The sequence below is a fragment of the Candidatus Zixiibacteriota bacterium genome (genome assembly GCA_021159005.1).
Classification (GTDB): Bacteria; Zixibacteria; MSB-5A5; order UBA10806; family 4484-95; genus JAGGSN01.
In genome coordinates this window covers 1-57671 of the sequence record JAGGSN010000136.1, presented here as the reverse complement: position 1 = coordinate 57671, position 57671 = coordinate 1, and the positions used below count along the sequence as shown (strand labels likewise).

General features: G+C 42.8%; 33 protein-coding genes, 1 tRNA gene and 1 other RNA gene (1 of these 35 running past the window's edge). 24 read left to right on the top strand and 11 right to left on the bottom strand.

The window, feature by feature from the left end:
• The 10 genes from J7K40_08945 to J7K40_08900 form a co-directional block, all read left to right on the top strand.
• Positions 1 to 373, top strand: the 3' portion of a protein-coding gene (locus tag J7K40_08945) for a polyphenol oxidase family protein (GenBank protein MCD6162523.1). The gene continues 335 nt to the left of window position 1, outside the view; 373 of the gene's 708 nt are visible here — the last part of the coding sequence; its start codon lies off the left edge, out of view; the stop codon is at positions 371 to 373.
• On the top strand, positions 374 to 988 hold the full coding sequence (locus tag J7K40_08940) for a hypothetical protein (protein ID MCD6162522.1): 615 nt from the start codon (positions 374 to 376) through the stop codon (positions 986 to 988). It abuts the gene before it with no gap.
• A gap of 24 nt (positions 989 to 1012) precedes the next feature.
• On the top strand, positions 1013 to 1609 hold the full coding sequence (locus tag J7K40_08935) for a hypothetical protein (protein ID MCD6162521.1): 597 nt from the start codon (positions 1013 to 1015) through the stop codon (positions 1607 to 1609).
• 2 nt (positions 1610 to 1611) lie between these two features.
• Entirely contained in the window at positions 1612 to 2400 is a 789-nt protein-coding gene (locus J7K40_08930; protein MCD6162520.1) for an undecaprenyl-diphosphate phosphatase, read from the top strand.
• A complete protein-coding gene (locus J7K40_08925; GenBank protein ID MCD6162519.1) occupies positions 2397 to 3398 on the top strand; it encodes a glycosyltransferase family 9 protein in 1002 nt (333 codons plus the stop codon). The genes J7K40_08930 and J7K40_08925 overlap by 4 nt, the downstream gene beginning before the upstream one ends.
• A complete protein-coding gene (amrS, locus tag J7K40_08920; GenBank protein ID MCD6162518.1) occupies positions 3379 to 4365 on the top strand; it encodes an AmmeMemoRadiSam system radical SAM enzyme in 987 nt (328 codons plus the stop codon). The genes J7K40_08925 and amrS overlap by 20 nt, the downstream gene beginning before the upstream one ends.
• A 23-nt stretch (positions 4366 to 4388) precedes the next feature.
• On the top strand, positions 4389 to 5585 hold the full coding sequence (locus tag J7K40_08915; protein MCD6162517.1) for a pyridoxal phosphate-dependent aminotransferase: 1197 nt from the start codon (positions 4389 to 4391) through the stop codon (positions 5583 to 5585).
• Positions 5582 to 6538 carry an ROK family protein gene (locus J7K40_08910; protein MCD6162516.1) on the top strand — a complete coding sequence of 319 codons (957 nt, stop codon included), beginning with the start codon at positions 5582 to 5584 and terminating at the stop codon, positions 6536 to 6538. Before J7K40_08915 ends, J7K40_08910 begins: the two co-directional genes overlap by 4 nt.
• Before the next feature lie 4 nt (positions 6539 to 6542).
• A complete protein-coding gene (locus J7K40_08905; protein ID MCD6162515.1) occupies positions 6543 to 6782 on the top strand; it encodes a hypothetical protein in 240 nt (79 codons plus the stop codon).
• Between the two features lie 160 nt (positions 6783 to 6942).
• Positions 6943 to 7488, top strand: coding sequence for a hypothetical protein (locus J7K40_08900; GenBank protein MCD6162514.1), 546 nt, complete (start codon positions 6943 to 6945; stop codon positions 7486 to 7488).
• Between the two features lie 107 nt (positions 7489 to 7595).
• Here the strand turns inward: J7K40_08900 and J7K40_08895 are convergent, their stop codons facing one another.
• The 7 genes from J7K40_08895 to J7K40_08865 form a co-directional block, all read right to left on the bottom strand.
• Positions 7596 to 8648: a 4Fe-4S binding protein gene (locus J7K40_08895; GenBank protein MCD6162513.1), complete on the bottom strand. Its 1053-nt coding sequence runs from the start codon at positions 8646 to 8648 to the stop codon at positions 7596 to 7598.
• A gap of 31 nt (positions 8649 to 8679) precedes the next feature.
• On the bottom strand, positions 8680 to 9009 hold the full coding sequence (locus tag J7K40_08890; GenBank protein ID MCD6162512.1) for a DUF3795 domain-containing protein: 330 nt from the start codon (positions 9007 to 9009) through the stop codon (positions 8680 to 8682).
• Positions 9010 to 9198: 189 nt separating this feature from the next.
• Complete coding sequence (locus tag J7K40_08885) at positions 9199 to 10866, bottom strand: methylmalonyl-CoA mutase family protein (protein MCD6162511.1); 1668 nt, start codon at positions 10864 to 10866, stop codon at positions 9199 to 9201.
• A complete protein-coding gene (gene meaB, locus J7K40_08880; protein MCD6162510.1) occupies positions 10863 to 11807 on the bottom strand; it encodes a methylmalonyl Co-A mutase-associated GTPase MeaB in 945 nt (314 codons plus the stop codon). Before meaB ends, J7K40_08885 begins: the two co-directional genes overlap by 4 nt.
• Positions 11808 to 12100: 293 nt before the next feature.
• A complete protein-coding gene (recJ, locus tag J7K40_08875; protein MCD6162509.1) occupies positions 12101 to 13807 on the bottom strand; it encodes a single-stranded-DNA-specific exonuclease RecJ in 1707 nt (568 codons plus the stop codon).
• A 24-nt stretch (positions 13808 to 13831) separates the two neighbouring features.
• Positions 13832 to 14194, bottom strand: an RNA gene (gene rnpB, locus J7K40_08870) — RNase P RNA component class A.
• 17 nt (positions 14195 to 14211) lie between these two features.
• The gene (locus J7K40_08865) at positions 14212 to 14799 is read right to left on the bottom strand and encodes a LemA family protein (protein ID MCD6162508.1); all 588 of its coding nucleotides are present in this window, start codon (positions 14797 to 14799) and stop codon (positions 14212 to 14214) included.
• Between the two features lie 715 nt (positions 14800 to 15514).
• On the opposite strand from J7K40_08865, the gene J7K40_08860 reads away from it, so the two are divergent.
• From J7K40_08860 to J7K40_08795, 14 genes are all read left to right on the top strand, one after another.
• On the top strand, positions 15515 to 18151 hold the full coding sequence (locus J7K40_08860; GenBank protein MCD6162507.1) for a hypothetical protein: 2637 nt from the start codon (positions 15515 to 15517) through the stop codon (positions 18149 to 18151).
• A complete protein-coding gene (locus J7K40_08855; protein MCD6162506.1) occupies positions 18148 to 20505 on the top strand; it encodes a hypothetical protein in 2358 nt (785 codons plus the stop codon). Before J7K40_08860 ends, J7K40_08855 begins: the two co-directional genes overlap by 4 nt.
• A gap of 239 nt (positions 20506 to 20744) precedes the next feature.
• Positions 20745 to 20828 (top strand) — tRNA-Leu (locus J7K40_08850).
• Between the two features lie 202 nt (positions 20829 to 21030).
• A complete protein-coding gene (locus J7K40_08845; protein MCD6162505.1) occupies positions 21031 to 22965 on the top strand; it encodes a metallophosphoesterase family protein in 1935 nt (644 codons plus the stop codon).
• 302 nt (positions 22966 to 23267) lie between these two features.
• Positions 23268 to 23450 carry a hypothetical protein gene (locus J7K40_08840; GenBank protein MCD6162504.1) on the top strand — a complete coding sequence of 61 codons (183 nt, stop codon included), beginning with the start codon at positions 23268 to 23270 and terminating at the stop codon, positions 23448 to 23450.
• Positions 23451 to 23960: 510 nt separating this feature from the next.
• A complete protein-coding gene (locus J7K40_08835; protein ID MCD6162503.1) occupies positions 23961 to 26390 on the top strand; it encodes a hypothetical protein in 2430 nt (809 codons plus the stop codon).
• A gap of 15 nt (positions 26391 to 26405) precedes the next feature.
• On the top strand, positions 26406 to 31259 hold the full coding sequence (locus J7K40_08830) for a hypothetical protein (protein MCD6162502.1): 4854 nt from the start codon (positions 26406 to 26408) through the stop codon (positions 31257 to 31259).
• Positions 31260 to 31602: 343 nt separating this feature from the next.
• The gene (locus J7K40_08825; GenBank protein ID MCD6162501.1) at positions 31603 to 36921 is read left to right on the top strand and encodes a hypothetical protein; all 5319 of its coding nucleotides are present in this window, start codon (positions 31603 to 31605) and stop codon (positions 36919 to 36921) included.
• 230 nt (positions 36922 to 37151) lie between these two features.
• Positions 37152 to 38231 (top strand): efflux RND transporter periplasmic adaptor subunit, encoded by a 1080-nt coding sequence (locus J7K40_08820; protein ID MCD6162500.1) that lies wholly within the window; start codon positions 37152 to 37154, stop codon positions 38229 to 38231.
• A complete protein-coding gene (locus J7K40_08815; protein ID MCD6162499.1) occupies positions 38232 to 39464 on the top strand; it encodes an ABC transporter permease in 1233 nt (410 codons plus the stop codon).
• 3 nt (positions 39465 to 39467) lie between these two features.
• Positions 39468 to 40721 carry an ABC transporter permease gene (locus J7K40_08810; GenBank protein ID MCD6162498.1) on the top strand — a complete coding sequence of 418 codons (1254 nt, stop codon included), beginning with the start codon at positions 39468 to 39470 and terminating at the stop codon, positions 40719 to 40721.
• The gene (locus J7K40_08805) at positions 40721 to 41419 is read left to right on the top strand and encodes an ABC transporter ATP-binding protein (GenBank protein MCD6162497.1); all 699 of its coding nucleotides are present in this window, start codon (positions 40721 to 40723) and stop codon (positions 41417 to 41419) included. The genes J7K40_08810 and J7K40_08805 overlap by 1 nt, the downstream gene beginning before the upstream one ends.
• A gap of 344 nt (positions 41420 to 41763) precedes the next feature.
• Complete coding sequence (locus J7K40_08800; GenBank protein MCD6162496.1) at positions 41764 to 43557, top strand: T9SS type A sorting domain-containing protein; 1794 nt, start codon at positions 41764 to 41766, stop codon at positions 43555 to 43557.
• 392 nt (positions 43558 to 43949) lie between these two features.
• Positions 43950 to 46529, top strand: coding sequence for a hypothetical protein (locus tag J7K40_08795; protein ID MCD6162495.1), 2580 nt, complete (start codon positions 43950 to 43952; stop codon positions 46527 to 46529).
• A gap of 623 nt (positions 46530 to 47152) precedes the next feature.
• On the opposite strand, the gene acnA is transcribed toward J7K40_08795, so the two are convergent.
• The 4 genes from acnA to J7K40_08775 form a co-directional block, all read right to left on the bottom strand.
• The gene (acnA, locus tag J7K40_08790) at positions 47153 to 49870 is read right to left on the bottom strand and encodes an aconitate hydratase AcnA (GenBank protein MCD6162494.1); all 2718 of its coding nucleotides are present in this window, start codon (positions 49868 to 49870) and stop codon (positions 47153 to 47155) included.
• Between the two features lie 308 nt (positions 49871 to 50178).
• The gene (locus tag J7K40_08785) at positions 50179 to 52293 is read right to left on the bottom strand and encodes a right-handed parallel beta-helix repeat-containing protein (GenBank protein ID MCD6162493.1); all 2115 of its coding nucleotides are present in this window, start codon (positions 52291 to 52293) and stop codon (positions 50179 to 50181) included.
• Positions 52294 to 52482: 189 nt separating this feature from the next.
• Positions 52483 to 54576 carry an aryl-sulfate sulfotransferase gene (locus J7K40_08780; protein ID MCD6162492.1) on the bottom strand — a complete coding sequence of 698 codons (2094 nt, stop codon included), beginning with the start codon at positions 54574 to 54576 and terminating at the stop codon, positions 52483 to 52485.
• A gap of 526 nt (positions 54577 to 55102) precedes the next feature.
• Positions 55103 to 57163, bottom strand: coding sequence for an aryl-sulfate sulfotransferase (locus J7K40_08775; GenBank protein MCD6162491.1), 2061 nt, complete (start codon positions 57161 to 57163; stop codon positions 55103 to 55105).
• Positions 57164 to 57671 lie beyond the last annotated feature (508 nt).

Genomic DNA, 57671 nt, shown 5'->3' with positions numbered 1-57671 from the left:
AACTTGCGGGCTTATTCATGTCGGCTGGCGGGGAGCGTTTGCCGGAATAATCGGCAATTTTTTAGAGCAAGCTGGCAATTTTAATCCGACTAAGGCAAAAGCGGCAATCGGACCGGGAATCGAGTCTTGCTGTTTTGAAGTATCGCCGGAAGTTGCCCTGCTTTTCGACAGTAAATATCGCCATCAAAAAAAAGATTGTTTCTTTATCGATTTAAGAGGATTTATTATTGACGAACTAACTAAAATTGGGGTAAAATGTGTTGTTAGTTGTGAGGCCTGTACAGCATGCAAACCGAACTGGTTTTATTCTTACAGGCGGGAAGGAAAGAAAGATAAACAAATGTTAAGTTATATTTGCTCAGGAGGAAAGTAAATGAAAAAGTTTGTATTTGCCCTATCATTAGTTGTCTGCTTGAATTTGCCGGCTTATGCTCTGCTTGGACTTGGTTTTGGATTGCATGGGGGAATGACTAACGGGTACAGCTATGATGAGATTGATAATTGTTTAGGTGAGATAGCTGATTCGCTCGGCATAAATGAAGAACTCACGTTTGACGAAGAGCTTACCTCGATAGGCGCTCATGTAAAGATTGGCACATTACCGCTGCCTGTCGATTTCTGGCTTTTCGCCGATTATGCCTGGGGTAAGAAAGAGATTAACGACCAGGTTGATTTCAAACTTCATGATTTATCGGTTGGTTTGAGTTTGAAAAAGTCCTTTGATGTTATGCCGATTGTGAAACCTTATGTAGGCGCAGGCGCAGCTATGCATGCCATGGCTTACGAGTTTGATACGGAATTGACGCAATCTTTCCCAATACCTGATAATCAATCAAAAATAGGTTATCATTTCCTTGGCGGAGTAGAGGTAAATGTACCAATGTTTCCTTTTGTACCTTATGCCGAGGGACGGTATAATATTATTGCAACAGACGAGAAGTCGACTAAGTTTTTACTGCTGGAAGCGGGAATATCGCTGACTTTTTAATAGTGTTTTAGGAAAGGAACAATAGTGAAGAAAATCATCTTATTGTCGGCTATAGTTATACTATTATTTAGTTCAATGGCGGTAGGACAGTTCACGGCAGAAGTTAGCCCTGCGGAAACTGTCTTTCAGGGGAGAAAGCAGGGACTGGCTTATTTGGGCATTTATGATAATGTTTCAAGCCTTGTGGGTGGTTTTCGTTGTGGCATAGGCGGCTATACGGATGCCTCCATAAGATTCGGTTTGCTTGATTATAAAAGATTTGATAACGGTTTCATGTTTGGCGGCGACCTCAGATACCAGTTGATGGAACTGCGGATTAACGACCCTGTCGATTTATCGGTTGGCGGTTTATTCGAGTATTCCCGCGTTTCCAGCAGCAACAGCTACTCTTTGGGCGGCTTGGTTGTTGGCTCGCGCAATATAGGCATAACCGATGATATGGATCTCTGGCCATTTGCGCGACTAATCCTTCGCTGGGATAAATATCCGGGAGACAGCAAATTTAACCTTGGCTTTAATCCCGGTGTCAGCCTTGAATTAAGCGAACGCACTTTGGTAACCGGCGAATTTCAGTTTGATGATTCCTTTGGCTTTATAATGGCGATTGTTTTTGGTCTTTGAGATTGGATTTAATTACTGCCATAATACTTGGAGCCATTCAGGGAGCGACTGAATTCCTGCCGGTATCAAGTTCGGGACATTTGGTTTTAGCTGAAAAAATACTTGGCGGCACGGCATCAGCAGGCTTGATATTTGAGGTTATTGTGCATTTTGCCACGATGGTTTCGGTGTTGATATATTTCAGAAATAAAATCGGCAAATTATTGATTAGCTTATTGCCTCCATACACAGAGGATAAACTGCCGTCATTAAAGCTGGCGGTTATAATCGTAATAGGGACAATTCCCGCGGTGATTATCGGTTTGGCGTTTGAGGATTATATCGAAATTGCATTCGGGTCGGCAACAATGGTTTCGGTTATGCTGATAGCTACAGCCTGTCTGCTTCTTTCAACAAGGCTGGTCAAACCCGGCAAGAAACAGGTTGGCTTCAAGTCGGGATTAATAATCGGCATAGCGCAAGCGGCGGCAATCATGCCCGGCATCTCAAGATCGGGTACAACTATTACCGCCGGCTTACATTTAAAAATCGCTCCTGCAGAGGCGGCTGAATTCTCGTTTTTGCTGTCTTTACCGGCAGTGTTTGGCGCCGGAGTTTTAAAATCGTTTAGCCTGATGTCATCACCGCTTGAGAGCGCGCAGCTGGGAGCATATGCGGCTGGCGCAGCAGCAGCTTTTGTAATCGGCTATTTATCCATCGCCTGGCTTATGAGCCTGATAAAAAAAGGACAGTTTTTCTACTTTGGTTTATATTGCCTTTTAATAGGCGTATCAGGATTGGTTTTTCTATGAAAATGAAAAAAGTATTAATAATCCGCTTCAGTTCTATGGGAGATGTTATCTTAGCCTTGCCTGTGGCTTCATCGATTAAGCAGAATGACAAGTCTGTGATTGTCGATTTTTTAACCAAGCAAGAATATGCCTCCATGTTCGACCAGTTTCCGGCAGTTGATACGGCTTTTGCCTATGATGGGAATATGCGTTTCTTGCTAAAAGAATTGAAAAAGCAAAAATATGATACCGTGATAGACCTTCAAAAAAATCCCCGCAGTATAATATTTACCGCCGGTATAAACCCGAAGAACGTGGTAAGCTATCCCAAGCGTCGGCTAAAAAGAGAGCTGATTATCAGACGTCCCAAAATGAAGCTCAATATCGGGCACACTGTGGATGCTTATTTAGCGGCTCTAAAGCGGCTGAAAGTAAAGCCGATAGAGCGTCGTCCTTATGTTGAACTTCAACCGGAAATCGTCAAATTCGGCGAGGACTTTATAAAAAATACCGGTCTAAAGGGAAAAATAGTCGGTTTATGCCCCGGCTCAAAGCATTACGAGAAGCAGTGGCTTAAATATCAGGAACTTGCGGAATTGTTGTTAGCCGACAGTGATAAGGGTATCATTGTGTTCAGCGGTCCTTTTGATGATTTTGACCCTAATTTGAATATCTCATCCGACCAGTTAGCGGCCGCTTATAAAATGGATATTGACCGGATTGCCGGCATTATGTCGATGTGCGATGTCGTTGTATCCAACGATTCGGGGTTGATGCATCTGGCGGTTTCGTTATCGGTGCCGGTAGCGGCGATATTCGGACCGACTCATCCATCGCTTGGCTTCTCCCCTCTTGGCGAAAACGACAGCATAATCTGCGATAATGTCGAATGTTCGCCATGCAGTCTTCACGGCCAGAAAAAATGCCGCATGCCGCAAAAATACTGTTTCGATAATATCACACCTCAGCGTGTCAAAAATGAAGTCGATAAAATTCTATATGACGCAAATACAAGCTAAATATTATGAAAAAATGCCGGACAAGCGGGTCAGATGTCATCTGTGCCCGGTAGAGTGCAGTATCAAGCCCGGCAAATTTGGAATCTGCAAACAGCGCAAAAATATCGATGGAGAACTGATTGCCGATGGGTATGGACAGTTAGTCTCTTTGGCGATTGATCCAATCGAGAAAAAACCTTTGTATCATTTTCATCCGGGGAAACCTATTTTATCAACCGGACCTAACGGCTGCAACCTCAAATGCCCGTTTTGTCAGAACTGGACTATATCTCAAAAGAAAGTCCCGACTGAGTACGTCTCACCCGAGCAATTAACAGCAATGGCTGATAAAAGAGGTTCAATCGGAATAGCGTTTACTTATACCGAACCATTAGTCTGGTATGAATATATTTATGACTGTGCCCTGCTGCTAAAAGAAAAAGGCTTGAAAGTGGTTCTCGTTAGCAACGGCTATATCAATGAAGAACCGGCGCGCGAGTTGTTTAAATATGTCGATGCCATGAATATCGATTTGAAATCGGCATCACGGGAATATTACGAGAAAGTAATCCACGGCAATCGTGATGATGTATTGCGAACGATAAAGATTGCTTGCGAAATGAATATCTCGGTTGAAATAACTAATCTGCTTATACCCGGCGAAAATGACAGCGAGGCTGATGTAAAAGCCTTAGTCGATTTAGCGGCTGATATTAATCCATTAATGCCTTTACATATCTCGCGCTATTTCCCGAATTATAAATATGAACTGCCGCCGACTGAAATACCATCGCTTCAAAAAGCCGTTGAAATCGCCCGGTCTAAGCTTGCCTTTGTATATCCGGGAAATTATATTGACAACTCGAATACATTATGCCCCGACTGCGGGCATCTGTGGATAGAAAGAAACGGCTACAGTGTCCGCCTTTCCGAGGGAAGGTTTGAAAAATGCCCGAATTGCGGACGTAAAGTTGATATAGTCTGGTAAAAGTATAAAAAGAAGAGGTTATTATGACGAAAATAGATATATCGCAGCGGGGAAAAATATTGCCGGCATCGCCAATCAGGAAATTAATACCCTATGCCGATAAAGCTAAAAAACGCGGTATTCATGTTTATCATCTCAATATAGGTCAGCCTGATATTGAAACCCCCGTCGAATTTTGGCAGGCGATAAAAAATTACTCCAACAAGGTGCTTGCCTACGGCAATTCGCAGGGGATGGCTGATTATCTCGATAAGCTATCCGCCTATTATAAGCGATGCGGACTGGCTATAAACGCCGATGAAATCATAGTAACGACAGGCGGTTCCGAGGCTATTATTTTTGCCATGACAATTATCAGCAATCCCGGGGATGAGATTATCGTATTCGAGCCTTTTTATACTAATTACAACGGTTTCGCTATTCAGGCGGGCATCAAGCTTGTGCCGATAACGACAACTGCCGAAAGCGGTTTCCATTTGCCATCGCCGGATGTTATCGAGAAGCATATCACCAATAAAACACGCGGCATTATGTACTGCAACCCCAATAATCCTACCGGCACTTTATACAGCGCCGAAGAAATCAATAGCTTGAAGAACCTGATAATTAAGCATAACCTGTTTTTATTAGCGGATGAGGTTTACCGCGAATATATCTATGAGGGCAAACATATAAGCGTAATGTCGCTGGAGGGCATTGAGGACAGAGCGATTATGCTCGACTCAATTAGCAAAAGGTTTTCAGCCTGCGGCGCGCGTGTTGGCAACCTGACAACAAAAAACAGCGATGTTTATACAGCCGCGCTTTATCTTGGGCAGGCACGGCTTTGCTCGCCGACACTGGAGCAAATTGGCGCTGCCGCCGCTTACGAGCTTGGCGATGAGTATTTCAATAAGATGATTGGCGAATATCGCCGCCGCCGCGATACAGTCTATGATGGGCTTATGAAAATCGAGGGCACGGTGTGTATTAAACCAAGCGGTGCTTTCTATATCATGGCAAAACTGCCGATTGACAGCGCCGAGAAATTCTCAGTGTTTATGCTTGATGAATTTGATGACAACGGCAAAACGGTTATGGTTGCTCCCGGTCCCGGTTTCTATGCCTCCTCCGGAAAAGGCGAAAGCGAATGCCGGATTGCCTATGTTCTCAATACGGATGACCTTAAGGATGCCATGGATGTTTTAAAACGCGGCGTAGAGGCGTACAATTCGAGATGAAAGTCAGGCTTGGCATAGACCTTGGCGGAACCTTCATCAAAGCCGGCATAGTTAGCGAACATTATAAAGTTCTGTACAATTTTAAAGTACCCTCCGGCGCAGAATCCGGCAATCAGGTTGTAATTTATAATCTCAAAAGAATCTGCAATGATCTTTTAATGATATGCAATAATGAAGGCTATAAGGTTCTATCGATAGGAATAGGCAGTCCGGGGACAATAAGCCAACCTAACGGCAAGGTTACTGACGCCTCACCCAATATTAAAAACTGGCAGGGAACAATCCTAACTAAAGTTTTCAGTGATTATAATATCCCTGTTTATGCCGACAATGATGCTAATTCTGTTGCTTTAGCAGAGTATTTAATTGGCTATAAATGCCGATATAAAGATATGGTGTTTGTTACTATCGGCACCGGCATAGGCGGCGGTTTGATTATCGATGGCAGTCTTTACAGAGGCTCAAGCTATACCGCGGCTGAGATAGGCCATATAGTGATAAAACATAACGGCAGGCTTTGCGGATGCGGCAGGCGTGGTTGTTTGGAGGCTTATGCCAGCGTGCCTAATATGATGAAGCGGTTCAGGTATTGGTCTAAGAAGCATGGCGGCAAGGCTTTGCAAAAAGTAAGCCCGGCCGAAATGTATGGACTATTTAAAAAAGGAGATAAAGCGGCAAAATATACAATTGAGGAAAACGCCGATTATTTAGGCGCCGGTTTAGGTTCGTTAGTAAATGTGTTGAATCCGCAGGCTATTGTTATCGGCGGCGGGTTTGCGGATGCCGGTCGGGAGTATATCAGCCTGATACAGGAAGCTATCAAGAGAAATGCTTTCAAGGCCGCTGTTTCAAATCTCAAAGTACTCAAAGCCAGGCTGAGCAACAATGCCGGTTTTATCGGCGCCTCGCTTCTGTCATTCGTAGATGATAATGGAAAGATTATTGCAAAATAAAAATATGCGCAGCAGAAAAGGCTTAATCGTTGACTTGAAAGCTGGTTTAAATCCAAGGCGTCGGGTTGTTCGCCATAGGCGGCCTTATATCGGTGTTGTTTTTAAATGCTGTAATGTTTACAGTCGTATATATTTAAGTAAAAACAAAACATCTTTTGTCGGTTGGTGTCCGAAATGCGGCGGTAAAATGGTTGTGGAGATTTCTCCTCATGGATCAAAGTCAAAATTTTTTGTTGCGGATTGATAATTATGTTGATTTTTGTGGTGCTTAGTTTTTACATTACAACTGTGGAAAATAGATGATGCTGTTCTGACATAATTTCTGAATATGGTCTTCTTGAAAATGAAAAGTCAGATCGAATGTAATCATTGAATATTGCCGATAAGAAGCGGAGAATACTGGCATGCACGAAAAGTTATATGTTGTACCTTTAGATGAGGGCACTCGCAGATTTACCGAATGGCTGTCGAATGAACTTTGCCGAAGGTTTTATTTAAGACCTCAATCAGGCATAGTCTCTCGTTTGCCAGAGGAGGCATATAACAGGAAACAGAATCAATATTATGCCGTTCCTATTCTAAGCAAGCTTGAACTGCTTAAAGGTTCGGAGTTCGAGATGATTCTGGCAATGACCGAGGAAGACCTTTTTATCCCAAACAAAAACTTCGTTATGGGGCAAGCTAATGATGTCAGTCGAACGGCTATAATAAGCACTCATAGGATTAAACCCGAATTGCACGGGCTTCCGGAGGATGAAAACCTTCTAAGATCCCGCCTGCTAAACATCGCCGCCCATGAGGTTGGTCATATGTTGGGTTTGAAAGACTGCAAAAATCTTGATTGCCAGATGAGTATAGCTGAAACGCTGTCCGAGCTTGACAACCGCCCGGAAACTTTCTGCTCTGAGTGTATTTTAAATTTAACATTGCCTACCAAAGTTAAAATTTAAGCCGATTGTGTTTACAACAATGTAAGGCGTATCCATCTCAGGTGGATGCCTCTATGAAATTACTTTGGTTTCCAAATGATTATTGTCTAACAATAAAACTGCTTTTGTTACCGCATCCCTCTACTGCGCAAACGCTCTTGCTCCCAGACCGCATAATCCGCCGGCGGCTCGATGATTTCATCGGCTGGTTTTAGCTGAAGTTTTGCAGCGTTATCGGGACAGCCGGTAACGCATAAACCGCAGCCGATGCAGCCATCTTTTTCGACAACTGAGATGCCATCCTGTTCGATGATAGCGTTTACCTGACAACGCTCAATACAGGTGCCGCAGCCTGTGCATTCATCCGGGTCTATTACTGCAAAATAGTTCGCATGCGCCACCGATTCCTTGATGCCGTATTCGGTTATCCCTCGGAGTATTCCGCAGCAGCAGCCGCAGCAATTGCAGATATATCCTAAACCCTCTTTGACATTGCTTACCGTATGCACCAAACCGACATCTTCGGCTTGGTCGAGAATCGCCAGCGCTTGTTCCTTTGTGATATCGCCCGGTTTGGGCGGTCTTTCTTTATAGGATAGCATCAGGCAATTGTGAAGAGGATATTCGCAGCGTTTGCCGACATGAGCCTGCTGAGCGCGGCAGATACAATCGCGAACGCTAAAAGCTTTGGTATTCTCAATTATCGCCCGAACATCGTCATAGGGAAGTATCCATTCGGATTTAGCTAAGCTTGTTGAGGGCACAACCCGATGAAGCGCCGGATTGTATTTCATGATGCCCTCTGCCCCGCCTTCCAGCATATACATATCGAAAAGGTGCGCGAACTCGTGATCCATATTCTCAAGGTGCTCCTCGAATATTCCAACTATGAAGGGCGCAAGACGAAAATACATCTTGCCATCATGTTTATTAGGCCAAACCAAGCCGCGTTTAGCCATTCGCAAAAGCTTGCTTCTTGCCTCTTTCGGCAATAGCCCGATACGTTCGGCGATGTTATCGACCAGCTCCATCTCGCCCGTTAGCTGGCAGGCGATTGAGGCTTCCTCCGGCGTGAAGATTTTCTTCAGTATCTGTATTTCGACTCCGGATTTAGTGCGCGGGAAACCGTTGGGCAGACGGTCGAGGGCGTCGGCTAAATCGTTGTATGCGTTATCGGGCATGATGACGCTCCTTTTGTTGGCTTATTGTCAATTATCCCCGCAATGCCTCAAGAGCATCGCGCGCCTGAGGAGCAAGCTTAAAGAACGCTTCCAATTTTTCGCAGGCGTATTCATCGCAGTGAGCACAATTATCCACTTTCTTTTCGATGCCGCATTTGCGAATTTCGCACATATCGGAACAGTAAAAAAAATGTTGTCCATCAGAGCAGCATCCATCGCAATTGATTTGTTCGGGCTTGATATCGTGATTGAAAAGCACCGACCATTCTTTTGCCACCTCAGCGCGCTTGTTATCATCATTCGCCTGCTTAGCGAGATATGCGCCACACTTAGCACAATCCAATCCGCAGTAAGCAATCATTTTAGCCATTGTTTCACCTTTGCTTTCTTAATAAACGTTTTCGCAGCAATTAATATTAAAATAAACCTTCAATGATGAATGTTTATATTAACTTCATTGCATATTCTGCCCTCAGGATGTCATTCGCTTAGGCTCATTTCCATACTGATGGATAATCTGTGCAGTCAGAAGTTGCTTCTGACTTCTTGGTTATATCATCGGCGGCTCTATGTATTCGCCGTAAACCTCCTTCAAGGTCTCAGTAATCTCGCCCTCTGTCGTGTAGCATCGGATACATTCCAGCAAGGTCGGCATGTGGTTTTCTTTCGCCTCAGCTGCTTTTTTCAAATCGGCTAAACAGCGTTTAACTTTGTCGTTGTCGCGGCTGGCTTTGACCTCGTTGAGATTCTTCAACTGCTCTTTGGCAACATTTTCATCAATGGTTAACAATGGTATTTCAATCTTCTCGTCCTGCTCGATAAAGTCATTCACACCGACAATGATTCGTTCTTTCTTTTCAATCTCAAGCTGGTAGCGATAGGCACTTATGGCAATCTCCTTCTGAAAATATCCATCCTCGATACATTTGAGCACGCCGCCGCGTTTTTCGATTTCATCGAAATAAGCCTCCGCCTCTTCTTCCATCTCATTGGTTAGCTTTTCGATAAAATAGCTGCCCGCTAACGGGTCAATAACATTAGCGACACCGGTTTCATGAGCGATAATTTGCTGAGTTCGCAGGGCAATCTTGACCGCTTTCTCGGAGGGCAAAGCCAGCGTTTCATCCATCGAGTTGGTGTGAAGCGATTGAGTGCCGCCCAGTACACCTGCCAATCCCTCATAGGCTGTTCTGATAATATTGTTTTCCGGCTGCTGCGCGGTAAGGCTGCAGCCGGCTGTTTGAGTATGAAATCTCATCAGCCATGAACGCGGGTTTTTGGCGCCGTACTTTTCTTTCATGTGACGCGCCCATATCCGTCGGGCGGCGCGATACTTGGCAATTTCCTCGAAAAAGTCGGTGTGCGAGTTGAAGAAATGCGACAGCCTCGGCGCAAATTCGTCAACATCCAAACCGGCGGCAATAGCTGATTCGACATAGCAGAAACCATCGGCAAGAGTAAACGCCAACTCCTGAGCGGCGGTTGCGCCCGCCTCGCGAATATGATAACCGGAAATAGAAATCGTATTCCACTTGGGAACATGCTCGGCACAGTAAGCCATCATGTCGGTTATCAGCCTTATTGACGGCTCCGGCGGATATATCCATTCCTTTTGAGCGATATATTCTTTCAGGATATCATTCTGCAGAGTGCCGGTCAATTTATTCGAGGGCACGCCCTGCTTCTCAGCCAAAACTATATACATAGCCAGAAGGATAGTCGAGGGGCAATTTATTGTCATGGAGGTGGAGATTTTGTCAAGCGATATGCCATCGAAAATTATTTCCATATCTTTCAATGTATCGACTGCCACGCCGCAAACTCCGATTTCACCCATCGAACGAGGTGAATCGGAATCATACCCCATCAGGGTCGGCAAATCGAATGCCACCGATAAGCCGGTCTGTCCCCTCTCCAGAAGATAGTGGTAGCGCTCGTTTGTCTGTCGGGGTGTCCCGAATCCGGAGAACTGACGCATAGTCCAGACCTTGGCGCGATACATCGAGGCATGCACGCCGCGAGTGTATGGATACTGCCCCGGGTAGCTAATGTCGCGGTCGAAATCGATATCGTCAATATCGCCGGGGTCATATAACGGCTTAACTTCTTTCGAGGAGACTGTCATAAATTTCTTGTCCTTGGAAATTTTTGACTTAGCGAATTCCTCATCCCACTTAGCGCGGCCGATTAGTTTTGCATTCTTAGCTTTTTCAGTCATGTTTTATCCTTATTCAAACTTTTAATTATTTCCATAGTTATCTCATAGGGATTGCTTTTCCCATTAATTACTTTATCAATATAATTATTTAAAACATCCGGCGAAAGCAGATGTTCCGAAAGATAGTTTTTCAATTCCATATCGAGGATTCTTTTTAAATCGCATTTTATTTTGCGGCGGCGATAAATTTCTGTGTTCTCCGCTAATGTCAGAAATTCGCGATGTCTGGCGATTGTCTGCTTCAACTCATCGATACCAACATCTTTTAGAGCCTGAGTTGATATTACCGGATAATCCCAATCGGATTTAGTCCTTTTCAGCTCAAGCATCATTTTCAATTCTATAGCCATCTGGTCGGCGCCGGGACGGTCTGATTTGTTGATTACAAAAATATCGGCTATCTCCATCAAACCAGCTTTTAATGCCTGTACTGAATCGCCGGATTCGGGAACCAGCACCACGACAGTCGTATCGCATGAATCGACGATGTCAAGCTCGACTTGCCCTACGCCTACTGTCTCGATTAAGACAATATCCTTGCCGAATGCATCCATTGCCATCGCCACATCGCCCGTAGAAACTGCCAAGCCGCCGGATGAGCCGCGTGTTGCCATACTTCTAATGAAAATATCTTTATATGGCGTAAGATTTTGCATTCTGATACGGTCGCCCAACAGAGCGCCGCCGGTGAATGGCGAACTTGGGTCGATAGCGATTATGCCAATCGTGCTCGATACTATATAACTTTTAGCCATCTTATCGACAAGCGTCGACTTGCCTGCGCCGGGCGGACCGGTAAACCCGATACGGTAGGCATGACCGGCTTTGGCATATAGTTTTGGCAGCAACTTCGGCAGCTGTTGTCCCTTGTTTTCGATATGAGTGATAATTTTGGCTAAGGCAAGTTGGTCGCCCTCGAAAAATTTATTTAGAATTGACATAGTTTAGTCCTGTTGTATTTTAATAATTTAATAGGCAGCTTTTTAAAGGCTGCTGCGAGCCTGAAAGACTCGCCTATTAATTATGCTTGTATCATATAAAAATATTGATTTATAAGCAATTAGTTTTTGTTTGGTTCTTATTGATATATTAAGGTGATATTCTATTTTAGCGATTTTGATATGCGATTAGATTCGAGTATTGTGTGCTGTCAGGTTTTCAGACCTGCCAGCCTATCGGATATAGAACAATTTGCAGCCCAATAAATCCAAATTTAATGCAATAACCGGGAATGCTATCCGCTAATCTTAATATCCCTAATTCGCAGCTGAATACTATCGGTGCCGTTCCAATGGTTATACTCGAGGACATAAACAATATCAACCAACATCGGGCGGCCATGCATCTTGCTTAAAAAATCAGCTAAACCAAAACCGATACAGTCGAGTACTTTATTGCCGCCTCTAACCCTGAATTTTAGATGCTTTGAGCCAACCCTGTGCGGAGCGCCCACCACTTCGGCATTATAAGTAACGAACACCGGCCGCATGTTTTGAGGTCCGAAAGGAGCGAATTTTTCGAGGACATCAACCAACTCTTCGTCAATCATATCCAATTCAAGTTCTGAATCTATATGAAGCTTGGGGATAATATCTTCATTGGTAAGCATGCGGGTCGCTACTTGATTTAGCTTTTCGCGGAAAATATCGATATTGGATGGATCGATAGTAAGGCCGGCAGCATATTTATGTCCCCCATAACACAGTAAATATTTATCACATTCTTTGAGAGCATCATAAAGATGGAATCCCGATATTGAACGCGCCGAGCCTTTCCCCTCATTGTTATTGACTGCAATCATCACAGTAGGCCGATTATATCGTTCGACAATGCGTGAAGCAACAATACCAATTACACCCTGATGCCAGCCGGATGCTGCCAGTACTATTGATTTATCCCTATTTAAGTCGACATTATTTTCTAATTGTTCTAATGCTTCGTTAAGCGTTTTCTCATCGATTTCTTTTCGGCGTTTATTTTCGGCGTTAAGCAATCTGGCAATAGCATTAGCCTGGGTTTCATCACGAGTGGCCAGCAGTTTAATCGCTTTCTGAGCATCTCCAAGACGGCCAACCGCGTTTATCCGTGGAGCCAGAATAAACACTACCTGGCCGGTGCCAATTTTTTGCCCCATTATGCCGGCGATAAAAATCAGCGCCTTAAGACCGGGCTTAGTAGTTTTCGCCAGTTGGTCAAGTCCGAATTTGGTCATGATTCGATTTTCATCCACAAGCGGCACAATATCGGCGGAGGTGCCAAGCGCAACTAAATCGAGATGTTGTTCCAATTCTGTTTCATCCTGCTTTAATTGTCTATAAAGAGCCTGGGCAAACTTAAAAGCAACGCCAACTGCCGACATCTCATAACCGGGCAAATCCTTTGAGTCGAGCTTGGGATTGATAATAACCTGAGCTTTGGGAAGTATATCTCCCGGTTCATGATGGTCGGTGATTATGCAGTCAATTCCATTTTCCTTGGCGATTAAAACTTCTTCAATGGCGGTTATGCCGCAATCGACAGAAATAAGCAAGCTAATTTTACGTTTGTACGCCTCTTCCAAACCTTCTTTGGAAATACCATAACCCTCCGACATACGGTTGGGCAGGAAATAGGAAACATCCGCGCCAAGACGATTTAAAACTATAAACAAAAGAGAAGTGCTGGTAATGCCGTCAACATCATAATCGCCGTAGATCATGATTTTCTCATTTCTTTTCAGCGCCAGAATAATCCGTTCAACGCCCTCCTTAATCCCGCTTAGCAAAAATGGATCAAACAATTGACTGATATCGGGATTTAGAAACAGCTTTGCCTTCTCTATATTTAATATGCCGCGGCCTGTCAGAATTTTGGCGGCTATATAATGTATGTTTAATTCGTCAGCTAACTTATTTGATTCTTCAACATGGATTTCATCAGCTACGACCCATTTTAAATCCATTTATATATCAACCTCGTATTTTCAAATTAAGGCAGGTCTGTAAGCCGAGTTCCGTATCCGCCAAATATTCGGCGGATAGCGGTTATCTATCTGGGGTCTCATTCGCATGAAAACTCAAGCAGCCTACCCGGGGATTAAGCGAAGCGAGCAACTTCAATTCCCCTTATTTGGCCTTTCTTTCAAGCGGGGCTTGCCGTGCCTCTGATGTTTCCATCAAAGCGGTGGTCTCTTACACCACCTTTTCACCTTTACCTTTACAGGCAGTTTATTTTCTGTGGCGCTTTCCGTACCCTTTCGGATCCCTCTCGTTATGAGGCGCTCTGCCCTTGAAAGCTCGGACTTTCCTCCCGATGTTTTTAAACATCCGGCAACCGCCCGACCTGCCATTATGTCCAACAGCTATCTTATTTTCCGAAATTTACTTCCGGAACTACTTTTGCCTCCTCTGGTACTTCAAAATATTCTCTCTGCCCAAAATTAAACATCCCGGCTATCATATTAGTTGGGAAAGTTCTAATCGAGCTATTATATTCTTTTACCTGCTCATTATATCGACGTCTGGCGACAGCTATTCGATTTTCCGTTCCCGCCAGTTCATCCATTAATCTATTGAAACTCTCATTGGCTTTAAGCTGAGGATAGTTTTCTACAACCATTAACAGGCGGCCTAAGAACCCGCTTAAATTATTAGCTGCGTTTATCTTATCTGGTATAGTCCCGGCGCCGGCGAGCTTGGCTCGAGCATCGGCAATATGTTCAAACAGCTCTTTTTCATGGCTGGCATATCCTTTGACTGTTTCCACTAAATTAGGAATAAGATCGCTGCGGCGCTGAAGCTGGTTTTCAACATCAGCCCAAGCCCCATTGATTCTTTCGTCCTGTTTAACTAATCTATTGTAAGACACTAATATCGTACCACCGACAAGAAGCACCAAAAAAGCAATGATTGCAAATATCACTAATCCGTATAAACATCCTTTAGATAAAGCCAAATTTCCTCCTATTAAAAGACACTGTGCTCCTTAATCAATTCATATTCATATTTTGAATAATAGTTTTAAATTACAAATTTGTCAAGGTTTTGATATTGGGAGTATGTTGAAATATTTCTTTAGCACAGGGTAATAATAAGCCAACTTATTGGACTAAGCATCTTTAGCTTGATTGGCTATGGATTTCTGGTTTGAAAAATAACTTGAGTATCTGACTCAAGAAGTTCTGGTAATCTTCCAGTTAGGTTTTTAGTGAAATAATAATATCAAATAAACTAATAGCTGTTGTATGAGAACATGTGCTATCCGCTTAATATCCATTGGGCAAAATCTGTTTAGTTTATCTTAATAATCACGCGAACGCCAACTTCATACTTTGCGAATGAAATTCGGGTAATGGCGTTATAAATAAATAAGCTTAAATAAAATAAGAATTTTGTTGACAAATACTTGCATATTAGCTAAATTTAAAATGGCTCCAGAGTTCTACTGCTTTTTAACTTGAGGGAGACCGAAGTGAGAACTTCAATAATGTATTTAACGTAATTGAAATGTAATTAAAACTACAAAATTTTGTTCATTGAATATTTACCTAAAAGGATTTTAACCAAAGATATTGCAAAGAATTTAGTATATTGTGGCTTTGGGTTGATTAAAGCAACTGAGTTTTTAGATAATAATTTATTTACTGTTTAACAATGGAGGTGAAACAGCGATGAGAAAAGTGGTAATAATTTTATTTACCCTATTGCTAATTTTTCAGGCTATGGCTATTTATGCCTGGGCTAAACCCTCGGATAAATCGGGCGGCTTGCTTCTGCAAGATGATGAGGATGTTGGAGTCTCTGCTATCGTAAGTCCTGCTGAGACAATTGTGCTTGGAGTCGCCTTTCCTCTTAAATCAGAGGTTACGAATTTTGAAGTGGGCTCTAGTACTTTTGATGTTGTATACGATATTTATATTCAGGGCACATCTACTCTGATATTGTCGGATACCGCTTCAGTAATTTTCATGCCCGGAGGCACGATTGATACTATTACTTTCAACCAGTCTTTTACTCCATCTCTCGACACAACATACCAGCTAACCTCATATACGATTCTTGCCAGCGATATACATCCAGCTAACAACACTTCATCTATTACAACATCTTTTGTTGAGTTTTTTGCTGTTTGGTACGGCAATCTTGATGGTTCGCCAGTTCAAGCTGATATAGGGAGTAGAACCGGCGTTGACTGTTTCGTCTGGTGTGGAGATGATGTTTTTGTTGCCGATGTTCATTTGTGCCTCGGTACCAACGACCTGTACATCGACAGTCTTTTATCCGTTGCCGAAGGAGAGCTTTTTTATCCTTTCACGGAATGGGATGGCGCCGAGTTTGTAGATCCGCATGGTTCTCCCCCCAATCCGGCGGGCTGGTCAAGCCAATCTTTTATCGGGTTCGCCAGATTGTCGAGTCATTCGGAAGCTCCCTGGCTTGCTGTTCATACACCGACTCATGTTTTAAGATATATGACTAAAACCAAGAACGACCCCCTTCTTATTGGCCAGACTGTTGACGCATTAGGACCAGGAGAAAATCAATTTCAGGGACCCTCGAACGCGGGTGATACTGTCGGCGGCGCCGGATATCCGGTTGTTGAGTATCACAGCGATTTTTATTTCCGCGGCGCTGGACACATAGCCGGTACCGTAACGAACGAATTAGCTCAACCGGTAATCGACATTCTTGTAGAAGACCTTGTATCCGGCAAGGTTGACATAACTGATATAAATGGGTATTACCTATTGTCCGATTTGTCTCCCGGTTCGCATGACATAAGCTTTTCGCATCCAAACCATCGCGATACGGTGGTAACCGGCGTTAATGTTATCGCCAATAGCACTACTACATTAAACGTACAGCTTGAGCCTCTGCCTTTTGACGATGTGGGCGTTTCCGGCATTATCAGCCCGCCGCAGTTTGTACAGCTTAATACCGAATACCCCCTTAAATCGGAAATCGTTAATTATGGAACTGCAATAAGCACCTTTGATGTTGTTTTTGAGGCTTATATGCTGGCTTCTCCTACGCCGATGTTTGTTGATACGGTTACTGTTGTCGATATGGTTGGCGGTACAGTAGACACCGTTGCTTTCGATAGCACGCTATATACCTCAAATGATACGACTTACAACTTTATTTCATACACAATTCTGCCCGCGGATGTGGACGCCAGCAACGACTCGGCGACATCATCAAGCTCAATATTTTTTGGTGTGTCTGCTTGGTATGGCAATATCGACAGCTCTCCATTAACAGGCTATTTGGACGACGAACTTGAGGTTGATGTTTATATACAAACGATTGAATCGATTTATCTTTCCTACATTCATTTATGTTTGGGTACTGATGATCATTCTATTGCCGACCATTTGAGCCAGGATAAAGGACAGGTATATTATCCTTTCACACAATGGGATGTCGCTTTATTCTCTTCGTCTTATGGGTCGCCTCCGAATCCTGAAGATTGGTCGAGCCAATCGTTCTGGGGAATTAGCAGCATAGGATCACAACCAAATCCATGGCTTCACGAGGTGATTCCAACCAAAGTTCTTACATTCGTTGTTCAGACTGTTAATGATCCGACACTTGTTCTGGATACAGTTGATTGTTTTGGAGCGGGATTAAATCCGTCTTTGGGACCTTCCAGCGCCAGCGATACTTTAATTTCGCAGAACTATCCAGTAATAGAAGTATTCAGCCCGGTATTTTTCAAAGCTTATGGTTCTATTGCGGGAACAGTTCTTGATGAAATGGGATATCCGATTGAAGACTGTTATATAACAGCCATACCTTCATCTATAGACGACAGCACTGATGCGATTGGCAGCTATTTCCTCGATAGCCTTATCGTTGGTACTTATGACGTACTGTTCTCACACGAGGTTTACCGTGATACGGTAGTTGCCGGTGTGAGTGTTTTAAACAGGCAGGTTACAATCCTCGATATGGTTATGAAATTCCCTTGCGACTATGTTCCTGGTGATATCAACGGCGATGATATAGTTATTGGCGGAGATATTACCTATGGAGTCCGTTATCTTAAAGGTATTGGTCAACCGCCTCCTGATAGCTGTTACAATGGCTATACGGACGAATGGCTGTACGCGGCGGCTGATGTAAATGGCGATTGCATCTTTATGGGCTCGGATATTATCTATTTGGTGGAGTATTTCAAGGGTAATAATCCGCCGCCTCAATTTTGCCCCCAAACACCGCCTCCTTCTGCTTTGATGGTTACTTATATTGATAATAAAACACCATTAATCATACCCAAGAATAGTGCTTCAATGGAGGATAAAAAATGAAAAAATTTATACTGGTAATTGCTGTCATGGTATTTGCTATAGGATCGATTATTACCCGGGCAAGTGAGCAAAATGTATCAAGCAATTACTCGGCATATTTAACCGCCAAAAATCCATCCCTAATCGAGAAGGCTTCATTGCCGGAGCGGTTAATAGCTGAAGCTAATGGCAATAATGGGCAGGATAACATCGCCTTAGACATTCCACTAAACGATGAATGCATCGACGCCGAGCAAATAAACAGCCCGTTTCCGGCAAATGTTTATGGAACGACCATTGATGCAACAATCGATTGCCCTGACGGTTTTGGTGAAGCTGCGGTTTGGTATAAATTTGATGTCAATTCAGCCTGGAATGAAGTAACCATCGATTATTGTCTGACTGAAAATGACCAGATTGATTACAGCGCAAGTCTTCTCTATGCTGATTGCCCCTCCGGCGGTATTGAGTGCGCCGACTATATCGAAGCTTATCAATACTACGAAACATACTGCTCTAATGGTTATACGAATGCTCAGGTGAGATGGCTTGGTCTTCCCGGGCCGGCAACATACTATCTTCCTGTTTATTTTAATGTTGCCTCCGATTTCGGATTCACTATCGACATTACCGAATACACTCAAGCAGTCGTTACCTGTCCGGGCGGTGCGCAGATGGAAACAGAAGCTTGCGGCGATGATGACAATAGCGGTTGTTTAATGCCTTCGGGTTATGAACAGTTCGAGTCGATAGATTGTGATACCGATATTTGCGGCACGTATTGGTCAAATTTCCACACGCGCGATATGGATTGGTACGAAATCATTTTAACTACTCGCGGTTTTATTAATTGGTCGGCGGTTGGTGAAGCCCCCACCAGAATCTGGATATATAATGGTACCGGCGGATGCGATGGCATCTTCCTCGGTTCGGATGCTGCCGAACCCGGCCTAACTGCAAACCTTGAACTGGAGCTTGAAGCTGGCACGTATTGGCTAGTTGTCGGTGTTGATGGCTGGTTTGATATGCCCTGTGATGGAAGCGGCATGTTTACAAACGATTATATCGCTAATGCAACCTGCGAACCGGGAATACCTGTTTTTTCAGTTACTCCCACCGTTGTTTATGGCGAGGCGCTTGAAGGATTCACCGATACCGAGATTTTAACCGTTTCCAATATCGGCACGGGACGGCTAAATTTTATTGCCGAAGCTACGCAAAATGTTACCATAGTTTTATCCGATAACAGAGGTTCGCAGCATGCAATCGATAATAATTCGGTTGATATTCACAGTCTTCTAAGTCCTTATGCTCCTGAGAATATCGAGGCTTTATATCAGAATATGCCTGTTTCGACTGATGATATTTTTGAGCCGGATGAAATAATCATGAGTCTCGATTGTCCTATTGACGGCATCGCGGAAGCTGAAGCGTGCGGGGATGATATAAATGGCGGCTGCGCCATGTTCCCCGGCTCTGAAGCGTTCGAAACGGTTGACTGCAATACAATATTATGCGGGACAAGCTGGTCGGATGGTTCCACTCGCGACACTGATTGGTTTACATTAACCTTGACTGAATCTACTTTGCTTTATTACTCTATTACGGCTGATTTCCCTCTCCTTACTTTCATAATCAAGCCTGGTTCTCCCGGTGATGAATGTGATGATTTTCAGGCATTATATTTTGCCAGCGCAGTTGCCGGCGATACTACCAGCATAATCAGCAGTCTGCCTCCGGGAACATACTGGATATGGGTTGGGCCTGCCGCCTGGTATAATCAACCATGCGATGGGACAGGTGATTTTGGCAATGACTATGTTGCCTGGATAAACTGTGAACCGCCGTGGCTTACTATTGATATTTTAAGCGGTACTATTCATGAGGGCGATCCTGATATTGATATTGAAGTTTTGATGGATGCGACAGACCTTGAACCCGGTACTTACACCGGAATGGTTACATTTTACTCAAACGATCAAACCAACTCACCTTTTGAGGTTCCGGTTACATTTGTTGTCGATGAAGTATATGGTTATTTGCCTGGCGATGCTAACATGGGTACAGGTATTTGGCCTGCAGAAGTATCCGGCGCGGATGTTGTTTACTTAGTGAACTACTTCTATGAAGGGCAATCGGATCCTTGCCTTTATGGGACTTTCTGGGCCTCTGCTGATGCTAACGGCGATTGTATAATCATGGGAAGTGATGTGATTTATTTGGTCAGGTATTTCAGGGGAGGCAACTCCGGGCCATTATACTGTCCTTATTATCCCTGTATTCCACCGATTGAGGAAACATATCCGGATTGCATTCCCACACCAGCGATTTCTGATGAAATAATTGAGCAAACAGGAGAAGTCGGAATGCATTAACATCTTGTTGTATAATGTAATACGCAACATATCTTAAAGTTATGCTTTAACCTCAGGATGGCAACATAAGGTCATCCTGAGGTTTTTTTATAGCACCAGAATACTCTACTTGCAGCTGATGCTGGTGCGTGATGATTCGTTGATTAATATAGTTAGTTGTCTGACGTTTAGGGAAAATCATGGAAAAATAAATCTTGCGGGTATAGTTATGAATTACTATAATAATAGCTGTTAATACAGCCGGAGTGGTGGAATTGGCAGACACGCTGTGTTCAGGGCGCAGTGTTCGCAAGATCGTGTGGGTTCGAATCCCACCTCCGGCAGTTGATTTCAGTCTTAAGTAAATTATTGGAGTACAACACTATCGCATTGAATTACAGGCAATTAACCGTGTAATTACTCATTGATATTTGACAACATTTATAAATATTTCTACTTGCTTTATCCCTTGATTAGGTTTATTATAAGATTAGAAGTTAACTTGCTAGCTTAAAGATATAGTCTTAACTGTTGAGAGGATTAAATATGATTAAATTTGATAGATTTTACGCGCCTGAAATAATTATAATTGTTATAATAATCTCTGCTGCGCTTTTTTCATCAACAGAGCTATTGGCGCATATGTCCCCCTACTTGCAAACACCGACGCCCAATTCAATATATGTCTGCTGGCATTCAGCCGACTCTACCGAACCAATGGTAGAATACGGAACTACTCCGGCCTTAGGATTCTCACAAACCGGCGATTATCATTTTTTCGATGAGGCTACAATCTGGAACTTTGTAAGACTGACAAACCTTGAGCCTAATACAGACTATTATTACCGCTGCGTTAGCGATACGGCAGTATCAATAATAGAAACATTTCATTCGCAACCTTTAAATAGCGAAGACGTTGATATTAGATTTGCAGTTATTGGCGATACCAGAACATACATAGCCCAGCATACGGAAGTTATAAATGCTATGCGAACTAAGGTTATTGAGTTGTACGGCGATTCTGTATATCATCAGATTAATGTTATCCTCAATGTTGGCGATATTGTAGGCAATGGCTTATCATTACCTCAGTATGTTGCTGAATTCTTTAATCCTATTAATTCGGTATCACCTCAAGTACCTTTTATGGTTAGCATTGGCAATCACGAAGCAGAGGCAAGCTATTATTATGATTACATGAAATATGAAATAATCGGAGGGTCTGAAGGCGAATTATATTACTCTTTTCGAATTAGCTCGGTGTTATTTATAGCGCTTAACAGCAATACGCAGGGAGCAACTCAGATTAACTGGCTGGAGGAGCTGCTTAATGATTCGGATAATAATGATGAAATCGATTGGATTATTGTATTTGTTCATCACCCGGGACACAGCGAAATCTGGCCTAATGGCAATACTGCCTGGACTCAAGATGAAGTTATACCTTTGCTGTCTCAGTTTGAAAAGGTTGAATTATTCTTTTATGGGCATTCCCATAACTATGAACGCGGCGCCAGCTTGGAAAGCAATTTGAGGATAATACTTCAAGGCGGCGGTGGATGCGCTTTAGCTCGATGGGGCATGTACGACAATCAAACGGATTACCCCGAGATTCATCGCGCTCATGATTATTATGGCTATACATTAGTAGAAATAGATAATACTAATAAATCTTATATGGCTCGCAGCTACTCTCTTGGACATGAAGATATGCCAATGAATAACGTCCTATTTGACTCCTTTGGCCGTGATAGAAACAGTGAACCGCCGGAAACTCCTTATGCCTTAGAACCGGCGCGCCAGGCAATTGAACCGGTTACATTAATGGGTTCTGCTTATGATGTCGGCACTGAGCCAATTATGAGTTCTCATTTCCAACTAACGGAAGTTCAGAATGATTGGTCAAGTCCAATTGTGGAGAGCGTTCGGGATTGGGAAAACATATACGGTGATAGCGGCCCGCCATTTTATGAACCAATCGATCTTAATGAGGGTATTGATTTGACTCAGCTATCAGTAGAAAATGGAATACTACAACTTGACCAGACATACTGGTGGCGCATCAGGTATAGAAACCAAAATCTGCTATGGTCAGAATGGTCGCAGATTCAAGAATTTGAGTTAGTCGATTCGATTTCGATTCTCGCATATCTTCCCGGCGATGTAAATATGGCAAACGGTCTCTGGCCGCCTACGATCATTGGCAGTGATGTAATCTACTTAGTTAATTATTTCAGAGGTTCTTCTTCCAGCATGCCGTGTTTTTTAGGAGGCTTCTGGGCTTCTGCTGACGCTAATGGCGATTGCAATATCATTGGCAGCGATGTTACCAGGTTGGTTAATTATTTCAAGGGAATAAACACTATTGAATATTGCACTGATTATGAACCGGCCTGGCTAACTCCTGATGAGTTGCCGGCTGAAGCGCCTGATGGCTGGCCGAATTGTGAACAACGCTTTAAAATTAGTAATAAGGAATAAGGGATTGACAAAAAAAAGACAATAACCATCCCAATTATGTCCCAGTTACCGTAACTCTATATTCTATATTACATATTTTAGAACCGAATCCCACCTCCGGCATTGTTAATTCTTTAAACAGTAATACATTACAACAACTAACTATCGGGCATAGCGATTCAAAAAGCTATTTTCATTATCTTGCCAGTCGGTTTCCTTTAAGGATGGAGAAAGCTGGAAGTTTAGCTTGAATAAAACTGCTGCAGATGTGTATAAAGTATTAAAGTCTATTATCGGATAACTATTTTGATTGGAGGTCTGTGATGTTTGTGCTTGAAAAAAGAGATGATTTAATACCTATCTGCCCTCACTGTAAGGCAGAACTGACCAAAGTGGCTTATCAGGAGTTGAAAGGTGACTTAGGCAAGCGATGTATTTATTTTTGTCCTAATTGTAAAGCCTGTTTGGGTATATCTCATCGTAAAGGCTTGACTATGGGGCTTTAGCCTGTTATAAAACTATTGCAAGTATTGTCAGGTCCTCGCACCTGACAATAAATCACCGTTATGCAAACGCTGTCGCGTAAAGTCTTTCGATAGCACAATATTATTGATGTTATGCGTAATTTGAGATAAATATTTCATTATATTTGCGTTCAAAGCTAATCCAATGCTGATGTTTCGCCGATTTAATTAAAATAATGGATATTTATAGAACTAACACAACATACAATTAAAAGTGTTGACAAATAATGATATTTTTACTAAATTATGGTTGATAAAGTTTAATGATAATGCTGTTAACCTCAGTGAGTTTATGTTGGTGTATTATAATACTCAAATACTGCGAATAATTCAAAATACTCAGTATTTAAATTATTCCTTTCAAAAACTCTTTACTATGAGGTCTCAGGCACAGAACAATTCAATATTTCAAAATAATATAGTAAGATTATGCTAAATAATAATCATTAAAAACTGCTTTAAATCTGCATGGGTCTAGGGAGGATGGATAAAATGAGATTGCCAACTGAGATGTCAATTTATCCCGGGGAGAAAAGCAACTACACAAAAATTCTATTAACGATTCTGCCAACGATGATATTTGTTATCTTGTTGTCAGGGTTTGCTTTCAGTCAGGGGATTTTAGATGATAAGTGGCATACTTATCAGGAAGTACTTGATACGCTAACCGATTTGCGGGATTCTCATCCGGAAATACTATATTTAGACACGCTTGGCTTCTCAACCCGCGACAGTATCCCAATGCTCAGACTTAAAATATCGGACAATCCATCTATCGATGAGGACGAGCCGGTGATTTTTCTTGATGGCGGGGTGCATGCCGATGAACTTCTAAGCGTTGAGGTTATCGTAAATTTCGTACAGGATATAGTCAGCAAGTATGACCAGGGCAATCCTACTATTATAGGCTATATTCAGGCTATGGAAATATTTGCCATTCCATTTGTCAATCCTGAAGGGCATCTCGTTGTTGAATCTGGCGACCTTGATTGGCGCAAGAATAAAAGCGACAACGACACCAACAGCGTTTTCGATTACCATGACGGGGTTGATAACAACCGCAACTATGATTTCGGTTGGAGTATTGACGGAAGCACCAATAGCAATGTGCCGGAAAGCCTGATGTTTAAAGGCTACTATCCGTTCTCAGAATCAGAAAACAGGGCTATGAGAGATTTTGGCTGGCAATATCGGCCGGTTATTGCTATGGATTATCATACTCCAACTTATGGCAGACCAAACTGTGCATATTACCCATGGTATTGGTATCCCAGTCAAGGAGGTCATGGATATTGCCCTGATGAAGATTTATTGCATACTATTTGTGAAGAATTCACATCTTTGATACTGCCAATCCCCGATACAACATCCGACCCCGGCGGGATGTATGATGCCAGGCGCGGTCTGGTCAACAAAGGCGATTTCAAGACTTACTTTTACGGTAATTTCGGCACCGCGGCATTTACAGTGGAAATATCAGACACTACAATCCAGGATACTTCATTAGTCGATTCGATAGTAGCGGCGCATCTTCCCGGCCAGTATTACCTTCTGGAACGAGCCTTGGGACCGGGGATAACCGGCATTATCAGGGATTCGATATCGCTTGAGCCGCTTGAGGCTGAAGTGCAAGTGTTGGAACACATTAACGAGGATATAAATCCGCGATTGTCGCGTCCCGATTTTGGCCGCTATCACCGTCTGCTTCTACCGGGCACATACACTTTACGGTTTATCAAGGATGGCTACTATACAAAAACGATTTCCGGTGTAGCTGTAGGTTCGAGCGTGCCTGCTGTTACCGATGTCTTGCTTCAGCCTGAAAATCCAACGCCGCCGACTCCCGTATTAATCTATCCAATAAACGATACGGTTAATGCCGCTTTTATAACTTTTGATTGGGAGAACTCTGTCGGCGCTACCGGCTATGTATTCGAACTTGCCGATAATGTATCATTTAATCCATTGCTGGAATATGATTCTACGGCAGCGCAATCGGAATATACGAACACTTCCTCTCTTGAAGAGGGAGTTTACTACTGGCGAGCAGCAGCATATAACGGCAACGGCTATTCTGCTCCATCGCCAGCTGCTTCATTCACAGTTGAATTCATACTGCCTACACCGGAGCTTTATGAACCCGAGGATGACGACACATTATCATCGCCGTATATTAATTTCGACTGGCAGGACGTGCCAGCCGGCACTACTATTTATATATTTGAATTAGCTGAGGATGTTCAATTTAACAATATGGTAGAATACGATTCTTTAGTGCCGCCATCTGAGTATGCTAATGTTGCGCCTCTTGAGAATGGCGAATATTTCTGGCGAGTTACCGCTTTTGATGGGTATCGCTATTCCGACCCCTCTTCCCCGTTTCACTTTACTATTGACTTGCTATTGCCGACGCCGGTTTTAGAAACGCCTGAAGATGGCGATACACTGTCAACGCAATTTATCGACTTCGACTGGCAGGATGTGCCAGCCGGCACTACTATTTATATTTTCGAACTTGCTGAAGATATTGAATTCGGCAGTATAGTTGAATGTGATTCCGCAGTGCCGCCATCTGAATATACTAATGTTGCGCCTCTTGAAAATGGTTCATATTTCTGGCGGGTAACTGCAGTTGATGGGATTAATTATTCTGATCCTTCCGAGCCGTTTCAATTTACAGTTGACACTTTGACGGTATTTTATATGCCGGGAGATGCTAATGGTGATGAGGCGATAATCGGTTCGGATGTTACGTTCTTAGTTAATTATTTCCGCGGCGGATCAGCTCCGCCGATTGAGGTTAACGGTTTTTATCCGGGAGCCGATGTAAATGGTGATTGCCTAAATTTAGGCAGCGATGTTATTTATCTTGTAAATTATTTCAGAGGCGGCAATCCGCCTACTGATGGAGAATGCTTTTAGCTCGAGGAGATTTCAATGAAATTAATGACAGTTATTTTAATCCTTATTCCTGTGTTGTGTTTTGGAAGTACCAATCTTACCTATGATTCCGCAGGAAAAACAGCCGCCGAAGTTACGCTATCAAACGATATGAAAACCTCGATATGTTTTTCATTAAGCGGATTGACGCTTGAGCCTGTCGATATTGCCGGCAAGGAATTTTCTAAAATTCTACCTGTTCAATCAGAGCTTTCCGATTTTGGATTCACGCATCAGGAGGGATTGCCAAACATTCCCGTATATTCCGATTTTGTGATTATTCCCGACAGGTCTGGCGTACGCGTAAATATAATTTCATCCGAATTTGAAACCTATCAGAACATAAATGCGATGCCTTCTCAGCCTTTTGCTCTTGAATCGGGCGAGCAGGAAATGTCGTTTGTGTTTAATGAATCATTTTATCAGAAAGATGCTTTTTACCCCGAACAGTTAGTTGAATTAAGCGAACCGATGATAATGAGAGATTTTCGCTTTGTGCAAACTAATATCAATCCTGTTCAGTATAATCCCGCAACTAAGGAAATGCGCGTATATACATCGGTGGAATATGAGCTGATTTATGAAGGCGTCGATGAGCGAAATCTCAAGGTTAGAAACAACTATAATATCTCGGAAGCGTTTTTGCCGATTTACGAAAGCGTATTCAGCAATGCCGACTTAATCCTTTCTGATTATGAAGTGGTTAGAGGCGGCTATTTAATTATAACGCCCAACAACATGAGTTTTGCAGATACTATCGCAGCATTGGCAAGATGGAAACATCTGAAAGGCTACCCTACCCGGATTGTTGAATCCGATGAGATAACGCCCACAGGTTCACCGACATATACTCAAGTTCGCAATTTTATAGTGGGCGCCTATCAGAACTGGGATTTGCCGCCTGAATATATACTCATAGTAGGCGATGAAGACCAGCGAATTCCCGATTATCCGTATTCCGGCTACACCTCAGATCATCAATATACTACTATCGATGGCAGCGATTATGTCTCAGATATTTTCCTTGCCCGCATGTCGGTTGATAACATGACCGAACTTCGCACAGCTATGTATAAGGTTTTGCGGTATGAGCAGGAACCAGATATGTCAGACCCCGGCTATTATAAACGCGGTTTGGGAGTTGCCGGCAATATTTATGCTACTTCTCCCCGCATTACTAATCTATGGGTCAGGAAATTAGCATTAGAACATGGCTACACTCAAGTAGATACAGTATTTGACTGGGGCAGCGGCGCGCCAAACTGGAGTACTATCAACACAGCTATTAATAATGGCGTTTCGTATGTTTCCTACCGCGGCTGGGCTGGCTCAAGCGGCTGGTATAATCCCAACTATACGGTATCAAATATCAACGGATTATCAAATGGCTGGAAGACCGGCATTATGGCATCGATAGTATGCGGTACTGGCAATTTCGGGTCAAACATATGCTTCGGCGAGGCTTGGATTCGCGCCGGGTCGCCGACATTCCCCAAAGGAGGCCCTTGTTTTTATGGCACTACTGATGGTAGCACACATACTGCTTGGAACAACCCGAATATGGTTGGCTTCTTCTCCGCCTTGTTTGATAAGGGCATGTATAATTTTGCCCAATTGATGTTTATGGGCAAATGGAGAATCTTTGAGGCATATCCTTCTCTTAATAGTCCTGGAAGTTATATTCAAAAATATTTCAACACCTATAACTCGCTTGGAGATCCTCAACTTGAGGTGCGCACTGAAATACCGATGACGATGACAGTTAGCTATCCGGCTAATATCCCGGTGGGAACAAATTTCCTTACCATACATGTCGCAGATAACAGCTTTCCGCTTGAGGGCGCTTACGTGAATTTAGTTAAAGGCTATGGCATAAACGAGGAAATATATGCCGGCGGCTGGACTGATAATGAGGGTAATGTTATCATACACTTTACTAATACTTCCGCCGATACGATTTTCGTTACCGCTACGGCGCGGGATTATATTCCGCATATGGGGCATTGTTTGTCAATTTCGCAAACTGTCGCTCTTGGAACCGACAGCTTAATTATCGATGATAGCGATGCCGGCGGCACTAACGGCAATAATGACGGCAAAGCTAATCCCGGCGAAACACTTGGTCTTGATATAAGACTTAAGAATTTCGGCACCTCGGTTAATGCTACCGGAATCAACGCATCGTTGACATCCGATAACCCGGCTGTTTCTATTATAACAGGTGATCAGACATATCCGAATATCAATCACGGTCAAAGCGCTTTGCCTGATGGACTGTTTATTGTCGAGCTTGACCAGGATATCCCTCATGGCGAAACTATCCTGCTTAATCTGGCAGTTACTTCAAATGAAGGCGACTGGGAGGCTGTGGTCGTTCTTGATATAAACTCGATAAAGCCCGTCTCGGTTGAGGTAAGCTATCCCGGCAATCCCAATAACCGCATAGACCCGGGCGAAACATCGAATATAGTATTATCATTCACCAATGTTGGCGGTCTTGACGGCGAGCAGATTACAGGCGCGCTTAGCTGTGAGGATAATTACGTTACCATTAACAATGCCACCGGGCAATTTGGCGATATTGATATTAACCAGTCGGGAGATAATAGCTCGACGCCGTTTAATATTTCTGTGAATACGGGGGCGTTCAACGGCAGGAATATCAATTTCACCGTTGCTTTTACATCAGATATGTCTGATATGGATGATGTATTATTCGAAAAAACATTCTCCATAGTTATCGGTTCTATCAGTTCCTATGACCCGATTGGACCGGATAATTACGGCTATTATATGTATGACAACACTGATATGGGATTCTCCGAGGCTCCCATATACGACTGGATTGAGATAAATCCGCAATATGGCGGAAGCGGCACAAGAATAACCATGCCTAATAATGACGACGCCTCAACAATAGTCAGTCTGCCTTTCGATTTCAAATACTACGGTGAGATTACCCGTAAAATAATTGTATCCACTAATGGCTTTATCGCCTTAGATACGCTTCCGTATGACAGAGCCGGCAGCTACTGGCACAACTGGGACAACTGGCCGATACCCGATCCCGGCAATGCTTGCGGACAGATTTCACCATTCTGGGATGACATGGAATCAAGCGGAAGCATTAATGGAATTTACAAATACCATGATACCGCCAATGGAATGTTTATAATCGAATGGAGCGGTTTTATTCATTCAAGAACCGGCTCGCCGGAAACATTCCAGATAATCATCTATGACGCATTAATGCACCCGACTCCAACCGGCGACTGTGAGATTGTATTCCAGTATAATGTCATTAACAATGATGACAACAACAACAGTTCTTCTCACCCGGAAGCCTATTCATCGGTTGGTTTTGAAAACTGGGACGAAGACGATGGCCTTGAGTATCAATACGATAATGTATATCATCCCGGCGCGGCAATTCTTCAAGATGGTTTAGCTATAAAAATAACCACCGCTGTTTCCGGATTGGCTGCGCCTCCTGATATGGACTACAGCCCGGAAAGCTTTGATTTAGCTTGTCAGCCTGGCGAGATTGTCGAGACTGAATTAATTATCGAAAATAACGGCGCCGGTTATCTTTTATATGCGATAGCGCCGGAGATGATTGACAACTTGTTTATAAGCGGAACTAAGCCGGCTGAAATAGCTCATCAAGCAGAACCTGCGCCAGCGCCGGCTGTTCTCGAATCAAAATCAGATGTTTTTAACGGACCCTATAATCCACCTGTTGTCTTAGACAGCGGCGGACCGGATAATTTCGGCTACACATGGATAGACTCTGACGAGCCTGGCGGTCCTGTCTATAACTGGATTGATATTAGCTCTATTGGCACACCCATCACCGGTCTTGGCGATGAATCAATGGTGGGGCCCTATTCCATCGGGTTTGCCTTTAGTTATTATGGCAATGATTGCAATTCATTCTGGGTTAATTCTAATGGCTATGCTGCTTTTTCAAACACAAGCACAACTTACAATAATGGAACTATTCCTAATACTTCAACGCCAAACGATATTCTGGCGGTTTACTGGGATGATATGAATTTTTCCAGCGGGGGCAATGCTTATCGCTACAATAACGGCGTCGATACATGCATCATCTCTTATGTAGGAGTGCCGCATTATTCTAATGACGGCTCTTTCACTTTCGAGATTATTTTGCTGAGATCAGGCAAAATAATATTCCAGTATCAGGAAGCTACCGGTTCAAATGTCAATGAGGAAACCATCGGCATCGAAAATGCTACCGGCAATGACGGCCTTCAGGTTTGTTATAATGCCGCTTATGTTCAACCCGGTTTAGCGATAGAATTTAGCTCTGCTATCAGATGGCTGTCTGTTAATCCAACCAGCAATACTCTCGAACCTTACAGCGTCGATACCATAGCCATTACCTGTGATGCTTCCGACCTTGAAGAAAACATCTATGAAGGCATACTTCATATTACAACAAACGACATCGATTATCCATCGCTTGATTTGCCGCTGATATTTAACGTTTTCATTCCGGGCGTTTGCGATTATGTGCCGGGCGATTTCAATGGCGATGGCGATGTTACTGAAGCTGATGCCACTTACGGCATGCGCTTTTTCAGAGATATTGGTGCTAATCCGCCTGATAGCTGTTGGAATGATGCTGTTAATGCTTGGCTTTATGCCGCCGCTGATGTTAATGGCAGCTGCGAGGTTTTGGGTTCCGATATATCATATCTTATTTCATATTTCAGATCCATTAACTCTGAACTATTATGGTGTCCTCAAACTCCGCCGCCGGATAGATTACGTTCCGGCAAAGACGTTATAAGGAAGTCGAGAACTATTAAAGGAAGTTCAAGATAGAATTAAATCTTATTTGGATTATTGATATTAAATAATTTCCTAAGGGAAGGAGGCTATTCGAAAAACATCTGTTGTGAATATTTGAGACAATAATCTCAAATATTATTCAGATACTATAAATTATTAAACTTCATTTGTGAACTTCAGTGAGAGTAGTTTAATCAAATGTCTGTTTATTGTTTAACTCAGACTTTTACCAGAACATCGTTTTTAAAGCGATAAGGTAGTTATTAAGTAAATAAAAACTGAATATTTCGGGGTATACGCATAAGTCATAAGGGGATTTAGGGGCGTTTTTGGAGAAGGATGAAACTTGTTGCTATTAATTTAAACAGGAGTACTTATGCGAAAAGAAGCATTACTGATTGCATGCATGCTGTTAGCCGTATTTAGTCTGGTTCAGGCAGGAAACGAGATAGTTTTCGAGGCTGATTATGAGAGCATCGAAAATTCTCGGGTAATTTATTCTACGAACTCAGCTACGGCTGCAGCATTCCAATTAGGCGGGGTTGAAATGGAAGATGCCAATTTGGCACAACCCGGATATACCAGTCTTGGAATACTAGCGGCTAATCCGAAACAATTTGGTTGTATAGGTGAAGAGGGTATGCCTGATTTGCCCCTATATTCAGAATGCATTATTATCCCCGACAGGTCGGGTGTCAGTGTAAATATTATTTCATCGGAATATCAAACGATTAGTGATGTTGATATCGCTCCCCTACAGCCATTCACTGTTGAGGGAAGCGATGAATTGGTTCCGTTTACAAAGAACATGGCGGGATACTCGCAAGATGAATTCTACCCTGGCGAACTTGTTGAAATCAGCGAACCGATGATTATAAGAGATTTCCGTTTTGTTAATACTATTGTTTACCCTGTTCAATATAATCCGGTTACAAGGGAAATGAGAGTTTATACAAGCATCGAATATGAGCTTGTGTATGAAGGGCTTGATGATAGAAATGTTAAAATAAGGCGTGATGACAATATCTCGGAAGCGTTTTTACCTATCTATAAGAACATATTTGCAAACGCTGAAGAGGTGTTAAGTGATTATAATGTTATCAGGGGCGGCTACTTAATTTTAACGCCTGAAAATTACAATTTTGACGATACTATCGCTGTTTTTGGCAGATGGAAACATCTTAAGGGCTATTCTACTGTTGTGGCAACTGAATCGGATATTAATCCGGGCGGCTCCCCTACAACAACGCAAATTTTCAATTATATTCAAAACGCCTACAACACCTGGGATATCCCTCCCGAATATGTTCTAATCGTCGGCGATGCGGAGAATGATATTCCCGATTATGGTTATGGCAGCTATGCTTCGGATCATCCATATTCGTTAATGGATGGCGATGATTTCATCTCCGATATTCTGGTTGCGAGAATGGCTGTTGATGACATGACAGAGTTGAGAACAGTTATTAACAAGATTCTAAAGTATGAACAAACTCCAAATGTAACTCATCCAGGCTGGTGGAAACGCGGTTTAGGTGTAGCTGGAAATATCTATGCTACTTCCCCTCGACTGGCGAATCTCTGGGTTCGCGAATTAGCTATGGATCACGGCTACACTCAGGTCGATACAGTTTTCGATTGGGGCAGTGGATGCCCTAATTGGAGTACAATCAATACCGCTATAAATAATGGCGTTTCCTATGTATCCTATCGCGGTTGGGCTGGACCAAGCGGCTGGTATAACCCATCTTATCATACTTCAGATATTTATTCTTTGAGAAATGATACGACAATTGCAGGCATTATGGTATCTGTCGTATGCGGTACGGGCAGTTTTGGTTCCTCTGATTGTTTCGGTGAAGCCTGGCTGCGCGCCGGTACACCGACAATACCAAGGGGCGGCGTGAGTTTCTATGGCAGCACCGATCCGGGCACTCATACTGCCTGGAACAACCCGAATTTGACAGGCTTCTTCTGGGCGCTATTCGAGCAGGATATGTATCATTTTGCCCAATTGGTAGTCATGGGGAAAATGGGCGTTTTTAATACATTCCCTCGTTTTACCGGAGAAGAAGGATACGTTGAAAAATATTTCAATACCTATAATTCTTTAGGAGACCCAGCTTTATCCGTAAGGACAGAAATCCCTCAATCTATGACAGTAACCTACCCGTCAAGTATTCCGGTTGGCACGAATTTCCTTACTGTAAACGCAACCGACGGCGGCTTTCCATTGGAAAACGCTTATGTCAATTTAGTCAAAGGTTATGAGCCAAGCGAAGAGATTTATGCTGGCGACTGGACAGACGCCTCGGGCAATGTTACTTTGCATTTCGATAACACTGATGATGACACTATTTTCGTAACTGTAACGGCTCGTGATTATATTCCTCATATAGGTCAATGCCTATCAACAGCGCAGACTGTGGCTCTTGGCGCCGACAGCACTGCTATTGATGACGATAACAGCGGCGGTTCGGATGGCAACAGCGACGGCAATGCCAATCCGGGCGAAATCCTTGGCATTAATGTAAGGCTTCACAATTATGGCTCATCGCAAAATGCCACAGGCATCACCGCAGATTTATCATCAAGCGACTCAAGAGCAACGGTAACAACATCTCATCAAACTTATCCGAATATCGCCAGCGGCAGCAGCGCTTTTGCCAACGGACAATTTATTGTCGAGCTTGACGGTAATATACCGCATGGCGAAGTTATTCTGCTTGATTTATCAATCGACGCCAATGAAGCTGATTGGGATGCTGTTGTTGCTTTGGAAATTAATTCCATCAAACCGATATCTGTTAATGTTAGTTATCCCGGGGACCCCAACAACCAGCTCGACCCGGGCGGCACTTCCGATATGGTTCTGTTCTTCCAGAATGCAGGCGGCTTAGCCGGCGAAAATATCACCGGCGTACTATCATGCTTAGACTCCTACATCACGATAAACAGCAATACCGGCAATTTCGGTAATGTCGATATAGGCGGCACCGGTCAAAATGCTACAACGCCATTTAATATAACAGTCAACGACAGCGCTTTCAATGGCCGCAATGTGAATTTCACCATTAATTTCACAGCTGATATGATTGACATGGATGATATCCTTTTTGAAGCTTCTTTTTCACAGGTTATCGGCACAATTAATTCGTTTGACCCCTCCGGACCTGATGATTACGGCTACTATGTATATGACAACACAGATATATCTTTCTTGCCAGCGCCTGTATATAACTGGATCGAAATTAACAGTTCCTTAAACCGAGTAGCAATGCCCGATACTGATGATGTCTCTGTTTTATATACACTGCCGTTTACATGTCAATATTATGGTGAAAATTACACACACATGATTGTCTGCACAAACGGCTTTGTCGCTTTCGATACCAACTCCTTTGATGTTAACGGTACATACTGGTACAACTGGGAAAACTGGCCGATACCTGATCCCGGCAACGCCAGAGCGCAAATCTCGCCGTTTTGGGATGACTTAGTTTACGATGAACACAATTCTCACGCGGGAGTATTTGCCTATCATGATGCTGCCAATGGCTGGTTTATAATTGAATGGAGCGAAATGACTCATTCGAGAACCGGCTCGTCCCAAACATTCGAGATGATTATTTATGATCCGGCAATGCATCCTACTCCCACTGGCGATTGCGAGATTGTATTCCAATATAATGTAGTCAATAACGATGACTACAGCAGCAGTTCAACTCACCCCGAATCATATTCCTCGGTTGGTTTTGAAAACTGGGATCAGAATGACGGTATCCAGTATGAATACGACAATACTTATCATCCGGGCGCCACTGTTTTGCAAGCCGGACTTGCTATCAAGATAACAACGGCTGTTGGTTTAGGAGCTCTGCCTGATATGTCTTATTCACCCAGCGTATTTAATCCATATTGTGAACCCGGCCAGCAGGTTGAAGATTACCTAATCATCAACAATGATGGCGATGGATATTTGCATTACTCGGTAGCCTCGGATATGTTTAGTTCTTTAACGACTAACCGGACAAATACCCTTAAACCTGTGCCTGCAGCCGAAATAAAGCACACTTCGGTAGGCGCAAAGAAGCATGGTATTAAACCTGTGAACCCACCGCTTACACTTGACAGCGGCGGTCCTGACACATACGGCTACACTTGGGAAGATTCGAATGAACCTGGCGGACCGGTCTACAATTGGGTTGATATAACTACTCATGGTTCGCTTATTCCCGGCATGGGCGATGAAACAATGGCAGGACCATATTCAATTGGCTTTACTTTCAACTATTACGGCACTGATTACAATTCATTTTATGTTAACTCGAATGGTTATGTTTCCTTCTCAAGCACTAGCACTACCTATGAAAACGGCACTATCCCTAATATTTCAACGCCAAACAATATGTTAGCAGTTTACTGGGATGACCTTAATTTTAATTCAGGTGGCAATGCTTATTTCTACACGAATAATTCAGATAGCTGCGTTATTTCTTATGTGGATGTTCCTCATTATCATGACGATGGTTCCTTTACTTTTGAAATCATTTTACTAAGTTCAGGCAAAATAGTCTATCAATATTCCGAATCATCCGGACCCGATGTTAACCAGGCAACAGTCGGAATAGAAAACAGCGATGGCACCGACGGTCTTATGGTTTGCTACAATCAGCCTTATATAACATCCGGTTTGGCTATTAACTTCATTTCAAGCAACTGGCTCTGGATTAACAAATCCAGCTCTCAAGTAGCTCCTCATACTTCAGATACGGTAACAGTAACATGCGATGCGACCGAATTGGAAGAAGGCATATATGAAGGCATGCTTTATCTGCAGTCAAATGATAGAGATATTCCTTCTGCAAACATTCCGATTCATTTCACTGTTTCAACAGGAACAATTTTGGGTTCTTGCTGTGATGACGAAACGGGTGATTGCGTTGACAGCGTTCTTGAAGCGGACTGCCCGACAGAAAGCCGTTTTACCGCAAATACTCTATGTATCGATCTCGACCCGCCATGCGAGGCGCCTGTTAGAGGTTCTTGCTGTAATGACGAAACGGGTGATTGCGTTGATGACGTTCTTGAAGCGGACTGCCCGGCAGAAAGTCGCTTTACCGCAAACACTCTATGTATAGATCTCGACCCGCCATGTGAAGCGCCTGTTGTCGGTTCCTGTTGTGATAATGAAACGGGCGATTGCGTTGACGACATTCTTGAAGCGGACTGCCCAACAGAAAACCGCTTTACCGCAAACACTCTATGCGCCGACCTTGACCCGCCATGCGGAGTGGCAGCAGGTTATTATTATATGGCTGGCGACGTCAACCAGTCATTGGGTCTGTGGATACCGAGAGTAATCGGCGGTGATGTTACTTTCTTGGTTAACTACTTTAAGGGTTCGCCTACTTCGGTTCCATGTTTGATGTATAACCCAGCGGCTGGCAATCCATACTTCTGGGCTGGGGCAGATGCTAATGGCGACTGCATAGTAATGGGCAGCGATGTGATCAAGCTTGTAGGCTATTTCAGGGGTGCGCAGGCAATATCGTGGTGTGCTGATTACCTACCTTTGTGGCATCCTGTAGACCCGGCTTTCGATCCTCCTCCAGTTGATCCTCCCACTGGTTGGCCGAATTGTGAAACTCCGCCGGTTATGGGCAAGATTATCCCCGCCGGCTCAACCAAATAAATATTGATATTTAATAGTCGGGACTTTCCAGTCCCGACTATTCCCATGGTGTTGAAAATAATTTCAATATTACCTTGTATTAACAATCGGTCGGGTTCTTCGCCGTGGTAGCGAGGAAGAAAACCGACACCTCTTTATAAAAATCAATTTATAATAATCCGAAACTTGTATTATCTTTTTCCGTAATATTACCATGCAGACAAATTGAGATAATTAAAGGGAGTACTTTGATGAAAAAGATTATCATTATTTCTGTAATCGTTATAGTTATCGGGGGCTTAGCTTATTTAATTTTTGGCAATTCAAACAGCCAAGAAAACGGCCTCAAGCTGGTTGAAGTAGCCAAAGGCAATATTGTAGATAAAGCCTTAGCGGTCGGTCAACTCGAACCGCGGCAGGAAATACAGGTCAAATCCAAGATTTCCGGTATAGTCAAAACTCTTCATGTTGATATTGGACATGATGTAAAAGCCGGCGACCCATTGCTTACAGTAGCTCCAAATCCGACACCACTTGAGTATGCCGAGGCTAAACGCTACCTCGAATTGGCAAGAGTGGATTACAATAACTCTAAAAAGATTTTTCAGCGTAATAAAGAAATGTATGAAAAAAACCTTATAAGCCGCGAGGAATTCGATATTAACGAAGCTCAATACCATGAATCCGAACTAAGGCTTCAGTTATCTGAGGAAAAATTCGAACTCCTTCAAAAAGGAACAACCGGCAACGGTAAAAGCGAAAATACAATAGTCTCCCCTATTAACGGCACGGTTTTGGAAAAACTGGTCAATGAAGGCGACCCGGTGGTGCCTCTTACTTCATATCAGGCTGGCACGCCGCTTTTAACGCTGGCGCCAATGGATGAACTTATTTTTAAAGGCACCGTAGATGAGATCGATGTAGGCAAACTATCCGAGGGCATGACCGCCGAATTGAAAGTTGGAGCATTGCCGGATGCGAAACTAATCGGCAGTTTATCTAAAATTTCACCCAAAGCCAGAAAGCAGGATAATACAACTCTATTCGATATCGAAATAGAAATTAACGACATTGGCGAGTTAACTCTTCGCGCCGGCTATTCAGCCAACGCCGATGTGATAATCAATAAGAAGGACAGCATACTGGTTATACCCGAACGATTGCTGACCTTTAAGGGCGATTCAACCTTTGTGGAAGTTCAAGATTCAGCTGGGATTATCGATACGGTCGATGTTATTATCGGCTTATCCGACGGCCTTAATATAGAAATCATCGAAGGACTTGCTCTTGGAGACAATGTTGTTGAGCGTCCGCCTAAGGAGATTGAGTAATTGAAATTACTGATAATACTCAAGCAATTTCTTGAAGATATAAAGAAGCAAAAGCTTCGCACATTCCTGACCACTTTCGGGATTGTCTGGGGCACAGCAGCGATAATCATCCTTATATCATTCGGCGAAGGGTTATACCGTCATCAGCGTAAGACTTTTGCCGGTCTGGGCGAGGGTTTGGTTATTGTATGGCCGGGCAAAACATCCATGCCGCACGAGGGCTTGCCCAAGGGGAGAAATATACGTTTTATTGATGACGATATCGACATGCTAACAATCGAAATCCCGGAAATTATCCGATCATCCCCCGAATATTCCTCCTATGGGATGATGACCTATGGACGCAAAACAGTATCGCAAAATATAATCGGCACCTATCCGGAATTTGGCGTTGTTAGAAATCTTATTCCCGAAGCAGGCGGGCGATTTTATAATGAAATAGATTTTGAATATCGCAAGCGGGTAATCTTCTTGGGCACGAATATTCGCAATGACCTTTTCGGCGAGGGCGTAAATCCGGTTGGAAAATATATTGTATTAAAAGGTACGCCGTTTTTAGTGATAGGAGTATTGAAACAAAAGATGCAAAACTCTTCATACAGAGGCCGTGATGTATATAAAGCCTTTATTCCATCGAGCACATTCAAAACGATATTTAATAGGCGCTTTCCCAATAACATGATTTATCAGGTAGCCAATCCCGACCACTCGAAAGCTATCGAGAAAAACGTTTTCAAATTCCTTGGCGGTAAATATAAATTCAATCCTGATGATGAACAGGCGCTTCACGTATGGGATACAAATGAAAGCATCAAACAGTTCAAGCCGTTTTTCGATGGCTTCAAGATATTTCTCGGTATAATAGGAATCTTCACATTGATTGTAGGGGGAATCGGTACCGCTAATATCATGTTTGTGGTAGTCAAGGAGCGGACAAAGGAAATAGGCATCAAAATGGCGCTGGGTTCGACTCGCGGCTATATCATGGGGCAGATTATTTTGGAATCCTTGCTGATAACCACAATCGGCGGCATAACCGGATTTATAATCGCGAAAATATTTGAGGCGGCATTTCCACTACTAAATCTTGGCGAGTATGTCGGCAACCCTGCTATCGCAGCTAATCACGTGCTTTTAACTGTACTTCTAATTGGCACTATTGGATTTTTAGCAGGGTTATTCCCTGCCAGACGAGCGGTACGTTTAAATCCCGTTGAGGCTTTGAGGTTATAGATTATGATGTTTTATAAATTTATTTTATTTTTAAAGCTCATTTTCAGAGAGTTCAAAGCTCAGAAGTTGAGAATGATTTTAACTATTCTCGCTATTACATGGGGCACTATTTCAATAACCTTACTGATGGCATTCAGTGTCGGCTTAGAAAACCAGATGAGAAAAGCCGGTACAGGAATGGGTAAAGGTGTTGTTATTCTCTGGTCAGGGCAAACGACTAAAGTATTTCAGGGCTTGCCGCCCGGCAGAAAAATATGGTTCAGGTCTGAGGATATTGACTTTATTAAAAAACGCGTACCCGATATAAAAATGGTTTCCGGCGAATACCTAAGATGGGGCGTAACTATCAACTGGGGGAAAAAGCAGGTGAATAAGCTTGTCAGCGGTGTATATCCCGAGTTTAAGGACTTGCGAACACATTATGCCCAAATGGGCGGACGTTTTATCGATAAGATTGACTTAGAAAAGAAAAAACGGGTTGTATATATAGGAACCCGTGCTGCTGAAGAAATATTTGGAGACCATGATCCTGTCGGCGAAATTATCATGCTTAATAATATGCCGTTTACTGTAATCGGCGTTATGATAGAAAAGATGCAGAATTCAAACTATCACGGCCCTGATGATAATTACCTTGTGATACCGGCGACTACCTTTGTTGCTGTTTTTGGCGATCCTTATCTTGATAATATAGTGTATTCGGTTAATGAGGGCGTAGATACTAAGGATGTGGAACGGCAGTTATTCGGTTTGTTTGGCGGCAAGTATCGGTTTGACCCAACTGACAGCCATTGTCTTTGGTTCTGGGATACTGTCAAGGATGCTGAAATCATGAGCAAGGTCTTTCTTGGCATTGAGATTTTCATGTGGTTTATCGGCGGTATGACTCTTCTTATCGCGGGGATTGGCGTCGCTAATATCATGTATGTGGCAGTTCGGGAAAGGACGAGGGAAATCGGCATCAAGATAGCAATCGGAGCAGACAGAAAGCATATAATATTTCAATTTATGACAGAAGCGTTGGCAATATCTTTCGCAGGCGGCTTTATGGGAATAATGTTCAGCCTTGCGGTATGCAAAATATTCTGGTTTTTACCGATGGAGGATGCGCTGGAACTTCTCAGCCGTCCAACTGTAAATTGGCCTGTGGCAATTGCTACAGTTGCGACATTATCGGTTATTGGATTTTTAGCCGGCTTCTTCCCTGCCCGTAAGGCGGCATCTATTAACCCGGTTGAAGCGTTGAGGTATGAATAATGAATAGCAATGGAAGTTTAATTTCATTTCAAGGGATAACTAAAATATATCAGACCGGTAAAGTTGAGGTTAGGGCTTTAGATGGGATAAATTTGAATATTAACCGCGGTGAATTAGTAGCTGTTACGGGCCCTTCCGGTTCGGGAAAGTCAACATTGATGAATATAATGGGCTGCCTCGACCAACCTACTAATGGTGTTTATAATCTCGACAGCCAACCCGTGGCAGAAATGACTATTCATCAGCTTGCCTCTATTAGAAATAGAAAAATTGGCTTCATATTTCAGAATTTCAACCTTCTTTCTTACGCTACAGCTTATGAGAATGTCGAGATGCCTCTGATTTTTGCCGGCAAGCCGGGCAAGTATCGCAAGGAAAAGATAATGGAATGTCTATCGCTTGTCGGTTTGGCTGACAGAGCCGACCATAAACCCACCGAGCTTTCCGGCGGCGAGATGCAGAGAGTCGCTATTGCCAGGTCGTTAGCTAACGAACCGGATATAATACTCGCCGATGAGCCGACCGGCAACCTCGACTCGAAAACAGGCATGGAGATTATTGATTTGTTTGAAAAGCTAAACGAGCAAGGCAAATCAGTTGTTACGATTACTCATGATATGGGCATAGCCCGCCGCTGGAATCGGATTATCAAGATTAAGGATGGGGTTATAGAGACTGATATTAATATGGGGCGGTAGTATAGTTCCTGTATTATAATGGGAGCGAAGCTGACGGAATAATATCCTGTTATAGCATATCAGAATAAATTAGCTTTTCATTAATATCGATTCGAATAAAAGACTCTATTTTTTCGCATCGTCAGAAATCCTTTCCTGACGACATTAGCGCGTAATAATGGCAGGAAAATCCGCTGCGGCGGACTGCCATCGCTTGAAATAAAAGACTCTATTTGCTCACTTCCTGCAGAGAAACAGAACCCGTTATAGCCCAGCAACAAGCAATTTACCTTGACATAAAACTAAACATAGTTATTATATAAAATATTGAATTAAGATAAAAAATACCGCGCAAGGAGTTATTTATGAGAATAGAAAAAGCAGCAAACATTAGTCTGATAATGTTAACCAGCATTATTGTTTTCATAGGGTTTACTCAAATCGTTTATCCTGAAGAGAATATTAATAATAATATATCCCAATATAATCAGAACATCACCCAAAGCGAAGAGGGCAATCTGTTTTGTGTAAAATCATCCGTTGCTAATAACTATTTCATGCAGCCTGCGGATGTTACCGATTGGTCTTACAGTATCAACGCCCCCCTGCTGGCATCTTTACGCATTGCCGATGTGGATAATAACGGCATTCTTGATATAATATGTGCAACTTATGGCCAACAGCCAAATCCGTATTCGAGCGGTATTATCACGGTTCTTGATATTGATGGCGGCATAATCCCTGGCTGGCCTTATGAAGCGAATGCCCCTTTCTCAACTACTCCGGTTGTAGGTGATATAGACAACGATGGCGACCAGGAAATAATTGCCGGCGATTGGAATATTTTACATGTGTTTAATCATGATGGTTCATCTTATCCCGGCTGGCCAATAAACAATAGCATTAATTATTCACCTGTTTTAGAGGACCTTGATGGTGATAATGACCTTGAGATTATTTATCCGACAGGAAACGCTATTTTTGTTAGACATCACGATGGGACATTATTTAGCGGTTGCCCCTACTATGCCGACACATTAGTAGGCGAGCCGGCTGTTGCCGATATCGATAATGACGGCGAGATGGAAATTATTGCCGGCACATATTACCCCGCCATCAATCCGTTATCTTACAACATTTATGTATGGAATCTGGATGGTACGATACTCCCTGGTTTTCCCTTTCAAACTTCCGGTATAGTAAAATCGGCACCGGCAATCGGCGATGTTGACAACGATGGGTTCTTAGAGATTGTCATCGCAGCCTATGATGAATCTAACAATGATTTTATTTACTGTTTGGATCATACAGGCAATTTAAAACCGGGTTGGCCTGTGCAAGCGCAGTATTGCCGTCTATCATCAACGGCGCTGGGTGATATTGATGGCGATGGCGACCTTGAAATATTTATCGGCGGCTTGAAAACACAGCCGGAGTGGGTTGAAATCCTTTATGGTTATGATCACGAGGGGCAATTCTTAGACAATTGGCCTGTAGAATTACATCATGACGGCAGCTGTGGAAATGTAAGATCATCACCGATTATTGCTGAGGTGGATAACGACCCATCATCGGCGGAAATCTTTATCAAAACATTTCACTATATTTTCGGCTTAAATTCTGACGGCTCATATTTAGATAATTTTCCTTACTGCCAGAGCGATGGAAATCATTCCGGCACATATAGCCCTGCGCCAGCGATTGGCGATATGGATTTTGACGGCGATGCCGACTTCGTATTTGCCTCATGCTTTGGCGATATTGCTTATGTCGATGGTACCGGCGAATATAATTCGAGACTTTCATGCTGGCCGATGTTTAAGCATGACCAATACGGAACCGCCAGATATGGTTATAGAGAGCAAAGCAACATAGAAATATCAAGCAGATTACCGGAAAATGTTAGCCTTAATCAGAATTATCCCAATCCTTTTAATCTCTCTACTATTATTAGCTATAGCTTAGACAAGCCTGCATATGCTGCTCTATCGATATATAATATACTTGGCCAGCGAGTCGATACATTGATTGATAGTAATCATCAGGCCGGCGAATATAATATCACTTGGGATGCTTCAGATATGCCGTCGGGGATATATTTTGCGCGGCTTGAAGCAGGAAAATTCTCTGACTGTGTGAGGATGCTATTAGTAAAATAAGTATGTATTATTAATTCCGTAAAGTATGAGTTTTTCGAGCTGTCGGGTCCTCCGACCCGACGGCAATAGTTATTTAAAAGCAAAGACAATATTTCAGGTAAATTTCCAGCAATTTATAACTTGACAAATTATTGATATAAAAGTATCTAAATCAATAACAGCATTGTGGGTTAGTAATATCCAAAGCAGGTTATCATCAATAGTTGTTATAAAATTAATTGAAGATGATATAAAATCAAGTTGGGAATTATTTTGTTGTGATAGTAATTTGCATTTTACGAAATCAGGTAAGAATTCACGACTAAATAATTAAATATTACGGAAAAATAATTAAATTTTCCGATAAAATGTTATTCGGTCATTAAATTCTTAAAACTTAGGAGGATAAGATAATGAGACGATTTAAAATTTATCAATTAAGCTTGATAGTTATGCTGTCTGCTTTGCTGTGTTTATCAGTTTCAGCGCAGGCTAGTAACTGCGATGCGCCGGATAACGGTACCGGCACGGTCGATTTGCCTGCTCTCTGTCCGTATATTGCTCCGTTTGATAATATGAGAATAATCGATGGTTTGCCACCAGGCACAACTATTGAGTTGGAACCGTGTTTTGATAATTTTGTTTGCGACCATATATACTCTATCTGTTCTGAGCCTTTCCCTACCGGAACCTGCGAGTTGCCGGGCGGCTCTCTTGGCGGAACAATTGAGTGTTTTGAAGGGACTGTGGAATTTGTAGCAACCGGCACCGGTGTGCTTACCGGATTTAGCCGAACATTGGCGATGGAATTTACCGCCGAGATACATAACGGTCCCCGCAATCCCGGCGATGCCTTGCAAGTATTTCCATCAGATTGGTTTCGCCTTGAAGCCCAGCTTTTTGGCGACCCTGATTTTTGCACATTTCATCTTTTTGCCGGAACAGATTTTGGCTTGCCCTGCCCCGGGCAGACGAGTTTAGAGGAGCTTCCCAGCGGCGATTTTGCTGTCGATAGTTTCTTTGATATTACCTATCAAATAGACTTTGCAGGCTGTCCCGGGTCTGTGCTTGAAGGAATGATGGGTACTACTATTGCCGCGGTTCGTCTTGTTCAGGGTTTCGGAGCACAAACTATTTATTCCGGTGATGATTTATTCGATTGCCCGCCCGACAGTAATACATATTTCAATTTTAACACCTATCCCATACCAGCAGACTTTTTCTATCCCGGCTCCGATCCATTCGACCAGATGACAATTCTTGAGGGCAATCCTTTGGAAACAAATCCAGCCGATATATTAAGCCCTGCAAGTATAATCATCAGGCGTTTAGATGACGCTCATTTCGATAGCTGTGGAGATTCCGACACGATTCAAACTGAGATTGCTGCTCTTTCTTTAGTGAGTGTATCCCCGATAACTGTTACCGGAATGGGTCCCGATGAGCAATGGCAAGTAAGCATGTGTTTATCAAGTATTGTTCAACAGGATATCGGGTCGATGGCTGTTTACCTTGAATGCAACAGTGGGGGTGTTTTTGACGGACAGCTTAGGGTCATACCCAAGCTAATGTTTGATCAAATTGACCCGCCATATGAACACAGAGAATTAGATTTTGGTTATGCTCCTGAAATATTCTTTTATTATACGACAACCGGTCATTGGCTCTACTCCGACCCCGGATTTGGTGTTATCACATCACCAGGCGGCTTGACTGTCGATCACGATTGCGATGCGAGCACTATGGATGTCGCTGTGAATGCCAGCAGCAACTTCTTTGGTTGTCTTTACGGCAATCCCTGCGATTGCTCAAATAATCCAACCGATTTTGATATACTTATGATATATTATAACGCCTCGAATGCCGGTTTGGGACTATTACCTGCGATTGAGGAAATCACAGTGGATATTAGTCCCGGCTTTGATCTGTATGTAACATCTCCCGACAGCAATACCTATATCGTATTTGGCGGATTAGATTGTCCACCGATTCCTCCCGATTTCTTTGGTCCCGGTTCTGATCCTTTTGAGGGAACGGTTGTATTAGAGGGAGAACCGTTGGAAACCACGGAGCCGGATATTCTTGGCCCAACCGATACTATTATCAAGCGTTTGACTCAAGCTGAATTTCCCTCTTGCGGTTCCTCCGATGATATTGATATTGAAATCGTGGCCTTGTCGTTAGTAAGCGTTTCGCCAATAGAGGTTACTGCTTGGGGCGGAGCAGAAACATATTATTATGATGTCCGGGTGTGTCTATCAAGCGTTGCTCCTCAGCCTACCGGAACGATGACGATTAATCTCGAATGTGAAGACGGCGGCACTTTTGAGGGAATGCTTCCTGTTATACCGCAAGTGATTTTCTCCCCGATAACCAGTCCTTATACTCCGGTAATCTGGGATTTTGGCGATGACCCGATTATACTATCTTTCCAATCGGCAAACGGCTGCTGGAATTATGATGACCCGGGTCTCGGCATCATTACCTCCCCCGGCGGTTTAACCGCAAATCATGATTGCAATCCAATGACGCCTGAAATACCAATTGGTCCCGGCAGTAATTTCTATCCTTGCGTTATGGCAGACCCCTGTAATTGCTCCAACCCGGCAACAAGCCATGAATTGAGAATGACCTACTGGCATGCAGATTGCGCCGGCCTTGGCCTTCTGCCGCCAACGGTGTTGGTTGGCTATGCCTATCTTCCCGGCGATGCCAACATGGCTAATGGTTTATGGCCGCCGATTGTTATCGGAGGAGATGTTACATACTTGGTCAATTACTTTAAGGGTTCTCCATCTAGTAATCCTTGTCTGCTTGATGGTTTTTGGGCCTCGGCGGATGCTAACGCTGATTGCATAGTTATGGGCAGTGATGTAATCAGAATGGTAGCATATTTTAGAGGTTCTGGTGTGATAGAGCACTGTATTGATTATCCGCCGCTGTATCCGCCTGTACCGGTTGACCCACCTGCGGGCTGGCCGAATTGCGATTAATTATGACATGATAATTCCGAATTATCGCTCGCAAGGGCGTTTTCCTAAGGCTAATACGCCCTAATACATAGCTGTCGGAAGCAACTTCCGACAGCACATATTAATAAGGTTGGAATTAATAAACGTCAGGATGTCGTCCGCTTTAGGCCTCACCCAAGAACGGACATACTAACATATAAATATTATGGTTTGATTTATTCCGAATTGTTGCGTGTAGGGGCTACGCCCTCTTGCTGTCAAGTTGTGCTTGGCAGCAAGAATGATTATAATAACAGCACAGGCATCCTGCCCGTGCAGGATATATCAGGTGTTACGTTTCCTTAGAAACTCAAATTCAATCCGGTATTTAAAATTAGCAGGGCAGCTTTAGCATTAGAGAACATCAAAGAAAAGCTAAGCGCTATTGCTAAAACAAATGACATCATTTTGGATATAACAAAATCATCTTTCCGTTATTTAAAAGTCTAATCAGTAAATATTAAAGCAAAGATTTATTATATTAAACCCCTATTGCGATTATTTACTCTGGCGAGTAGGGGCGTCCGCCTTAGGCGGATACGCCCTTACGCTCTTTGGCTGCCAAATAAGGCTGAGTAAATAGCAACACTAAGCGAACTTTCCTTCTATTTCTCCTTCAAAAAATTCCTCAACACTGTATGCAATATACCGCCATTGCGGTAATACTCGATTTCAATCGGCGTATCTATACGGCAGACAGTATTAAAACATACCTCGCTGCCATCATCACGGACGGCAGTAACCTGGACTTTCTGGCTCGGTTTGAGGTTGTCGTCGATATTAATAGAGAAAGATTCTTTGCCGGTGAGTCCCAAATTTTGAATGTTTTTACCTTCCTCAAACTGTAATGGCAAAACGCCCATGCCAACTAAATTACTGCGATGGATTCTCTCGAATGATTCGGCGATAACAGCCTTGATGCCGAGCAAATACGTTCCCTTAGCTGCCCAATCACGGCTTGAACCCATACCGTAATCGGCTCCACCCAATGCCACTGATGATATGCCAGCATTTTTATATTGCTCGGATGCATCATAGATGAAGACAACTTTGCCGGATGGAATATGCGTTGTCCAGCCGCCCTCAGTGCCGGGAGCCAGCATATTTTTAAGTCGTACATTAGCGAATGTGCCGCGTACCATCACTCGGTCATTGCCGCGGCGACTGCCGTAAGAATTGAAATCTGCCTGCTCAATGCCGTGCTCAATCAGAAACTTACCGGCCGGGCTGTCCGGTGTAATCGCGCCTGCCGGGCTGATATGATCGGTAGTTGTGCTGGCACCTACCAAAACCAGCGGCTTGGCATGATTAATAGCGCTTATCGGAGCAGGCTCAATATCCATACCGATAAAGAACGGCGGTTCCTGAATATATGTACTTGCCTCCTGCCAATCATAAACCGCCCCGCCGCTAACCGGAATATCGTTCCAGTCTTGGTTCGATTTTTCAATTCCATCATAAGCTTTCCTAAACGATTCGGGATTAAGCGCATGATGCATATACTGCTCTATTTCCGTAGGCGATGGCCAGATATCTTTCAAGTAAATATCCTTGCCATCAGTATTCTTACCGATAGGTTCTTTCGTCAGGTCTATATTTACAGTTCCTGCGATAGCATAAGCCACTACCAGCGGAGGCGAGGCTAAGTAATTCGCCTTTGTGTGCGGATTAACGCGCCCCTCGAAATTTCTGTTGCCGGATAAAACAGCCGCCGCTATCAAATTCCCGTCGTTAATACCTTTTACTACAGGTTCCGGCAAGGGTCCGCTGTTGCCGATACATGATGTACAGCCATAACCGACAACTCCGAAGCCAAGCTTCTCAAGATATGGCAGAAGTCCCGATTGCTTCAGGTAATCAGTTACAACTTTCGAACCGGGCGCTAAGCTTGTTTTAACATACGGCTTAACATTTAGACCGGCTTCGACAGCTTTCTTGGCGAGAACACCCGCGCCCAGCATCACCGAGGGGTTGCTGGTATTAGTGCAGCTTGTGATTGCGGAAATGACAACCGAACCATGCGAAAGCTCTACGCTCTGTTTGTTTATTATTATTTCGCTTTTATTGTTCAATGAATCCTTAGGCAGATTGAAGCCAAACTCCTGAAGCGGCGCAGTCAGCGCTTGCTGATATTTTTGCTTCATATCCTTAAGCTCAATACGGTCTTGAGGACGTTTCGGACCAGCTAAGCATGGCTGAACATTAGAAAGGTCGAGTTCCAGCGTATCCTTAAATTCCGGATCGGGCATGTCATCGGTGCGGAACAAACCCTGTGTTTTACAGTAGCGTTCTACCAGTGCAACTAAGCTATCCGGACGATTTGTGCTTCGCAAAAAGCTGAGAGTTTGGTCATCAACCGGGAAAAATCCCATTGTGGCGCCGTATTCGGGAGCCATATTAGCTAAGGTCGCCCGGTCGGTTACTGTCATATTTGAAATACCGTGGCCATAGAATTCTACAAACTTGCCAACTACGCCTTTCTGACGAAGCATCTGGGTTACGATTAGCACTAAGTCGGTAGCGGTTGCATTTTCGGGAAGCTTGCCGGTAAGTTTAAAGCCTACAACCTCCGGTGTTAGCATATATATTGGCTGGTCGAGCATAACCGCCTCAGCCTCGATACCGCCGACTCCCCAGCCGATAACGCCTAAGCCGTTTATCATAGTGGTATGCGAATCCGTGCCGACAAGCGAATCGAAAAACACATATTCGCCATCATCAAAAGAACGGCTCTGCACAACCTTAGCCAGATATTCCAAGTTTACCTGATGGCAGATACCGTTGGCCGGAGGTATTACCCGGAAGTTCTCGAATGCCTGTTGTCCCCAGCGAAGGAACTCGTAGCGCTCGCGGTTGCGTTTAAATTCTATTCTGGAATTTTCCTCAACTGCATCAGGAGAATTGAAAACATCTACTTGAACACTATGGTCGATTACTAAATCGACCGGAATACGGGGGTTAATTTTCTGCGGGTCGCCGCCTAATCTAACCATAGCGCTTCGCAGGGCGGCTAAATCGACAACCGCTGGCACACCGGTGAAATCCTGAAGCAGAACGCGAGCCGGTTTGAAAGGCACCTCGCATATCTCCGGCGCTTTGGGATTATAAGCCGCCAGCTTGGCAACATCGTCTTTAGTAATGGATTTGCCGTTTTCATTACGCAAGACAGCCTCAAGCAGAATCTTGATGGAAAAAGGCAGTCGCGAAATATCTGCGATGCTATCCTCGACAAGTTTGTCTAAACGGAAATAATTAGCTTTACCGGAACCGGTATCAATTTCGGTTTTGGCTCCGAATGAATTTTTATAATCTGACTTTGCCATTGGCGCTCCTTGTATTTTAATTATTCCTTCATCTTAATAGCCATGCGATTTACTGAATTTAATATCGCCGATGATGAAAGTCAATTGTTGCTTATAAAGAGTTTATAAATATTTGCTTGGAATATATAGCAAAAAAGTTTGGGATGGCGCTTCATTTTGGTTGCCATTGCCGCTTGGTAATTTGTGAGCACATACAAGGGTGTATGCAATACGCCCCTACGCGATAAAATTTCACTCTGGTTACCAAACGCTGCCTGGTAACTTCAACCCGCCGCATAGGTGAAAAATTCGATGTTTTAGCTGAATCCCTATTTCAACAGCATCATCTTCCGAGTCTGCCTGAAATCATCGGCAGTCAGCTTATAGAAATATGCCCCCGATGAGAACCTGTCTGCATTCCAAATTATCGAATGCTTCCCAGCCTGCTGTTGGCCTTTGTACAATGCCTCTACCCTGCGGCCAAGGATGTCGTAGATGTCGATGACAATATCAGAGGCTGTCGGCAGGTTGTAGTGAATAGTTGTAACAGCGTTAAATGGGTTGGGGTAATTTTGACTCAGTGTAATCCGCTCCGGCGTTTTCACAGACTCGTTATCATCAATGCCAAGCTGGGCTATGCCGCCGCCATAAGCGCCCATGTCGCTTATCAACGTTCCCAGCCCCCAGTCGCAATCGAGCGAATCATCCTCATTGTTCGGATTGCCGGCATCAATTAGGGGCGAATCACAAGAATCGCCGCATTCTATAGCCATTAGATGGTAATCGTTGTTTTCGGTGTCGCGAAACAGCGGCTCTACATTAATATTGCCATCGCCAGGAATACTGTCGTTAATGTTGCAGTACATAATCATAGGCGCGCTGCCATATTCAATATTAATTTCTGGGTCATTTGTTGCCGAATTGGTCCATAGAATCGAATTGACAATGACCGGATATGAGCCCCAGCAGGCAATCGCCCCACCAAAAAACCTCGCTGAATTATCGACAGCCACAATATTAAAGATCTGCGGAACGGAACCATCCACACAAAATATGCCCCCGCCAAAATATGATAAGTTACCTTTGATAATACACTTGCTTATTGCCGGGTTAGAGTTGTCGCAGGCGATGGCGCCGCCTTGATAAGCAGTGTTGCCGCTAATCGTGTTATTGCTGATTATAGAATACGAATCAAGACAATGTATCCCACCGCCTTCTAAATTTACTGAATTATCAGTTAAGTCATTAAAACTGATTGTCGGGTTTGAATTATCATCAACTGAAATGCCGCCGCCGTTGTTTTCAGCAAAGTTATCGCTAATAAAATTATGACTTATTGTAGGACAAGCATTATTCCCGATGTAAATACCACCGCCGTGGCAGGCGTTATTCTCGATAATGTCATTATTATTAATTGCAGGTTCAGAAGCGTTACAGCATCGAATACCGCCGCCACCAACTACTGCTGAGTTTAAAGTAATAGAGTTGTCATCTATTGTCGGATTTGCATTATCCTCGCAGTTTATACCGCCGCCTATATATGCCTCATTGCTGCTTATATTATTATCAATGATGGCTGGTTCAGATTCAATGCAGGAAATGCCGCCGCCTCTGCTGTCAGCATAATTGTATTCGATTGTATTCTGTGTTATCTCCGGATTAGATTGAAAACAATATATCCCGCCGCCTTCATTACCAACAGAATTTTGAACTATATCATTATTAGAGATAAAGGGGTCAGAATTGAGGCAGTATATTCCGCCGCCTATAGTGGCTGTATCGCTGGTTATTAAATTATCGACAATATCAGGGCTGGAACTATCGCAATAAATCCCGCCGCCAAACCTGGCTGAATCCTGCATGATTGTATTGAAGCTTATCACAGGGTTGGAATTTTTACAGCAGATACCGCCGCCCGCACCATCCTCAAATGGATAAAAATAGTTACTTCGGTTGCCTATAATATTATTATTGGTTATTACCGCGTCAGAGTTTATACAATAAATTCCGCCGCCGGCGCTGGCTACATTGTTTTTAATAGTATTATAGCTGATTGTGGGATTGGAATAACTGCATTTAATTCCACCGCCGCCAAAGAATGTGTATCCGTATTGCAGTGTTATGCCGGTGATTACGGCAGTGCTATCTTCATCGTTTTCAAAGATTACGACAGATCCCGACAAGCCACCATCGACGACAGTAGAGTCTATATATAATGTATCCCCTGTGGTTATATATAACGAACCGAGAACGATATTGTGGCCATTAAAATTGATGTTTTCCGAATAAGTTCCCGGATGGACTAAAACGGTATCGCCATCAAGGCTGGCATTTATGCCCATTTGAATAGACGACAAGTCTGCCGGAATGTTAATTATTGTCGCTGATACGGTTAGAACGACAAACACCAGATATGCAGTTATCAGGATAAAGATCTTATTCATTTATCATTCTCCTTCTTAGACAATCAAAAGCTTTGAAGAATTTATCTAAGTTGATAATGTCATTTGGGCTTCTTGTCTTTTTTTCAATATAACATTAATAGAAAATGAGTCAAGATATTTTATTTCGCATTTTACAGATTAATAATGAAAATAATATATAATTTGTAGTGTATTAACGCATAGCGGCGGCTACTCGCCTCCCGCATCATACGGCGGAGTTTGCGGACAATATAACAACTCGTAATGAGCGCCCCTTAAATATACAACCATATATGTTATATCCGAGCCTGTGAACCAGCAGTCGCCATTGACATCACCAGCACAATAAAACCAGTTTGAGCTTGAATCATTCCAGCAGGAATCGGGCGGATGAGATCCTCCCTTGAAGTAATTAACGCCAAAAACTACATCACCGACATCAATATGTAAATCGCCATTCATATTGCCTGGGAAATAATTGTATGCAATAGTAGCTGTAATGGCAATCTCATTGGAGTAATTGCTCTCAGTTGCCTGATCATCCACCGCTGTAACTCTGATATAATAGGTATGTCCGCCAAGCGCTTGAAATATATCCAGATATGTGTTTGATGTAGAATCAACTAACGTTGTCGGTTCGGGATTTTCATCCATATAGATGTAATATTTTACTACATTTGTATCGCCAAACTTATTGAAAATCAAGTGAAATCCCGGATTCAATTCTTCCGCCAATAAATAAGGCGCTTGCGCTATCCCCTGCCAGGGGAAACGAAATGACCTATAAGACCAAGTTGAGGGAGCGCCCTCAAGCGACAACTCGAATTCTTTAACGCCATCAGGACTTACTTCCGTCATTGTAATTGGCGAAGGACCACCCCAGCCAATCATAGTGTTTCCATTCGGAAGCCTTTGTACGCTTCCGTTAACAGCGCCGAATATATCAGGAGTATCTCGAAATTCCCATACGAGCGCACATGTTTTATTCTCTTCATCCAATTCATATTCAACCGCCCTGGAAAATTGGGGCGTATGAAATAAGCCATTATCAAAAAGCGTGATATTGCCATTAGCCAATCTTCTTATATCGTGTTGACGAGAAAAGCCGCAGGTATCGCCTATAAACTCGAACTCGTTATGTAGTCCTCCCAGCCGCCAGATAATTTCGCCGGTATGGCGGTTTATCTTTGTGATTTCGTCCATATGCCGGCTTGAAATCAAAAAGTTTCTATCATTATCAAGCTCAATAGCATTTCCGTGAACATAATCTAACGTATTGCTGGTAAAGTCCATATGCGTAGCATCAGTAATTTCAAAATGGTCCCAACTCCGCCATTGAAATACTACATTTTTCAAGGAGTCAAGCTCTTGAATTATTAGCCCCTTAACGAGACAATTAGGATTTCCGCCTGGCACAAGCTCGTTCATATCTATGAGTTGCGTATCATAAGCTATTAGCAATACATGGCCTCTGTCAATCATCTGAAAATCATGGTGGTTGGCATTATAGCCATTTCCGCAAGCATATGTATCAATAATAGTATAAGTTGAATCCATGACAGTAAAGAAGTTGTTGCCATATAAATAATAAGATAATAAGTTGTTTGGTTGTTTTTTAAAATCGGTTACTACATTTCTCATTTGTTGATAATAAACCGGATATCCTGTGTTATCAAGAATCATAAGGTAGGTTCTGCCTAAGGGGCGATGTTTGGCAACAAAAACATAACCTTCATCGGGGTTGTTAAATATGTTTACTGTAGGCAAATGTAAATCAGACGGCAATGATGGGTGAATGTCAAGAATGGCATCTTCACTTTTGAAACTTTCAGCAGTTGTTATATTTTGGGTATTGGGATAATCGAGAAATTCTTCCTCAATAAGGTATTCATTAAGCTGATTTGGCAGCAGCGGCGAAATAGTAAATTTGAAGTTTATATCGCCGATTGGCTGGCCAGTGATTATTTTAAAGTTTTCGGAAAAGTCAATTGATACTATTTCACCGGCAGTAAAGGGAATTAGCGGTTTAAGTATTATGGTTTTTTGGTCATCAGAAATTACCAAATTATATTCGTGATTGCCGCTAATAGAACCCTCAATAATGGCAAGTGAGGCAAAATCGCTCTGGTTATTGTTCAGTATTTTCCCCTGCCTGAGTATTATAGTAGTTTCTTTGTTAACCAGCTCGGCTCCGGGTATAGGCGAAAGATATTGAAATGAATCCCGCCAACTGTCAGCATAAATATTGCTGATTGCCATTATTACAATTATAAAAATGATAATTAAGTATCGATTATTTTTCATTTTCATTCTCCAGTATTTGCCCTTATGAAGAAATTACCTATATTTTAATATATTTCAACAAATTATATTGTCAAGCCCATTATTTTAAAGAGTTTCCCTATTATTTTTATTCAATTGTAGGTCAGGTTCCGCAGAAAGCGGAGCTAACAAGAAACCCGACAATACTTGCAGCAATATAATCCTCTTTCTCTTAGTAAATCCCCTACCAGAGTCGCAATGTCGGGCTTCTCCTCTGCTGCGGTCAGTCTTAGGCAAAGAACCCAACTTGCTAATAAAACTAAACTTAGTTTAAATAATCCAAATTATATAGGTTTTATCGGGTTTTTCCGACAAAGTACCAGATAATTTTCAAAAATTCCCCTGAAAATTAGCCGTATTACCAATACTTAAAAGTAGAGCCTTGCAATCTCAGACTGATGACACAACTATTCTGCATCGTCGGGAACCCTTTCCTGATGACATTGATACAATCATATAAGTGAGCAGGAAATCCGTCGCTGCGGACTATCCTTATAAAAATACCTACTTACTCCTCAAACGGCGGGGTCTGCGGACAATATGCAGGCGCTGAACCGCCCTTGAAATAATTAACCATATAAGTTATATCCGAACCGATAAACTGACAGTCGCCGTTAGCATCTGCGCTAACATAATGCCATGAGCCGGTCGAATCGTTCCAACAGGTAAATGGCGGAATGATGCCGCCTCTAAAGTAATTAACGCCAAAAATAACATCACTGCCCATAACAATATCATCGCCATTACAGTCGCCGGGAAGATATGCCATAAGAGCCTTGCCTGATTCCTCATTGGAATAATCGCTTTCAAAATGGGTATAATCTATTGCGGTTACCCGGAAATAGTATGTTTTGCCGCAGTCAACATCGGTTATGTCAAGATAGGTATTCATCGTTGAATCGATAGCTGTAGTCGGATTGGGTATGGTATCCATATATATTTTATACCAATCGGGAAAATCGCCGAATTTGTTGAAGATTAAATGAAAACCATCATCGATGTTCTCAACAACCAAGTAAGGAACCGAGGCAATTCCTGTCCAGGAAAAACGGTATGCTTTAAAAGTACGCCCTGTGCCTGTAGGAAGTGTTAATTCATGCTCTTTTGTACCATTAGATTGCACCTCCACCATATTTGGCCAGGTTTTTCCCCAGCATATAAAAGTGTTGCCATTAGGCTGCCTCTGTACATTACCATTAGCCGAACCATATAAATCCGGACTGTCGCGGAACTCCCAAACTTCAGTACAGGTCATTGCCAACGTGTCAATTTCATATTCGACAGCTCTTGAAAACTGAGGCGAGTGAAGATTGCCATTATCATAGACCGTATAATTTCCATTGTCCATTCTTACGAAATCGTGCTGATGAGAAAATCCGCTGGTATCGTTGACAAAAGTAAACATATTATTTTCACAATGTATGCCGCCCAGCCTCCAAATAATATCGCCGGTTGTACGGTCAATTTTAGTAACTTCATCCATGTGCCTGCAAGATGTTATAATATTGCCGTCACCATCCCACGCAACAGAGTTTCCATGAACATAATCAATAACCGGAGCAAGTAGATTAACATCAAATGTGGCATCAGTAATCTGGAAATGATCCCAACTTCGCCATTGGAATACTACATTTTTTAAGGAATCAATTTCCTGGACTATAAGACCTATTACGGTTGCGGCAGTATCGCCGCCAGGGACGATTACACTCATATCAACTGTTTGAGGATCATAAGACATCATCAAAGCATGGAAATCAACGCTTAAATCCATATCAGCAGGAAATGCATAATAACCATTCCCACATTTAAAAGAATCTATAACTGTATAGGTTTGATCCATAGCATAATAAGTTGCATGTACAACACCTGGCCGCGGCTGAGGAAATTCATTATAAGTTAAATAGCCATGCTGTTTTTTGAAATCAAAACTCCATAACGACAATTTTTGATAATATATAGGTGTTCCATCATTCTCAATAATCATAATGTAGGATGGATATACGCCTGGCACTGAGTTCATAAATACATATCCGGGCGATGGATTATTGTTTATTGTTACGGTAATGGGAGGAAAATCCGAAGGTAATGAAACATCTCTATCAAGCGCTAAATCATCCTGAGGTTTTGGCTGTGAGATTAAATCTTCCTGAGAAAATATATCGCAATACACTTCTTTCCAATCGGATTCTGTCAATAAGGGATGATTTTTAGGTGAAATCGTAAAGTTATATGATGATTTGTCTCTAAATGTAACCGTTACTACCTCACCCGGCTCAAAATCAAAATATGGCTTTAAAATAGCGGTCTTGTCATCATCCGAAATGATTGTTTCAAAATCATGATTGCCGCTTTCGCTGCCGACAATTTTAACATCCTGAAATTTGCTTATATCATAAGTGGAAAGATATTCTCCGGTACGAAGAATAATTGTGGTTTCCTTAGTAACCAATTTCGCATCCGGCAAGGGCGATACATATTGAAGCTTATGGCTCAGTTGATGAGCATAAAGCCCAGTCGATGCGGTTATCATAATACAAACCATGATAGCCAATGTTAACATTTTTTTCATCTTAGTACTCCTCGTTTAATGAACATATGATTGTAATTTATTTCAATATTCTTTGTATTATTAGTAGTATTTTGTTAAATTTTCCTGACCTACCAAGAAGTTAAATTAAATCTATTTTCATTCCACAATATAATTCCCTCGCTTCTTTGCCGGGAATAAAGAAGAATCTATTGTTAAATATAATTATCTAAAAATTATTGTCAAGCGTATTATATTTGAGAATTTCCCCATCCGCCTTGGGCGGATCATGATTTCCACTTTCTGAAAATGCCAACTCTATGAAATAAATTATATTATAAGAAATTTACACGGGATTTTGAGGAAACTCCCGGATAATATTGTTGGAGTTTCATTAAATATTTTAAACATGGCCGTTCATTTATATAATAATATCACTACTATCCGGCCTTTTGTCCGCCTTAGGCGGATGCTATAATGATGTCATTCCCACACTGCCCGCGTCATTCCCAACTTGATTGGGAATCCAGAGATTGGTCATGCCGATACC

What these genes read in the sequence shown, in the direction of transcription:
- J7K40_08940 (MCD6162522.1), top strand. Translation starts at nt 374, where the DNA reads ATGAAAAAGTTTGTATTTGCCCTATCATTAGTTGTCTGCTTGAATTTG.
- J7K40_08925 (MCD6162519.1), top strand. Translation starts at nt 2,397, where the DNA reads ATGAAAATGAAAAAAGTATTAATAATCCGCTTCAGTTCTATGGGAGAT.
- amrS (MCD6162518.1), top strand. Translation starts at nt 3,379, where the DNA reads ATGACGCAAATACAAGCTAAATATTATGAAAAAATGCCGGACAAGCGG.
- J7K40_08915 (MCD6162517.1), top strand. Translation starts at nt 4,389, where the DNA reads ATGACGAAAATAGATATATCGCAGCGGGGAAAAATATTGCCGGCATCG.
- J7K40_08910 (MCD6162516.1), top strand. Translation starts at nt 5,582, where the DNA reads ATGAAAGTCAGGCTTGGCATAGACCTTGGCGGAACCTTCATCAAAGCC.
- J7K40_08905 (MCD6162515.1), top strand. Translation starts at nt 6,543, where the DNA reads ATGCGCAGCAGAAAAGGCTTAATCGTTGACTTGAAAGCTGGTTTAAAT.
- J7K40_08900 (MCD6162514.1), top strand. Translation starts at nt 6,943, where the DNA reads ATGCACGAAAAGTTATATGTTGTACCTTTAGATGAGGGCACTCGCAGA.
- J7K40_08895 (MCD6162513.1), bottom strand. Translation starts at nt 8,648, where the DNA reads ATGCCCGATAACGCATACAACGATTTAGCCGACGCCCTCGACCGTCTG.
- J7K40_08890 (MCD6162512.1), bottom strand. Translation starts at nt 9,009, where the DNA reads ATGATTGCTTACTGCGGATTGGATTGTGCTAAGTGTGGCGCATATCTC.
- J7K40_08885 (MCD6162511.1), bottom strand. Translation starts at nt 10,866, where the DNA reads ATGACTGAAAAAGCTAAGAATGCAAAACTAATCGGCCGCGCTAAGTGG.
- meaB (MCD6162510.1), bottom strand. Translation starts at nt 11,807, where the DNA reads ATGTCAATTCTAAATAAATTTTTCGAGGGCGACCAACTTGCCTTAGCC.
- recJ (MCD6162509.1), bottom strand. Translation starts at nt 13,807, where the DNA reads ATGGATTTAAAATGGGTCGTAGCTGATGAAATCCATGTTGAAGAATCA.
- J7K40_08860 (MCD6162507.1), top strand. Translation starts at nt 15,515, where the DNA reads ATGAGAAAAGTGGTAATAATTTTATTTACCCTATTGCTAATTTTTCAG.
- J7K40_08855 (MCD6162506.1), top strand. Translation starts at nt 18,148, where the DNA reads ATGAAAAAATTTATACTGGTAATTGCTGTCATGGTATTTGCTATAGGA.
- J7K40_08845 (MCD6162505.1), top strand. Translation starts at nt 21,031, where the DNA reads ATGATTAAATTTGATAGATTTTACGCGCCTGAAATAATTATAATTGTT.
- J7K40_08840 (MCD6162504.1), top strand. Translation starts at nt 23,268, where the DNA reads ATGTTTGTGCTTGAAAAAAGAGATGATTTAATACCTATCTGCCCTCAC.
- J7K40_08835 (MCD6162503.1), top strand. Translation starts at nt 23,961, where the DNA reads ATGAGATTGCCAACTGAGATGTCAATTTATCCCGGGGAGAAAAGCAAC.
- J7K40_08830 (MCD6162502.1), top strand. Translation starts at nt 26,406, where the DNA reads ATGAAATTAATGACAGTTATTTTAATCCTTATTCCTGTGTTGTGTTTT.
- J7K40_08825 (MCD6162501.1), top strand. Translation starts at nt 31,603, where the DNA reads ATGCGAAAAGAAGCATTACTGATTGCATGCATGCTGTTAGCCGTATTT.
- J7K40_08820 (MCD6162500.1), top strand. Translation starts at nt 37,152, where the DNA reads ATGAAAAAGATTATCATTATTTCTGTAATCGTTATAGTTATCGGGGGC.
- J7K40_08810 (MCD6162498.1), top strand. Translation starts at nt 39,468, where the DNA reads ATGATGTTTTATAAATTTATTTTATTTTTAAAGCTCATTTTCAGAGAG.
- J7K40_08805 (MCD6162497.1), top strand. Translation starts at nt 40,721, where the DNA reads ATGAATAGCAATGGAAGTTTAATTTCATTTCAAGGGATAACTAAAATA.
- J7K40_08800 (MCD6162496.1), top strand. Translation starts at nt 41,764, where the DNA reads ATGAGAATAGAAAAAGCAGCAAACATTAGTCTGATAATGTTAACCAGC.
- J7K40_08795 (MCD6162495.1), top strand. Translation starts at nt 43,950, where the DNA reads ATGAGACGATTTAAAATTTATCAATTAAGCTTGATAGTTATGCTGTCT.
- acnA (MCD6162494.1), bottom strand. Translation starts at nt 49,870, where the DNA reads ATGGCAAAGTCAGATTATAAAAATTCATTCGGAGCCAAAACCGAAATT.
- J7K40_08785 (MCD6162493.1), bottom strand. Translation starts at nt 52,293, where the DNA reads ATGAATAAGATCTTTATCCTGATAACTGCATATCTGGTGTTTGTCGTT.
- J7K40_08780 (MCD6162492.1), bottom strand. Translation starts at nt 54,576, where the DNA reads ATGAAAAATAATCGATACTTAATTATCATTTTTATAATTGTAATAATG.
- J7K40_08775 (MCD6162491.1), bottom strand. Translation starts at nt 57,163, where the DNA reads ATGAAAAAAATGTTAACATTGGCTATCATGGTTTGTATTATGATAACC.